Genomic DNA, 53,236 nt, shown 5'->3' on the forward strand with positions numbered 1-53,236 from the left:
CACTACTCCCGGTTTCGGGAACTATGGAAACTACTTGATGGCGTTCAGCCACTGCTCCTTGGTGGCCTTTTCGGCCTCAAGCTTGGACTTCTTCTTCGGATCGGACTCGGCGGCGATCTTCGCGTCAAGCTCCTCGAGCTGGGCGTTTAGCTGCTCTTCGAAGGAGTTCTTGCGGGCGTCGGCCTCCGGATCGGACTGCTTCCAAACGGCGTCCTCGACGGCCTTGATCTGCTTATCCACGGCATCAAGACGGCTTTCGATGCGATGGACCTCGTCTCGCGGAACGTAGCCGATCTGATCCCATTCCTCCTGGATGGCGGCCAACGCCTGACGGGCCTGCTTGGCCTCCTTCTCATCCTTGACCGGCACCAAAGCCTCGGCCTTGGTCAGCAGCTCCTCCTTCTTGGCGAGATTCTCCTTTTCGGAGGAGCTGATCTGCTCACGATCGGCCTGACGGGCATTGAAGAAGGTGTCAGCCGCCGCGCGGAAACGCGCCCACAGCGCGTCATCGTCACGACGACCCGCACGACCCGCCTTCTTCCAACGATCCATCAGCTCGTTGAACTTGCGGGATGTTTCGACCCAGGCGGTGGAGTCCTGAATCTGCTCGGCCTCGGCGATGATGGCCTCCTTCGTGGCCTTGGCGGCGCTACGCTCCTCATCGCGACCCTGGGCCCACTTGCGGCGGGCGCTGTTGAAGGTGGTGCGTGCGGAGGAGAAGCGTGCCCACAGCGCATCCGCATCGGTCTTGTTGAGACGGACGCTGTTGCGCTGATGCTCCTGCCACTGCTGGAAGAGCGAACGGAACTTGTCGGCGGTGGAACGCCAGTTGGTGTTGTCTCCCAAGGAATTGGCCAAGGCCTCCGCCTTCTCCACGATCGCGGTGCGTTCCGCCAGCGCCTTGGCGACAGCGGCCTTATGCGCCTCGCTGAGTTCGGTCTTCTTGGCCTCTCCAGCCTCCTTCAGTGCGGTGAACTGGTTCTTGATCGCCTCAAGGTCACCGACGACGGCCGGCTGTTCGGTTTCGGAGGAGAGGGTCTTGATGGTCTCGTCGATCTCATGGCTCTTCACATTGTTGGACCTGAGCCTGTTGGCGAACAGGTCGAGCTTGGCCTTCAGATCCAGATAGCGGCGCGCGTACAGCGCCAGAGCCTCTTCCTTGGAGGCATCCGGGAACTGTCCGACCTCACGTTCCCCTTCTCCGTCCTTCACGAACACCGTGCCGTCATCGGCGACGCGGCCGAAAGTCTCGGCCGCCTTGACGTCCTCCTCGGAGAATCCGGTGGTCGCCGGCGCGCGCTTCGGCGTCTTCTTGGCGAAGGCCGCAGGGCTCGGCGCATGCGGCTTCATGGCCGCTGGGCTCGGGACGGCCGGTTTGCTGGCCTGGGTTGCGGGCGTCGCTGCCTGCTCGGTGGTTTCGGTGGTGTTTTCGGACGCGGTGACATTCTCGTCGGCCATGGCCAGCTCCTTACGTAAGCTTCATGTAGTGCAGGGGCAACGGTCGATGACGCCGTCTTCCAAACCTTGAAAAACGCGCGGCATTTTCCGTAACCTCATTTATTATAGAGAACCGTGGCTAAAGGTGCATCTATTTCAGGATTTCCAGAGTGGCTCCCCTCTGAGCGTGTTGTGGAGCAGCGTGTCATTGACACGCTCCGTAACGTATTCGAGCTGAATGGTTTCATAGGCATTGAAACCCGTGCGGTTGAGCAGGGTTCCAGCCTGCTCAAGAAAGGCGAGACCAGCAAGGAGATATATCTGCTGAGCCGTCTCCAGGAGGTCGGACATGAATCCGACACTCCGATTGAGGACCGTCTTGGCCTGCACTTCGATCTGACCGTTCCGCTGAGCCGCTATGTCGTCGAGCATTCCGGCGATTTGACATTCCCGTTCAAGCGTTGGCAGATTCAGAAGGTCTGGCGTGGCGAGCGTCCGCAGGAAGGCCGTTTCCGTGAATTCGTGCAGGCCGATATCGATGTGATCGGCAATGGTGATCTGCCCGACCATTACGAGGTCGAGCTTCCGCTGGTCATGGTGTCGGCATTGGAGCGTCTGCGCGAGTTCGGCCTGCCGAAGGCCACCGTGCACGCGAACAACCGCAAGCTTTCCGAAGGCTTCTACCGCGGTCTGGGGCTTACCGACATCGAAGGCGTGTTGCGTGAGATCGACAAGCTTGACAAGATCGGCGCCGACGAGGTGGCCAAGCTGCTCGTCGAGGGTTGCGGAGCCGACGAGGGGCAGGCCCGTGCATGCCTCGAGCTGGCCGAGCTGACAGCGGCCAACGGCAAGGAACTGTCCGAGAAATTCGATGCGCTGTGCTCCAAGCACGGCATCGCGGCCGATTCCGACGCTTATGTGCTGGCCCGTCAGGGTCTTGACACCTTGGCGATGATCGTGGATGAGGCGGCGCGCATCCGTCCGGGCTCCGTGATCGCGGATCTGAAGATCGCCCGAGGTCTGGACTACTACACCGGTTCCGTGTATGAGACCTTCCTCGACGGCGCCGCGGCTTTGGGATCCATCTGCTCCGGAGGCCGTTACGACAACCTCGCCTCGCAGGGCAACAAGAAGTACCCGGGCGTGGGCCTGTCCATCGGCCTGTCCCGTCTGGTCTCCTATATGCTGCATACCGCGGGCGCCCACGCCAACCGCGTATCCCCGGCATCCGTGCTGGTGGCCGTGTGGAACGAGTCCGATCGTTCCGCCTCCAACCTGATCGCCAACCAGCTTCGAGCCCGTGGCATCGCCGCGGATGTGGCCCCGACCGCCGCCAAGCTCGGCAAGCAGATCAAGTACGCCGACAAACTCGGCATACCGTACGTCTGGTTCCCGGCTGACGCTTCCGAGGAAGGCGCCCAGGACGAGGTCAAGAACATCGTCACGGGAGACCAGAAGCCGGCCGATGCACAGTCTTGGGAGCCGGATACTGTGTATGCCCAGCAAACCGTTACCGTTGAAGCCTGACATCGCAGGACTTCGCAAATAGAGGATTAAGGAATAGGGGAAGCATGAGCCAGACGGCTTACAGAACACATCATGCAACCGAAGTGACCGAAGATCTCGTCGGCCAGAAGGTGACGCTCGCCGGTTGGGTGGATCGTCGCCGTGACCACGGTGGCGTGGCATTCATCGACCTGCGCGACAACACCGGTCTGGTGCAGGTCGTCATCTATGACGAGGAGATGGCTCGTCCGCTGCGTTCCGAGTTCGTGATCCAGGTCGTCGGCGAGGTTCGTCTGCGTCCGGATGGCAACGAGAACGAGCATCTGGCCACCGGTAAGATCGAAGTCGTGGCTGAAAGCATCGAAGTGCTGGCCAAGTCCGATGCTCTGCCGTTCCAGGTCTCCACGGCGCTTGAGAACGAGTCCGAGAACAAGCTGCCGGGCGAGGACGTGCGTTTGAAGTACCGTTACCTCGACCTGCGTCGTCCGTCCATGCAGCGCAACTTGAAGCTGCGTGCGCAGATGTCGAAGGCCGCACGACACGCTTTGGAGGAAATGGGCTTCGAGGAGATTGAGACGCCGACCATGATCAAGTCCACGCCGGAAGGCGCCCGCGACTTCGTGGTGCCGGCCCGTCTGGTGCCGGGCTCTTGGTACGCCCTGCCGCAGTCCCCGCAGCTGCTGAAGCAGCTGCTCATGGTCTCCGGTGTGGAACGCTACTACCAGTTGGCCCGCTGCTACCGTGACGAGGATTTCCGCGCGGATCGTCAGCCGGAGTTCACCCAGCTCGATATGGAGATGGCGTTCGTGGACCAGGAGGATGTGATGGCCATGGCCGAGAAGGTCATCGCGGCCATCTGGAAGTCCGCCGGATACGACATCAAGCTGCCGATCCAGCGCATCACTTGGCAGGACGCCATGGATAAGTATGGTTCCGACAAGCCGGATCTGCGCTTCGGCAACCCGCTGATCGAGCTGACCGATTACTTCAAGAACACGCCGTTCCGTGTGTTCCAGGCTCCGTATGTCGGTGCCGTGCTTTTCAAGGGCGGTGCGGCCACGCCTCGCCGTCAGTTCGACGCATGGCAGGATTGGGCCAAGCAGCGTGGAGCCAAGGGCTTGGCCTATGTGGTCTTCGCCGAGAACGGCGATCTCAAGGGCCCGGTCGCCAAGAACCTCTCCGAAGAGGAGCGCAATGGCCTGAAGGAGGCCGTTGGCGCCGAAGATGGCGATGCGGTGTTCTTCGCGGCCGGCCGTCGCACTTCCTCTCAGGAGCTGCTGGGCGCGGTGCGCGTCGAACTCGCCCGTCGTGCCGGTCTGCTCAAGCCCGACGATTTCGCATTCACGTGGGTGGTGGACTTCCCGCTGTTCAAGCCGACCGACGATCCGGATGACGATGATGTGGCCGTCGGCCATTCCAAGTGGACCTCCATGCATCATCCGTTCACCATGCCGTCCAAGGATTGGATCGACAAGTTCGACAAGGATCCTGAGCACGCCATGTCCGATTCCTACGACATCGTGTGCAACGGCAACGAGATGGGTGGCGGTTCCGTTCGTATCCACCGTGACGATATCCAGGATCGTGTGCTCGATGTGCTCGGTATCACGCCGGAAGAGGCTGCCGACAAGTTCGGCTTCCTGCTCGAGGCTTTCAAGTATGGTGCTCCGCCGCACGCGGGCATCGCTCTCGGTTGGGATCGTACCGCAGCCATCTTGGCGGGCGCCGACTCCATCCGCGACGTCATCGCCTTCCCGAAGGCGGGTGGCGGCCGTGACCCGCTGACCGGCGCCCCGGCTCCAATCTCCGCCGAGCAACGTGCCGAGACCGGCGTCGATTACGATCCAGATGAGGATGAGGACTGATAGTCTTCCTGCCTGAAAGCGAATGAAGGCGTCCGTACGCGATTGGCGTGCGGACGCCTTTTTACTTGTGATTTCATTCATAAAACGATATGCGTCGTCTCATATTCTGGGCAAAGTGAGACGAACGGACGGCTGGGAAACATAAATTTCCTATTCATTTCCTATACTGCCCGTATGTCTGAAATCAAAGAAACCGAAGCGAAGCGTTCCATCATGCCGGATGCTGGGGCGGACGACAGGCCGCTCGTCGAACTGACCCATGTCGAAAAGCATTATGGCGACCTGCATGTGCTTAAAGACATTAATCTTACCGTAAGAAAAGGCGAGGTGCTCGTCATCGTCGGTCCGTCCGGATCCGGCAAATCCACGATGTGCCGCACCATCAACCGTCTGGAGACCATCGACTCCGGAGACATCCGCATCGACGGCAAGCCGCTGCCGCAGGAGGGCAAGGAGCTCGCCAGTCTGCGTGCGGAAGTGGGCATGGTGTTCCAGTCCTTCAATCTTTTCGCCAACAAGACCATTCTGGAAAATGTGACATTGGCGCCGATCAAGGTCCGTCGCATGGACAAGAAGGAGGCCGAGGACCTCGCCATGGATCTGCTGGGACGCGTGGGCGTGGCCTCCCAGGCCAAAAAGATGCCGTCTCAGCTTTCCGGCGGCCAGCAGCAGCGCGTCGCCATCGCCCGCGCCCTCGCCATGCAGCCGAAAGTCATGCTGTTCGACGAGCCGACCTCCGCGCTCGATCCGGAAATGGTCAATGAGGTGCTCGACGTCATGGTAGAGCTGGCCCATGAGGGCATGACCATGCTGTGCGTGACCCACGAGATGGGCTTCGCACGCAAGGTGGCCGACAAGGTCGTGTTCATGGCTGACGGTCAGATCCTCGAACAGAGCACGCCGGAGGAATTCTTCGAACATCCGAAGACGGACCGTGCCAAGGACTTCCTGTCGAAGATCCTCACCCACTGACAGTGATGTGAAATACCGACAAAAGAGGAAATCCCAATGAAGAAACCATTATCCATTGCGGTGAAACGCATGCTCCGCAGAGGCATGGCGGCGCTTTGCGCGTTCGCGTGCGTGTTCGCCGTCTCCGCGTGCGGCGCGGATGACGCGGATGGCAGAATCCGCATCGGCATCAAATTCGACCAGCCGGGCCTGGGCTTCAAAAAGAACGGCACCTACGTCGGCTTCGATGTGGACGTCGCCAAATACATCGCCAGAAAGCTCGGCTATTCCGAGGACCAGATCGTCTGGAAGGAGGCGCCGTCCAAGCAGCGTGAGGCCATGCTGCAGAACGGCGACGTCGACTTCATCGTGGCGACCTATTCGATCACCGACGAACGCAAGAGGGTCGTATCCTTCGCGGGGCCGTATTTCGTGGCGGGACAGGATCTGCTGGTCCGCAAGGACGAGAAGGGCATCGACGGCCCGGAGGATCTCAACGGCAAACGTCTGTGCTCGGTGACGGGATCCACATCCGCAGTGACGGTCAAGGAGAAGTTCGCCAACGAGGTGCAGCTTATGGAGCAGCCCGGCTATGCCGAATGCGCGACCGCGCTGTTCTCCGGCATCGTTGACGCGGTGACCACGGACGACATCATCCTGGCCGGCCTGGCTTCGGCGTCGCGCGGACGTCTGCGCGTGGTGGGCAAGCCATTCACCCAGGAATACTATGGCGTCGGCATCAAGAAAGGCAACACGAAACTCGCCAGGAACATCAACAACGCCATCTCCGAAATGATCAAGGACGGTTCCTGGAAGCGAGCCATCGCCGACAACACGAAGGGCGTTGACTACACGCCGGACGCTAAATACAATCCGCCGAAACCGAAGGAAGGGGAGAAGTGATGGAAGCGTTTATTTCGCTGTTCAGCCAATACGATGTGCCGGCCGCCTTCCTGGTGAATATCGAGCTGACCCTATGGTCGGCTTTGTTCTCCATGATCCTCGGCGTCATCCTCGTGATGATGCGCATTTCGCCGGTCGCCTCGCTCCGCACCGTTTCCTGCGCCTACGTGGAACTGTTCAAGAACATGCCATTGACCATCATTATGGTGTTCATGGTGCTTGGCGCCTACGCCCAGTTGAAGCTCAGCTTCTCCGATACTTTCGCCACCAATTTCTTCTGGCTGGCAGTGACCGGTCTGAGCCTGTACACCGCGGCTTTCGTGTGCGAATCGCTGCGTTCCGGCATCAATACGGTGCCAATCGGACAGGCGGAGGCAGCCCGTGCACTGGGACTCAACTTCATGCAGTCCGCCACGCAGATCATCCTGCCGCAGGCCTTCCGCGGATCCGTGGCGCCTTTGGGCAACACTCTGATCGCGTTGCTGAAGAACTCCACCGTTGCGGCGGCTGCGTCCGTGGCCACGGAGACGTCCTCGTTGATGAGCGAAATGATCGAATACCGTTCCGATGTGATCGTCCCGATCTTCCTGATTTTCGCATTCGGCTACGTGATTCTGATTATTCCGATCGGCATGCTGACCACATATCTGTCCAACAAACTCGCAGTGAGGAGGTGACGCGCCATGGCAAGCAATGAAAGCGCGGTGTTGTTCGACCAGCCGGGCCCGAAGGGCCGCAAGACCATCCGTATCGTCAATTGGATAGCCGGCATCATCTTCGCGGTGGTGCTTGTGCTGATCCTCATGCGTCTGCACAATCCGCCGGACGGCGAGAACCAGCTGAGCTGGGAACTGTGGAAACCGGCGCTTGACGCCGAAGCATGGACCGACTTCTATCTTCCGGGTCTGTGGGCGACGATTCGGGCCTCGGTCCTGGCCGTCATCGGAGCCGTGGTGTTCGGTCTGCTCTTCGGTATCGGACGACTGCTGCCGAACGTGATTATACGTGCGGTCTCCGGCGCGATCGTTGAATTCGCACGTGCGGTTCCTGTGCTTCTGCTCATGATCTTCTTCTGGCGTTGGTTCGCCTTCGCGGGATTGCCCAGTCCGGCATACTGGGCCGTTGTGCTCGCCTTGGTGATCTACAACGGTTCCGTGGTGGCCGAACTGGTGCGTTCCGGTGTGGGCAACCTGCCGAATGGTCAGCGTGAGGCGTCGCTTGCCTTGGGATTGACCCGCACGCAGTCGCTGATTCAGATAGAGGTGCCCCAGGCCATCTACGCCATGTTGCCGGCGGCTGTGACCCAGCTGGTCGTGGTGCTGAAAGACACCGCGCTCGGATCGATCATCATGTACACGGATCTGCTGCAGGAATCACGCCGTCTCGGTTCGATGTACTTCAACATTCTGCAGACCCTGGTGGTGGCCGCGGTCGTGTATTTCATCGTCTGCTGGCTGCTGAGCCGTCTCGCCGAATGGCTTCCGTCGCGCATGCAGCAGCATACCGCCGCGCCGGCCGAGCCTGAGCCGGTCGCCCCGATCGCCATCATGGATCCGTCGAATGTGAATCAGATCGCCGTGGCCAAGGAAGGCGTGCCGCTCGGCGGCGCCCAACGCCTGTACCATGTGCATCACCGTGGCACGAACGCGTCGATTCACCGTTGGCGTGAGACGCGTTACGTCCAGGGATATGACGAGACGCATCCCGAAAGCCAGATCGAGTTCGACAAAAACGGCAAACCCATCAAGGACAATCCATTGGAGGACCTGATGAAGGAAGCCAAGAAAAAGGAGGCCGAGCACCATCAGGGAAAAGGCCAGTCGAAGACTGATCGGGAATCCTGACGGCTCATATGGCTTGTGATATGGCCGGTGTTTTGGAGACGCGCGCATGCGAAATCCGGGACACCGGCCATTGTCATGCCTAGGATGCAATCATCATCATGTCTGATATCAAGCAAGGAGGCTTGAAATGGCGGATAAGAGCAAGGATCCGAAGATGACGCCGATTGCGAAGACGCTGAACAAGGTGGAGAACAGGCTGGCGCAGGGGGCGAATTGCGGTTCCGTCGCCGAGGGGCTGGCGAACGTGGCCAAGGCAAGCGAACTGCTGAGCTCGGTATGGACGCTGCCGCCGGGCCAATTGCTGCGATTCCACCACGATGTCGACGTCGCCACTGTGAACGGCGGGGCCACGCCGGGGTTCGATGGCAACAAGGAGGACGCCGAACGGTTCATAGCCATCAGTTCGTCGGAAATCGCCCGTTACCAGCGGTTGATGTACGCCAATGGCGTGAAAGGCTCGCATCATCGCCTGCTGATTGTGTTGCAGGGCATGGACGCGTCAGGCAAGGGTGGCATCGTGCGCCACGTGTTCAGCCAGGGCGATCCGATGGGCATGCACTACCATGGTTTCGGCGCGCCGAAAGGCGAGGAATTGGACCACGATTATCTGTGGCGCATCAAGCGCGAGCTGCCGGCGAATGGGTGGATTTCCATCTTCGATCGGTCGCATTACGAGGACATCGTCATGCCGCGCATCTACAAGACCCAGCCGGAGGAGGTCTGGCAGTCGCGGTACGACGAGATTAACCGTTTCGAATCGCAGTTGGCGTCCGATGGCTGCACCATCATCAAGATCTTCCTCGTGGTAAGCAAGGAGGAGCAGAAACGTCACTTCCTGAGCCGTCTTGAGGATTCGACCAAATATTGGAAGTTCGATCCGAGCGATCTCGAAGCGCGCGCACGCTGGGACGAATACATGGCCGCATGGCAGGACGTGTTCCTGCGCACCAGCACGGACCAGGCGCCGTGGTATCTGGTGCCCGCTGACAACCGCTGGTACTCGAGGGCGGTCGTCTCCGAACTGCTGCGCAACACGCTTAGGAACATGAATATGATCTGGCCTCCGCTCGAAGTCGACGCCGACGAGATGCGTCGTCAGTTGGAGACCATGTAATCGAAGAACACGACCTCGCCTCTGGACTGGGTAGCATCCAGATCGACGGTTCCGGTGATGGCCCAATCGTGGTCGCCATCGGAATCGTCGATGATCTGCCGCACCTTCCAGGAATGCTCGCTGTTCTCCTTGCTTTCGTCGAGGATGAACTGCTCGCCGCTGCGTGCCTTGGCGTCGGTGTTGATATACTCGTGCTCGTCGTAGTAATCGTCGAGCGTATCCTCCCATTCATGCACGCCGTAGCCCCAGTCCTTGTCGAGCGAGCCCAATTCGTCGGGTCTGTCGAGATCCATGAGCTGCACGCGGCGGAACAAGGCGTTGCGTACCAGCACGGTGAGTCCGCGACGGTCCTCCACCACGGACTGCTTGGTTCCGGGGGTGGCCAGATTGGCGGCCTTCTCGGAGGCGTCGGCGTCGGAACCGGCGTTCTCCCATTCGTCCACCAAAGAGGAGTCGATGGAACGGACCACCACACGGAGCCATGAGATGATGTCGTTCAACTGCTCGTCGCGCTTTTCTTGGGGTACGGTGCGGGCCAACGCGCGGTAGGCGTCGGACAGATAACGTAGCAGCGTGCCTTCGGAACGTGCGATGTTGTAGCGTGCGATGTAGCCGGTGAAATCGGAGGCGGTCTCCACCATGTCGCGCACCACCGATTTCGGACTCAGCCAATAGTCGTTCGCCCACGGCACGTCATGGCGGTATTCGTCGAATGCGGCCTGAAGCATGTCCTCCAAAGGCTTCGGATAGGTGATCTCCTGCAGCTTGTCCATACGTTCGTCGTAGTCGAGGCCGTCCTCCTTCATGCGGATCATGGCCTCGTCTCGGGCCTGCCGCTCCTGGGCGCGAAGCACCTGCTTGGGATCCTCCAACGTGGCTTCCACCATGGAGATCACATCCAGCGCGTAGGTGTCCGATTCCGGATCGAGCAGTTCCAGCGCGGCCAGCAGGAATGGGCTCAGCGGCTGGTCGAGGGCGAAATCGTCCGGAACGTCCACGGTCATGAAATAGTCCTTGCCGCCGTCGTCGCGGTCTTCGGTCTCGATGACGTTCGTGTCGAACAGGGTCTGGAAGATCTCGTCCGCGCGCGCATGCAGGCGCTCCTTCTGATCCGGGGTCTGCGCGGAATCGTCGATGAGCCGGTTGATGCGCAGTCGGGCGTCGCCGCCCTGCTCCACCTCGTTCAGCACCATGGAATGCGTGATCTTCATATGCGGCACCAACGTTTCCGGAGCCGCGTCGATGAGCTTGTCGAACGTGTTCTCGTTCCACGTGACGAAGCCTTCCGGCGCCTTCTTGCGTTTGACCTTCTTGAGCTTCTTCGGATCGTTTCCCGCCTTGGCCAGGGCCTTGGCGTTCTCGATCTCGAATTCGGGGGCCTCCGCGATCACCAGTCCCTCCGTGTCGAATCCCATGCGGCCGGCGCGTCCGGCGATCTGATGGAATTCGCGGGCGCGCAACTTGCGCATCCTTGTGCCGTCGAACTTGGTCAGCGCGGTCAGCACCACGGAATGGATCGGCACGTTGATGCCGACGCCGAGCGTATCGGTGCCGCAGATTACTGGCAGCAGACCCTGCTGGGCGAGCTGCTCCACCAGACGACGGTAACGGGGGAGCATGCCGGCATGGTGGATGCCGACGCCGGTGCGCAGCAGACGTTGCAGGATCCTGCCGAACGCGGTGGTGAACTTCGTTCCCTTGATGGCTTCGGCGATCGCGGTGCGCTGCTCCTTGCTGGACACGCCCGTGCTGGCCAGCGCGTTGGCGGTCTCCAACGCGGCGTCCTGGGAGAAGTGGACCACGTAGATCGGCGTCTCGCCCTTGCCAAACGCCAGCTCCACCGTCTTCTCCAGCGGATCCAACGTGTATTCGTAGGTCAGCGGCACCGGGCGCGGCGCATCGGTGATGATGTCCACATCGGTGTCCGTCATGTCCTCGAGCTTGTCGGCAATCGCATCGACGTTGCCAAGCGTCGCGCTCATCAGCAGGAACTGCGTATGCGGCAGCGTGAGCAGCGGCACCTGCCACGCCCAGCCACGTTCGGGATCGCCATAATAATGAAATTCGTCCATCGCTACGCAGCCGACATCGGCATGACGGCCTTCACGCAACGCCTGGTTGGCGAGGATCTCCGCGGTGCAGCAGATGATCGGCGCGTCCGCATTGATATGCGTGTCGCCGGTGATCATGCCGACGTTCTCACGACCGAAGACCTCGACCAGATCGAAGAACTTCTCCGATACGAGAGCCTTGATCGGAGCCGTGTAATAGGAGCGGCGCCCTGTGCACAACGCCGCGAAATGCATACCGAGCGCCACCAGGGATTTGCCTGAGCCGGTAGGGGTGTTCAGGATGACATGGTCGCCCGCGAGCAGATCCATGATGGCCTCCTCCTGATGGGGCCACGGTTCGACGCCTTTGACGTCCGACACCCAGGTGAAGAAGCGTTCGTATATTTCGTCCGCGTCGATGTTGCGTCCGCCCTCGTCCCAGTTCGGGGCCAAAGCGCCCAGCGAGCCATAGTTCTTATCGTCTGCCATGCTTGCCAGTCTACCGTTTGGGGTGAATCCGCACGTCGAACGTGTGTTCGAATCATGTGTCGTTTTGCGGTACAGTGGAAACCATGACTGATGATTTGTTTGCCGCGATGGACGCGTCGGCTGATGTGACGCGCCCGTTGGCCGTGCGGATGCGTCCATCGAGCATCGACGAAGTGCTGGGGCAGTCCCGCGTGCTGGGGGAGGGGTCTCCGTTGCGCAGACTCGCCAATCCCGCCTCGAAGGGCTCGCTCACCGCGCCGAGTTCCGTCATTCTGTTCGGTCCTCCGGGCGTGGGCAAGACCACACTCGCCTACATCGTCGCCAAACAGTCCGGACGCGTGTTCGAGGAACTGTCCGCGGTCACGTCCGGCGTCAAGGATGTGCGTGACGTGCTGAAACGCGCGCATGAGCGTCTCGTCTCGGAAGGCAGGGAGACGGTGCTGTTCATCGACGAAGTGCACCGTTTCTCCAAATCCCAGCAGGACGCCCTGCTGCCAAGTGTGGAGAACCGTGACGTCACCTTCATCGCGGCCACCACGGAGAATCCAAGCTTCTCCGTCATCAAACCGCTGCTCAGCCGATCCGTGGTCGTCAAACTCGAATCGCTGGAACCGGAGGATCTGAAAACCCTGATCGGGCGTGCCGTCGCCAGTGAGCAAGGTCTTGACGGCGAGGTCGAAATCACCGATGAGGCCACTGACGAGATCGTCCGCATGGCGGGGGGCGACGCGCGCAAGACGTTGACGATTCTCGAAGCGGCGGCCGGCGCGCTCACCGGAGACAAAAAACAGGAAAGAGGCGCGAAACGACCCGTCATCACACCGGACGTCGTGTCGAAAGTCATGGACGTGGCCACCGTGCGTTACGACAAGGACGGCGACGACCACTACGACGTTATCTCCGCGTTCATCAAATCCATGCGCGGCTCCGATCCGGACGCCACTATGCATTACCTTGCCCGCATGCTGCGCGCTGGCGAGGATCCGCGTTTCATCGCACGACGCATCATGATCGCAGCATCCGAGGAGGTCGGCATGGCCGCCCCGCAGGTTCTGCAGGTCACCGTCGCGGCCGCGCAGGCCGTGGCCATGATCGGCATGCCGGAAGCGCGCATCATCCTCGCCGAGGCGGCGCTCGCCGTGGCCACCGCGCCCAAATCGAACGCCAGCTACAACGCCATCAACGCGGCGCTCGCCGATGTGGACGCCGGACTCATCGGTCAGGTGCCGTTGCATCTGCGCAACGCGCCGACCGCCTTGATGAAAAGCTGGGGCAACCATGAAGGGTACCGGTACGCGCATGACTGGCCCGGAGCGGTGGCTCCGCAGCAGTACATGCCCGACGAGCTGCAGGGGCGCGAATACTACCATCCGAACGATCGTGGCTACGAGCATGAGATCAAGCCGAGATTGGAGAAGATCAGGCATATCCTGCATGAGGACGATTCGGGCGATGGATCCGTGAAACAAGGCCGTGTGAGCGGTTAGCTGAATCGTTGGGATGGACTGGCGGCCGTTCCGGCGGTCAGAGGCTCGGTTAGACTGCACTATGGGTTGGCGCGTCATGCAACGTCATGCGTCGATCGCGGCATCGCACATGGCCGCAGGAAAAAGTGCGCGGAAAGAACATATGCAGGAACGTAATACAACGCTCGAAAAAACAGAATCCGACAACAAAGCAGACGAGAATGCCAATGCCGTGGACGAACGCATCCCCGGCAAGCTCATCGGCGCCATCGTAGCTGTGGGCTCCCTCGCCTTCATCGGCATCCTGACCGAAACCGTGATGACGGTGCTGTTCCCGCAGCTGATGCGCGAGTTCGACGTGGACACCGCCACGGTGCAGTGGATCACCACCATCTACCTGCTGACGGTGGCCGCCACCATGCCGCTGTCGTCATACCTCAACCGCCGATTCAAGCATCGGACTTTGTTCCTTGCGGCCGTCGTCCTTGCGGTGCTGGGCTCTCTGACCATGATCTTCGGTCATGCGTTCCCCGTGATCTTGGTCGCCCGTATCATTCAGGGCGTTGGCTCCGGCGTGGCCACTCCGCTGATGATGAACATCATCCTCGAGCAGTCGCCGCGAAGCAAGGTCGGACGATTGATGGGCGTCGGCTCGCTGGTCATCACCGTGGCTCCGGCGATCGGTCCGACCGTGGGCGGCGCGGTGTCGAGCATTCTTCCATGGCGTGCGATTTTCATCATTGTCATTCCCGTCATCCTGCTGATTTCGCTGCCTGTCGGCCTGAAATGCATCGAGCAGCACCGTCCGACGGAGGAGGCGCGTCTGAACCCGTTGCAGTTCGCGTCGATCGTACTGGCGTTGTGCGGGCTGGTAATGTTCCTGAATCAGGCCGGTGTGGCCGTGGCCGCCGCAGTGGCGGGCGGCGCGGCCGTGGTGCCGGGCGTCTTCGCCGTGGTCAGTCTGATCGTCGGATTGGGGTCGCTGCTCTTCTTCGGATGGTCGTCCCATCGTTCCTTCTCGCCGCTGATCCGTCTGGGCTGGCTGCGTGATCCGATGGTGCTGCTGCATCTGATCGCCTACATGCTGCTGCCGATCGTCGGCATCGGCTTCGGTTATGTGATCACCAACCTCGCGCAGCTTTCCCTGGGCACGAATGCGTTCCTCGCAGGCGCCTTGGTATTGCCCGGTGCGTTGGTCGGAGCCTTCTTCGCTCCGATAGGCGGCACGCTGTACGATCGTTTCGGACCGGTTCGTCCGATTCTGGGCGCGTTCCTCCTGGCGATCTGCGGTCCGATTCTGCTGCTGGTCTTCTCCATGCGGCTGACTCCCGCCACGCTTGCGGGCTTCTATTTCATTTTCGGACTTGGCTACTCGCTCGGCTTTTCCAACATAATGACCAACGCGTTGCGCAGTATCTCGCCGCAGTTCATGCCGGACGGCAACGCGGTGTTCAACACCTGCCTGCAATTCGGCGGCGCCGCCGGAACCGCGTTGTTCTCCACCGTGCTGTCGGTGGCCCAGTCCGGGGCCGGCAAGGAGGGGAGTGCGGCATTCAGGCACGCCACGGCCGTCGGCGGCAGTTGGACGTTCGCCATCATGATCGCATTGGTTGCCGTCTCGATCTGCTGCCTGATCGCAGCCTTCCGCATGGAAGCGAAGCGCAGGTAGCCGTCTTCCGCCGTGGACTTCTCCACTGTAAGCGCAATCGCGTTACCCGTCGCTTCGAAGCGGTAGGCTGTGAAACTATAGAGAACACTGGAAAAGGAGACAAGGTGAGCAATCTGAGTGCACCCCTTCCCGTCATGGCTGGCGAAGACATGCCTGCGGGACCCGCCGATCCGATTTTCAACCGCCTGCTGAAGGACCGCATCATCTGGATGGGCGAGGAGGTCAAGGACGAGATGGCCAACCGCATCTGCGCTCAGATGCTGATGCTGGCCGCCGAGGATCCGAAGAAGGACATCTGGCTGTACATCAATTCTCCGGGCGGTTCCATCACCGCGGGCATGGCCATCTACGACACCATGCAGCTCATCGAGCCTGACGTGGCCACCGTGGGATTGGGCATGTGCGCCTCCATGGGCCAGTTCCTGCTGAGCTCCGGAACCAAGGGCAAGCGCTTCCTGACCTCGCATGCGCGAGTGCTGATGCACCAGCCGTCCGGTGGCATCGGTGGCACCGCCACCGACGTGCGCATCAACGCCGAGCTCATCATGGATATGAAGAAGACCATGAGCGAGCTGACCGCCGAGCAGACCGGTCATACCGTCGAGGAGATCTACCGCGACAACGAGTATGACCACTGGTTCACCGCGCAGGAAGCATTGGAATATGGTTTCGTGGACAAGCTCGTATCCACCCACGACACGATGAGCGCCAGCAAGGGAGAGTGACCATGGCAAGCGAAGAAGCACAGTTTGTAGCCCGCGCCGAGCGTCTGGCCGGACCGGCCGGCGTCGTCGGATTCCAGGGCGCGGCGGCCCGTGAGGCGGCGTTCGCGCCGCAGAACCGCTATGTTCTGCCTCAGTTCGAGGAGAAGACCCCATACGGGTACAAGAGGCAGGATCCGTACACCCGGTTGTTCGAGGACCGCATCATCTTCATGGGCGTGCAGGTGGATGATACCTCCGCCGACGACATCATGGCCCAGCTGCTGGTGCTGGAAAGCCAAGATCCGAACCGTGATGTGATGATGTACATCAATTCCCCAGGTGGTTCCATGACGGCCATGACCGCCATCTACGACACCATGCAGTACATCAAGCCGGATGTGCAGACCGTATGCCTGGGCCAGGCCGCTTCCGCCGCGGCCATCCTGCTGGCCGCCGGAGCCAAGGGCAAGCGTCTGATGCTGCCGAACGCCCGCGTGCTCATCCATCAGCCGGCCATTGACCAAGGTTTCGGCAAGGCCACGGAAATCGAAATCCAGGCCAAGGAGATGCTGCGCATGCGCGAATGGCTGGAGAACACGCTGGCCAAGCACACCGGCCGTGACATCGAGAAGATTCGCAAGGACATCGAGGTGGACACCTTCCTGACGGCCCAGGAGGCCAAGGAATACGGCATCGTCGACGAGGTGCTAGAGCACCGCGGCTGACGTGCGGATGCCGGAGTCATGTCTTGACGCACAATACCCCTGCTGGGTTCCGGCAGGGGTATTGTGTTCCGTGGATGATGGTCCTATGAAACGAAGGGGTATGGAATGGGACGTGTGGTCAACTACAACGACGCGGTGTCAAGATGCACGTTCTGCGGCAAATCCGAGAACCAGGTGCGTAAGCTGGTTACCGGGTCGGGCGCGGCCATCTGCGACGAATGCATCGGATTGTGCGTGGACATCATTTCGGAGGAACGGGTCAAGGACGCCCGGGCCGGTGTCCTGCAGCTGCCCAAGCCGGCGCAGATCAGCGCCTATCTCGACGATTACGTCGTCGGACAGGAATCGGCCAAAAGAACGCTTTCCGTGGCCGTGTACAACCATTACAAGCGCGTCAACATGGAAATGGGCGAAGCCGCCCGTCTCGGCGTGAAGTCGTCGCAGGCGCAGGATGATCCGCTTGCGGGAGTGCAGGTGGCCAAATCGAATATTCTGCTGCTTGGGCCGACGGGAGTGGGCAAAACGTATCTGGCGCAGACGCTTGCCAAGGTTATGAACGTGCCGTTCGTCATAGCCGACGCCACCACACTGACGGAGGCCGGCTATGTGGGGGATGACGTCGAAACCGTGCTGCAGCGCCTCATTCAGGCCGCTGACGGCGACGTGGCCCGCGCTCAGCAGGGCATCATATATATAGATGAGATCGACAAAATCGCCCGTAAAAGCGGTGAGAACACGTCCATCACACGCGATGTGTCCGGCGAGGGCGTGCAGCAGGCATTGCTCAAGATCCTGGAAGGCACCGTCGCCACCGTGCCGGTAGAGGGATCCCGCAAGCACCGCGAGATGGAGACCGTGCGGATTGATACCCGAGACATCCTGTTCATCTGTGGCGGCGCGTTCGTGGGGCTTGACGACATCGTGGCGCAACGCTTGGGTGCCCGGGAAAGCGGTTTCGGCGCATCCTGGCACGATCATGAGGTGCCGAAGCGGGAATTGCTCGCGCAGGTGTCCGCTGACGATCTGGCCGATTTCGGTCTGCTTCCGGAATTCATAGGCAGGCTGCCGGTGGTCAGCGTGCTGGAGGAGCTTACCGAGGATGATCTGGCGCGTATCCTCGTCGAACCGGAGAACGCGCTGGTCAAGCAGTATCAGAAGCTGTTCGCCGTCGATGGCGTGAAACTGACTTTCACCGATGGCGCGGTGCGGCAGATCGCGGCCACGTCGATCCGACGCGGGACGGGCGCGCGTGGGCTGCGTTCGATCATCGAGAGGACTTTGGAAGACACCATGTTCCAGCTTCCTAGTATGGAAGGCGTCGCTGAAGTGGTTGTCGACGAGGCTGCCGTCAGTGGTGCGGGCACGCCGAAGCTGCTCAAGGTGCCGACACAGGAGATTCCTCGTCTCAGAGAGGCATGATTCCATTGCAATCCGTTGCGACACGCCGAGATTTTGTTTGAAGCTCGTTTGGGTGTATCTTATTCGAGTTGCCGGAAACAAGGCAACGTTGCGCGAGTAGCCCAGCGGATTAGAGCAGCTGACTACGGATCAGCAGGTCGCAGGTTCGAATCCTGTCTCGCGCACCAGCCACCAGTCATCAGGTGGCTTTAGAAAATAAGATGACGTTGCGCGAGTAGCCCAGCGGATTAGAGCAGCTGACTACGGATCAGCAGGTCGCAGGTTCGAATCCTGTCTCGCGCACAAGAACCTCCTTCGCGAATGCGGAGGAGGCTTTCTTTTTTGTGTTAGGTTTCCCGTCAGTATCGCCGTGAAGCCTTGAATCCTCTCCGGAAGCGTCTTGGATCGCGGGAATCTTCCAATGTGAATGGCCATAGTGTGGGGCGATTGCGCGCACAGATGAGCGTGGATGAGGATTCGAGACCAAACACCAGACCCTTCGATACACTGGATAATGCGATTTTTCCACGGACATCGCGGTCGGACGGGGCCGCAAGACAAGGAGCATGATGGCCACATCGAAGAGGGGAATCTGGACAACCATCCGACGCATAGCTGCATCCGACCGTATATCCGGTCTGATCATGCTCGGTTTCGCCCTCGCCGGACTCCTGCTGGCCAACCTCCCCTTCACCGCTCATGCGTTCGAACAGCTCGAGAACTTCCGTATAGCCATTCCCCATACCAATATCGACATGGGATTGGGCCATTGGGTGCAGGACGGTCTGCTGACGGTGTTCTTCCTGACCGTGGGATTGGAATTGAAACAGGAGCTCACCACGGGATCGCTGTCCAATCCCAAGGCCGCCGCGGTGCCGATGCTATGCGCCGTGGGAGGCATGCTGGTGCCGCCGGCGCTGTTCATCGGTGTGATTTCGCTGTTCTCCGCAGCAGGGGACGGTCGCCTGACTATAGCGTCGGGCGAGGTGTTCTCCTTCGCGCAGATGTCCCATGGATGGGCGGTGCCCACGGCCACGGACATTGCGTTCTCGTTGGCTGTGCTGGCTTTGTTCGCCAAGGCGCTGCCGGGCTCCATCCGTGCGTTTCTGATGACGTTGGCCACGGTGGATGATCTGCTGGCCATCATCCTGATAGCGGTGTTTTTCTCGTCGGTGAACGCGTGGTATTGGTTCCTCGGCATCGCCGTATGCGCGGCCGTCTGGTATTTCCTGGTGCGCATGCGCAGGGTGCCATGGCTCGCGGTGGCCATCGTCGGCGTGCTGGCATGGGTCATGATGTTCGAGGCCGGCGTGCACCCCACGCTGGCAGGCGTGCTGGTCGGCCTGCTCACTCCCGCGCATGAGTGCTTCGGTGAGAAGACCCCACGGGCGGAACGCTACGCGGACAAGCTGCAGCCGTTCTCCGCGTTGCTCGCGCTGCCGATCTTCGCGCTGTTCGCCACCGGTGTGCATTTCGAATCGTTGACATTCGCATTGTTCGTCTCGCCTGTGGTCGTCGCCGTGATGGTGGCGTTGGTCGTCGGCAAGCCTTTGGGCATCATGGCCACGGCATGGCTGTCCACGCATGTGGGAGGCCTCAAAATGGCCAAGGGATTGCGCGTGCGTGACATGTTCCCCGCGGCTTGCGCATGCGGCATCGGCTTCACGGTGTCGTTCCTTATCGCCTCTCTCGCGTATCAGGACGCCGAATTGTCCGCCGAGGCCAGATTCGGAGTCCTGATCGGATCCATGATCGCGGCGGTGATTTCCGGCATACTGCTGAGCCGCCAATCCAAGCGGTTCGAATCGGCCGCGGAGCAGGAGCGCAAACACCACACCGGCGATGAGGATGCCGCCGACGAGGTCGAAACGGTGCTGGAGGACGGCACGGTCGTGGTCAGTCAGACGATTGGTGCCAAGACGAAACGGCAGTAGATGAGAATGGGGCCCGCACATGCCATTACCATGTGCGGGCCCCATCATATCCAGGAAATCAGAGAGGGTGCGGCGTCGTCAGTCCTTGACCGCGATCAGCAGACCGGTGCCGGTCGGCGTCAACGCGGTGGTGAACCTCTCATCGGATTCCACGGTTTCCAGCAGCTCCCGCATCGCAATGGACTTCGCGTCACGGTTGGCGGGATTCAGCACGCCACCGGCGGAGGTGGCCGCATCGAAGGCGAGCACGTCGGTGAACACGATCGCGGCATGCGGCTTCAGTAGACGCGGCGCCTGCGCGAAAGCGGCCGCGTAATTCTCGGAATCGCCGGCAACAACGATCAGATCGTAATTCTCGGCGTTGAGACGGGGAAGGAACACGCCCGCGGATGCGTTGACCGCACGCAGCGTGGTCTCGGTCTCGTCGGATAGCCGGTTGAACAGCTTCCGAATCAGGGAGATGCCCTGCGCGGAGGAATCGACGGCGGTGAGCTGTCCCGTGCCGTCAAGACCATTGATCAATTGCATCGTCTCCACCACAGAGCCGGTGCCGATGGCGATCACCGAGGAGGCGTTCAGCATCCGCACCAGCATGCGCAGAAGCTCGGCCTGTGCCGCCGATCCCTGGGGAATGCCGTTCTCCTCGGCTACGGTCCTGATGGCGTTCAATTCGGCTGACTGGCGTGAGAACGCATGATCCTCGACATACTCCCACGATTTCGCGAGATTGGTGTATGACGTCCTGTCCATGTTCAGCGCTCCTTGATTTGGGCGATCAGCTGCCAGATCTCCTCGCCGACGTCGATGCCACGCGGACATTCGCGCGAGCATGCGCGTACCGACTGGCATGCCGCGATGCCGTCGGCCGAGTCGATGGCATCCATGCGGGCGGCCGTCTGCATGTCGCGTGAATCGTTGATGAAACGGGACGCCGCGATAAGCGCCGCGGGGCCGATGAACGCCTCGCCGCCCGCGTACACGGGACAGCTGCCTTCGCAGGTTCCGCAGGCGATGCAATTGCTCAGCAACTCGTATTTGGCCAGCTGCTGCGGATTCTGCAGATATTCGAACGCATCGATCTTGCCGTCCTCGGTGGTGGCGAGATCGTCGTTGGCCTGCAGATACGGCTTGAGTTTTTTGATCTGGTCGAGCATCTGGTCGATGTCGGCGACCAGATCGCGACGTACGGGGAATCCGGGCAGCGCGGCGAGCTCGATGACGCCCAAGTCGTCGCCGTCCTGTGCGGGAACGGGCTGGAAGTCGTCACCGGTATGGCGGAATCCCTCATTGTCCACCTGCGTGCCGGCCGGTTTGGCCCAATCCCTCACCATGGCCGTGCAAAGCAACGTCGGTGTGCCGTTGATGGCCACCGCATCGGAACCGCATATGCCATGTCCGCACGAATAGCGGAAGGCGAGCGTCGGGTCGATGGTGCGCTTGATCGTCAGCAGGCAGTCAAGCACGGTGTCCTCCGGGCGGACGGACAACGTGTACTCCTGTACCCACTGCTTGCCACGGGGACGCCTACGTGCGGATGCTCCGGAATCGCCAAACGGAGAACTCTTTCTGGCGAAAGGCGAGCCTCCTCGCTCACGGCCTCGTTCGGGACGCGGCGTGAACCTGTTCACCCGCAACGTCACCGTGTTCATGCCGTTCTCCTTGCCGTTCATGTACCTGCCTTTCGATGAAAAACCGTCAACTAGTCTGCCATACGCCGTGCCCAGAGGCGTCAGTATTCACGGGCTTTCGGCGGCATATCCACGATATGCACCGACTGCCAGGAGACCTGTCCGGTGACGTCCGTCATGGAGTGGGCCAGGAAATGCTCGTCATCGCGTTCGGGGAAGTCGAGGCGTTTCAGCGAGCCGCGGGACTCATGGCGCGCATCGGATGCGGAAAGCACGGCCTTGCCGAGCTCAATCAGATGGCGCACCTCCCAGATGGCGGTGATCTCCTGATTGAATGCAGAGGAGTCGGAATGCGCATGCAGCGCTTCGGCACGCGGCGTAAGCTCGTCGTTCAGCGTATGCAGCCCCTGTTCGATGCTGCGCTGGTCGCAACGCACTGCGACGGCCCGTTCCATGACGGAGCCCAAATCGGCCAGCAGCCGGTAGGGATTGTCCTGGGCGGCTTCGTCATCCTCCGGCAGCTGTACCAGCAGATCCCTGATCTGCGCCGAACGCTCGTCGGCCGCCTGCCGGACCTTGTCGATGCCGGTCTCGTCGGATGGCTCGGCCGTTGGATCGTTCACCGGGTCATCGGCGACTCGCTGGGCCAGAGCCTTGCCTGAACGGGTGCCGAACAGGCACGCGTCCAGCAGGGAGTTGCCACCCAGACGGTTCGCGCCGTGCACCGACACGCAGGAGCATTCGCCGGCTGCGAACAGACCCTCCACGATGGCTCGTCCGCCGTCAGTCCAGCGATAGACCTCGCCGTCGGTGGTGATCGGGATGCCGCCCATCGTGTAATGCGCGGTCGGCTTGACGGGAACATAGTCATGTGCCGGATCGAGGTTGGCGTACTTTTCGATGGTCTCCACCACCTGTGGCAGGACCTTGCGCATGTGATCCGCGTCGATGCCTGTCATATCCAGCCAGACGCAATCCTTCGGGCCTTCCGGATTCTTTGGATCGGCGACCCCTCGTCCGGCATCGATCTCAGCCATGATGGAACGGCTCACCACATCGCGTGCGGCCAGATCCGCATGCCACGGAGCATACCGTTCCATGAACGCCTCTCCATCGGCATTGCGCAGCACGCCGCCTTCCGCGCGTGCCGCCTCCGACAGCAGAATGCCGGTATGGGCAAGACCGGTCGGATGGAACTGCACGAATTCGCCATCCTCCAGCTGCAGACCCGCGGACAGGGCCAAAGCCATGCCGTCGCCGGTCAGGTCCCATGAATTCGACGTGGTATGGAACAGGCGTCCCGCGCCACCGGTGGCCACCAGCACATTGCGCGCGTGGATGGCGTGCGTCTCGCCCTTATGCGTGTCGAATGCCACCACGCCTTCGACCTTGTCGTGGTCCTCGGACACCACCAGATCGGTCACATACCATTCCTCGGCGAATTCGACGCCTTCGGCGACGCATTGCTGCCAAAGCGAAAACAGGATCTGATGTCCGATACGGTCGGCCGCATACGCGGCACGTCGGACGGGTTCCTTGCCGAAATCCTTGGTATGTCCTCCGAACCGACGCTGCGCGATGTGCCCATCCTCGGTGCGTGAGAAAGCGACGCCGGCATGCTCCAACGCAATCACCGTTGCCGGAGCTTCCTGGGCGAGCAGCTTCGCCGCATCCTGGTCGACAAGCCAATCACCGCCCTTGACGGTGTCGTAGTAATGCCAGTGCCAATCGTCCTTCTCGATATTGCCGAGGCTGGCGGCGATACCTCCTTCCGCGGCCCCAGTGTGGGAGCGCAACGGCTGCAGCTTTGAAATCACCAGAACGTTCGGCTCGATGCCGGACGCTCTCATCTGGCGCATCCGCTCGCTGCGGAGCATCCCCAACGCAGCGGAAAGGCCTGCCGCGCCCGCGCCGACGATCACTGCATCATACATATCTTCAACATGCTTCGGACTCATACCACTGATTTTCGCACAAGGTATGACTTCGAAGCCGGATGGGGGAATGCGCGCGCGTGGAACCGTCCGCTCAACGTCCGATGATGGAGATCCGCCCGGACCGCACGTCGATGAGGCCTTCAAGCTCCAATGAGCCCAAATCCCGCATGACACGTGCCACGGAATATTCGCCGGGGTGTGTCTCGTCAAGCTTGGCGAGCACGTCGTCGGCGGTAACATTGCCGCTGGTTCCGCACATTCCGATGGCGTTGAGCACGGTCGTGCCGGAACCGGCATACGGCGTCTCCCGTCGTTCATCTTCTCCGCCATCCGCACCATCGACGGATTCCGGCCGATGCGCGCCGTGACAGAGCTCGTCGATCTCTGTCAGCGAGCAGACGATAGAGGCCTTGCCTTCTTGGATAAGACGGTTGCAGCCGGTGTTATGCGGCATGGTGACGTCCCCCGGCACGGCGAAAAGGTTGCGGTTGAGTTCGTTTGCCCACCCTGCCGTGTTGAGCGCTCCGGATCGTGCCCGCGCCTGCGCCACGATCAGCGTGGACGACAGCGCTGCGATCAGACGGTTGCGCAACAGGAAACGTCTCGCCTCGGGCACGGTCCCCGGACACAGCTCGGAAATCAGAGCGCCCGAATGGTTCTCGATCTGCTCGAACAGGCGCTGGTTGCTTTTCGGGCCGATGTGGTTCAGACCTCCGGCGAAGACGGCGACGGTGCGTCCGGCAAGAGGGGCTCCCATCTCGTCCATGGCCTGGATGGCGCCCCAATGGGCGGCCGCATCGGCTCCCAGCGCTCCACCGGACACCACCAGATGACCGGCGCGCGCCGCATGAAGCGCCAGCTCATGCGCGCACTGTCTGCCATAGTCGCCGACGCCACGCGAGCCGACTATGCCGACCGGTGCGGAGCATGACACCAACGCCTGAGGGTCGCCCTTGCCCCACAGACATAACGGGGCCGCCCAATCGGTGTGCAACGACAGATCGGCCAGCTGATCCGGCCAACACGGGTGATGAGGGGCGATGATCCATTGCGAGCCGCCTACGGTGAACCAATCGCGCAATTCATCCGGATCCTTGCAAGGGAGAAGCGTCAGACGTTGTTGCCATGACACCAACGATCCATGGAACGAGGCCATGCCGCGGGCGTTGATGGTGCGTCCCCAACGCGTGATGCCGTTGATGAACGCCGCGTCCAAAGCGGAACATGCCGCGGCCACCACGCCTTCATGGTTACCCGGTCCGCTATCGGCGATCAGCTGCAATGCGCTTGCGGCAGAACCGGTGCCTTTGATCAGCGCATACATCATCGCATCGGCGCTGTCCAGACAGAAGGTCAGCACAGCGCGGGCCAAAGTCTCATCGTCTATAGTCGTCGCGGTCATGTCAGCTTCGTCCTCATGGATATTCCCTGCATCATCTCCTCCGGTCCGGGGGAGGTCTTTCCCACCAGATCGGACAATGTCCACGCAAGACGCATGGCCCGGTCCGCTCCTCGTAGGCTCAGCCGTTCGCTCGCCAATGCGCGGTTGACCAATTCGATTGCTTTGATCGACGTGTTGGCCCTGAGCCATGAGCCGGTTGCCTGCGCGTTGCAGGTCCATTTGTATTCGTGGAACCGTTCCTGCGCCGTCTGACGCGCGACCATGACGCGCAGACGTATGTCGTGGCTCGAATCTCCGGACGGCTTGGTTCCGGAGACGATGCGCTCCACCGGCGGTACTTCAATCTGGATGTCGATGCGGTCGAGGATCGGGCCGGAAAGACGGCTGAAATATTTGATGCGATCCTTCTCCCTGCAGGTGCAGCGTTCGCCGTTGCCGTACGCGTAGCCGCATGGGCAGGGATTCGCGGCCATGACCAGCTGGAAACGCGCCGGATAGTACGTGGTGCCTTTCGCTCTGGAAATCGCCACATAGCCTGATTCCAGCGGTTCGCGCAGCGTCTGCAGCGTCCTGGCGGAGAATTCCGGAGCCTCGTCCATGAACAGGATGCCGCGATGCGCGCGGGTTATCGCGCCTGGTTGGGCCAATCCCGCGCCGCCTCCGACTAAGGCGGCGGTCGATGCAGTATGGTGGGGCGCCTCGAACGGCGGAACGACGCTGATGCCGTATCCGGGAAGCGTGCCGCAGAGCGAACGGATCGACGCCACTTCGAGCTGTTCGTCCTCGTTCAGTGGACTCATAATGCCGGGAAGTCTGGATGCGAGCATGGTTTTGCCGGTGCCGGGTGGACCCGTCATCATCAGGTGGTGGCCTCCAGCCGCTGCCACCTCCAATGCCCATTTGGCGGCATGCTGCCCCATCACCTCGCTCATGTCCCCGGGCGGAGGACAGATGGCCATGCCATCGGCGTCGGCGTCCATGCCGCGCATGCTGTCCGGAATCGTGTATTCCGCGACGCCGCCCATCAATTCGATGAGCTCTCCGACATGACGCACACCAATCGCCTGGACATCGGGAATGAGACGCGCCTCTTCCAGGTTGGCGTGTGGAACGATGATCTTCGCAATGCCCTGTTCCTTCGCATGCAGCATGATCGGCAGCAGACCGTTGATGGGAAGCACCGTTCCGTCGAGATTCACCTCGCCCAGCACGATGGTGTCGGCGAGACAGTCATGGGCGATCGCGCCGGAGGCGCTGAGCACACTGGCCGCGATCGCCAGATCATGCGAGGACCCTTTCTTTGGCATGGAGGCGGGCGAGAGATTGACCGTGACTCGCGTCTCCGGCCATTTGAAGCCACTGGCCTGGCATGCCGATTTGACACGCTCGCGCGCTTCTGACAAGGAGGTGTCGGGAAGCCCGATGATAGAGAAATAGGGAAGTCCGGGGGAGACGAAGGCCTGGATTTGGATGATGAAGGCCTTCAATCCGATTAGCCCCACGGATAGCGCGCTGCCGATGGCCATCAGAACGCTCCTTCGATATGGTGCAGCAGCGGATGATCCCCCTGCACGACGATGGTGATGACATCGAAGCGCACGCCGTTGTGCGGCATGCGATGTTCGGGGTCCGACAGCCATTGCACGGCGGCGTGGCGCAGATTGATCTGCTTGGAGGCGGTGACCGCCTCCTGAGGCGTGCCATAGCGTAGCGTCCGTCTGGTCTTGACCTCGACGAAGACGATCTGGCCCATGGGGTCTCGCGAGATGACATCGAGCTCTCCATAGCGGCAATGCCAGTTGCGGTCGAGCGTGTGCCAGCCGTGGCTTTCCAGCCATGCGGCAGCATATTGCTCTCCGAGATCGCCGATCTGTCGTGAGCGCAACGAATTATCGCGCATCCGTCGCGATAGGGAATCGAGAAGCTGCTCCGAGGAGCGTGCTTTGGGCGGAACATTGTGCGGTGATGAAAGGTTCATGGCCCCAGTCCAACAGACTGCGACCGCATATGACAAGGCCGACCGGCCAATGTGGATAACTTGTATGGATCCGGGCGTGTTGTGGATGGACGGTGGATGAATCCGCGTTATCCACACTCATCCACCGCGTCGTGCCCGGACCCATCGCGGAGAGACGGAGCGCCGGGGATGTCAGCGCTGAACCAGATTGGTCATTTCACCGAGGTCAAGTTCGAAGCTCACGCCACGTTCCTCATGATTCGGCTGATACTGCGTGCTTTCCATCGCATGCCGCACGAACTCGCCGGCGATATCGGCCGCCTCGGCCAACGGACGTCCTGCCATCACCGCTCCGCATAGCGCCGAAGCGAACGCATCACCGGTGCCATGCGTCATGAATGGCAGCTTGTCATGTGCGAGTTCCTGCTTGCCGGCGGCGCCCGTGGACGCGGATGCGACGTAATTGCGGATTTTGCCATCGCCACGGTCGATGCCCTTGAGCACGACGTTCCTCGCACCGGCGTCGAGCAGGGCGTCGAGCAAAGCATCAACCTGGGCGTCGTCGATGTCCTGCCCCGGATACTCGCATCCCGTCAGAATGGAGGCCTCGGTCAGATTCGGCATCAGCACGTCCGCGCCGTCCACCAGCGTGCCCATCGCACGGCATAGCTCGGGAGTGTAGGTGGCGTAGATCTCTCCGCCATCGCCCATCACTGGATCCACCAATCGCAGGGCATGCGGATATTCCTCATACAGGCGCTTGATGATCGCGACCTGGTCCGCGGAGCCGAGGAAACCGGAATAGACGCCGTCCAGATCGACGCTCTCCTGCCGCCACGCGTCCAGATATCCGTCCAGAATCTCGGTCGTGTCATGGAATGTGAACACCTTATAGCGCGTATGCGCGGAGAACAGCGCCGTCGGGACGGGGCAGACATCGCAGCCGGCCGCCGACAGAATCGGAATGGCCGCGGTCAGCGAGCACTTGCCGTAGCCGCACATGTCATGCACCGCGGCCACGCGGGGAATGTACCGTGGATCTCGGTCATACAGAATCTCATCGCTCATATATCAACACCTCTTTCGCGATTGTCTGCACCTGACTTTAGCCGGTGGCGTGACCTCGGCGCGGTTCTGTCACACGACGTTGCCGACGGCCGGATCGACGGCATGTGGGATATCGGCGTGTCGCGGATTTTCGCATGCGTGTTTTCAATGGTTGCCAAGCATGGGAAATCAATGATTCCAACGGTTTATAAAGGGATATAGGCAAGTGCGATAACGTCCGGCTTGCGTCGCGCCCGCAGTCCGGCTTATTGTCGCTACCAACAGCCGGCCAGCCACCTGCACGGCAGGACGAATGACCGGCGAAGACGAGAACAAACGAAACCTCACACAAGGAGCGACACCATGGCAGAGAACAAGAACTACCGCTTCGAGACGCTGCAGCTGCACGTCGGCCAGGAGCAGGCCGACCCGGCCACCGACTCCCGCGCGGTGCCGATCTACCAGACCACCAGCTACGTCTTCCATAACTTCGACCATGCCGAGGCCCGTTTCGGACTGGCCGACCCAGGCAACATTTACGGTCGTCTGACCAACTCCACCCAGGCTGTGTTCGAGGACCGCATCGCAGCCCTCGAAGGCGGCACCGCGGGTCTTGCCGTCGCCTCCGGCGCGGCCGCCGTGGAATACGCGGTGCGTAACATCACCCAGTCCGGCGACCACATCGTCGCCGCCAAGAACGTGTACGGCGGCACCTTCAACCTGCTGCGTCACACCCTGCCGCGTGACGGTGTGAACACCACCTTTGTCTCCGCAGAGAATCCGCAGGAGTTCGAGGATGCCATCCAGGAGAACACCAAGCTCGTCTACTTCGAGACCTTTGGCAACCCGAACGCCGACCTGCCGGACTTCGAGGCCATCACCGCCATCGCCCATAAGCACCACCTGCCGGTGATCGTGGACAACACCTTCGCCAGCCCGTACCTGTTCCGTCCGTTGGAGCACGGCGCCGACATCGTGGTGGAATCCGCCACCAAGTTCATCGGCGGCCACGGCACCACCCTGGGCGGCGTGATCGTGGAAGGCGGCAAGTTCAACTGGGCCGAGGTGCCGGGCAAGTTCCCGACCCTCACCGAGCCTGATCCGTCCTACCATGGCCTGAACTTCTACGAGGCCCTGGGCGGAAGCGCCTTCGTGACCCGCGTGCGCGCCATCCTGCTGCGCGACACCGGCGCCACCCTGTCCCCGTTTGCCGCGTTCCTGCTGCTGCAGGGCACCGAGACCCTGTCCCTGCGCGTCGAGCGCCACGTGCAGAACGCCCTCAAGGTCATCGATTACCTCAAGACCGTGCCGGAGGTCGAATCCATCTCCCACCCGTCCATCGAAGGCCGCAAGGACAACGAGCTGTACAAGAAGTACTTCCCGAACGGCGGCGGCTCCATCTTCACCTTCGACATCAAGGGCGGCAAGGACGCGGCACGCGTGTTCATCGACAACCTGCACCTGTTCAGCCTGCTGGCCAACGTGGCCGATGCCAAGAGCCTCGTGATTCACCCGGCCTCCACCACGCACTCCCAGGAGACCCTGGAGGAGCTTGAGGACCAGGGCATCCACCAGGGCACCATCCGCCTGTCCATCGGCCTGGAGAACATCGACGACATCATCGATGATCTCGAGGGCGGCTTCAAGGCCCTGCGCGAATCCGGCCTGGCCAAGTAAGCCAATCCGGACAGCCGTGTCGGACGGCTCGCGACACCATGAGAAGGGGGTGTTGTGAGCCGTCCGTTTCCATGTTTTTATGCTTGTAATGTGGACGGGTTAGGATTCCGGATTGTTCCGGCAGGCAATGTCGGGATCCGATGGTTGGGATGGAATCGCCAGTGATTCCTCTCCATAGCGTCGACGATGTTCCGATTCTGACGATTCGGCGAGACAAAGAGAGAGAAGGTTGGATTATGGCACAGGACGTCAAGAAGGGCGTCTCGAAGGCGATTCGGACCAACACCATTCCATTGATCGCCATCATGACCGCGGTCACCACGGTGGTGGCAATGTTCGTGAAGGTGCCGACCCCGGGCAAAGGATATTTGAATCTTTCCGACACGATGATTTATTTCAGCGCGTATGCGTTCGGACCGTGGGTCGGCGGTATCATTGGTGGTCTTGGCCCGGCGCTGTCGGATCTGATCAGCGGTTATCCGCAGTGGGCTATCTTCACGCTCGTCATTGATGGCGTGCAGGCGCTGCTGGTGGGATTCCTGGTTCGGCGGTTCGAGCCGGTCAGCATCATCGTCGGCTCCGTCGCGGCGGGAGCTTGGAAGGTGTTCGGCTATTTCATCGCAGGCTGGATTCTTTCCGGAATGGGTCCTGCTCTGGTGGATATTCCAGGAAATTGCCTGCAGGCCGCGGTCGGTCTGGTTGTCGGCTTCGCGTTGTTCTCGGCGATGCGCAAGGCCTATCCGCCGCTGGTGCGACTCGGTGGTCTCGGTGTCAAGGCCAGTGAGTGATACATTATTATTCGGATGCAAAAAGCCCGTGGGTTCACCGGTGAACGGCGATTCCACGGGTTTTTTATACGTCTTTACTCATATAGTATCCGTATTGGTCGTGTCCACGGCCGGTGCAATGGGCTGATGTGCTGAGGATATGGAGAAAAGCGCATGATCACGGTACGTGATTTGAATTGGCAGTACGCGCCGCTGGCTGATGGCGGCAGGCCGGCGAATAGCCTCAAGCATGTCAGCTTCGACATCAAGTCGGGGTCGTTCGTGGGAATCATCGGCCCCACGGGCGCCGGCAAATCCACGCTATGCATGGCGTTGGCCGGCATCATCCCGAATCTGGCCGATGGCACCATGAGCGGTCTGGTGGAGGTCAATGGCATGAACACCAGCCGCCATTCGGTATCCGCGTTGTCCGAACGCGTCGGGTATGTGCAGCAGGATCCCGAATCACAGCTCTTCTGCGCAAGCGTCGAGGATGAAATCGCCTTTCCTTTGGAGAACCGCGGATTCGCGCCAGACATCATCGACAGACAGATTGACATCATGCTCGATCTGGTCGGCATGACCGGATATCGCAAGCGCGTGCCGACCAGCCTGTCGGGCGGGCAGATGCAGCGAGTGGCCATCGCGGCCGCATTGGCGGCGGAACCCGATGTGCTCGTGCTCGACGAGCCGACCGCGGCACTTGACCCGGAAGGCAAGCAAGAGGTTTTCGACGTGCTCGAGCGCATCCGCCAGACCCGTTCCATGACGGTGATTATGGCGGAGCAGGATACTGAGCATATCGCCCACTGGGCCGACCAGGTGCTGTTCATGGTCAACGGTGAGGTGGTGCGCAACAGCGATGCCAGCCTGTTCACCCGTGAGAGGGGATTGCTGGAATCCGCTGGCGTGCAGGTCTCGGATGGTCCTCTGCCCGTGGTCAGGGCCGTCCGCACCAGTGGAAAGGGGAAGCGGGACGGATCCAAGGACGTGTCCGAGTCCGAGACCCCGGCCAAAAACGGGAACGTGATTATCAGCCTGGACCATGTGTCCTACCGGTACGAGCGGGGCGGCAACGCGACGAAGGCTTTGGACGATGTGTCCGTGGACATCGAACGTGGTTCGTTCGTCGGCCTCATCGGACGCAACGGTTCCGGCAAAACCACTCTTGCCAAGCATCTGAACGGATTGCTCAAGCCGACACAGGGCACCGTGACGGTGGATGGTCTTGACGTGTCCAAGCACGGCGTCGGAGAAATGGCCGCCCGCGTCGGATTCGTGTTCCAGAATCCCGACCATCAGATCTTCTGCTCCACCATCAAGGATGAGATCGGGTTCGGGCCGACCGCGCTTGGACTGGACTGCGCCACCGTATACAAACGCGTCGAAGAGATGATGATCCTGTTCGACCTGCATCGCTACGAGGACATCTCGCCGGCCACGCTCGGCTATGGCGAGAGACGCGCGGTGGCGCTGTCCTCCGTGCTGGCCATGCGCACGCCGATTCTTGTGCTCGACGAGCCCACCGCGGGGCTCGACCACCGGCTGGCCGCACGATTCCTCGGCGCCGTAGAAAAACTCCACCAGCGCGGCGTCACCGTCATCATGATCAGTCATGACATGCGTGCCGTATATCGCTACTGCACACACGTGTTGGAATTGAAGGACGGGAAAATCGTGCAATACGGTCCGATCGACAGATCGGAGGAGACGCGGGAGCCGCAACCGAAGACCGCGCTTAGGAAGAACAAGGCCAAAGGTCCGGTCTCGGCGACGCATGCGCTGCCGAAAGTCGATGAACAACGGAAGGAAGGACGCTGATGGACGCCGATCTGTATGTGCCAGGCGACGGATGGCTGCACCGTGCCGACCCGCGTGTGAAATTCCTGATTTCCACGGTCATGCTGGTGCTATGCCTGATATGGCGTAATTGGGCGTTCATCCTCGACGTGCTGATCATCGAACATCTGATGCTCATCACCGATGGTGTGCCGTTGAAACGCATAGGCTGGGTGTGGAAGATCCTCGCCGTGATCATCGTGTTCATCGTGGTGCTCTGGCCGATTTTCGACCCGTCCGGCACGCATGTGCTCTGGCAGTGGGGATGGCTGAAACTCACGCAGGAGAACCTGCTGATGGCCGCGGTGATGGGTCTGCGCATCCCGGCTCTTGGCTTCGCATGCTTCCTCACCCTGTTCACCACCAGCCAGACCAGACTGATCCGGGGATTCACCTCGCTGGGAATGCCGTACAAGGCCGGTCTCACCATCGCCACCGCATTGCGTTACATTCCGGTGTTCTTCTCCATCTGGCAATCCGTTTCGGCAGCTCAGCGCGCCCGCGGACTCGACCTGAGCGGCAAGACCGATGCCTCCGGCAACAAGCGCAACGTGTTCGTGCGTATAGGCGCTCGATGCAAATCGTATTTGCCGATACTCATCGCGGTGCTGATCCGCGCATACAAGATGAGCCAAAGCGTGGGGTGGGCCATGGAATCGCGTGGCCTCAACCTTCAGGGAGCCAAACGCACATATCGCGTGAAACTGACGATGCGTGTCGTCGATTGGCTTATTCTCGTGCTGACCATGGCCGCGACGGCCGGCAGTGTCTGGTTGATGCTGCATTACTGAGGTCGGATGATGGCATACGGGGAGCGAAGGCCCGTGATTTCGGCCCGCGATCTGAAAGTGGTCTCGGCATTGCAATGCGACGGCCGTATGACCATGCAGGCGCTTGCCGACAAAATCGGCATTTCCGTCTACGCGGCTACGGAAAGCTACCGCAGGCTTACTGAATCCGGCATCATGAGCATCGTCCCGGTGTGCAATCCATTGAGTCTGGGCAATTACAGCCAGGTGCTGGTGGGACTTCGTCTCGACGGGAGCAGGGATGAGGCTCTTGCCATGCTCCAATCCATGCCACAGGTCACCTACGTGGTCTGCGCTCTGGGGGATGCCGACATCATCGCTGAGGCTGTGGTGTATTCGGCTGAAGGCATGGATCATTTCCTCAAACATGGTCTGCGCGCGTTGCCGGGATTGTCCCGTCTGCAGGTGTTCTCATGCGGACGGCTGGTGCTTGATGACCACAATGTCAGCGTGGTGAACCGTCTGCTCGCCGCGCATGGCGAAACCGGCTTCCTGACCAAACGCGAGGCGAGTGTCGGCACCGATATTCCCTCGCATCGTCTGGATCCACGGTTCGTGCACACATTCAACGAACTGCAGAAGGACGGCAGGGCCAGCTATGCGTCGTTGGGGGAGTGTCTCGGCGTGACCCATACGGCGATTCGCGGCCGCATCAAAAAACTCGAAGATTCCGGCGTGATGCGCATTATGGCCACGGTAAGCCCCATGCGTTTGGGAGGATTCCGACAGGCATTCCTCGGACTTGGAGTGAAACCTCCATATCGGCTTGACTCCGAACAGCTTCTGGCCATCGACGAAGTGACGTACGCGATGAGTGGTGTCGGATTGAACGGTGCCGATTACCTGATTGAAATCATCGCCGACAACGATGAGGACCTATGGCGCGTGGTGGACGAATCCATTCGCCCATTGCCAGGCGTGGAACAGACCTGGTGGGCGTCCACCGTCAGTGTGGAAAAGGAGTCGTATTGGCTTGAGCCGCCGCACGAAGGCGTATTGCTAGGCGATTGACGATTGCCCGATGCTTGGAACATGGTTTCTGATCATCCAGTTTTCGCTGTTCCCGCGTTGATCTCATACTCAAGGATGAGTCGCGGTTCAGCAGGATTTCAGACCAACGCATGATGCCGTTGACGTCGAATGTTCCGTATGTTGGAAGTAACTTCGCAAAGAAAGGAACTTCCATGGACATCAGGGACGCCATCAAAGCCAATAACACTGCCATTGAAGCCATCGATCTTGTCAAGGACTACGGTTCCGGAAGCAACGCGGTGCATGCGTTACGTGACGTCAATATCGCCTTCGAACAAGGAAAATTCACCGTCATCATGGGCCCTTCCGGCTCTGGCAAATCCACGTTGATGCACACGCTGGCCGGACTTGATTCGGCCACTAGCGGACACGTCATGTTCGACGGCAAGGATCTGACCCGCATGAACGACGACCAGCTCACCCTGCTGCGCCGCCATCAGATCGGTTTCATCTTCCAAAGCTTCAATCTGCTGCCGATGTTTACTGCCGAACAGAACATTCTCATGCCCTTGACCTTGGCTGGAGCGAAACCAGACCGACAGTGGTTGCGTCTGCTGGTGGAAACGCTTGGCCTTAAGGAACGTCTTAACCATCGTCCGAACGAACTATCGGGAGGCCAACAGCAGCGTGTGGCCATCGCGCGAGCATTGATCACCAAACCGAAACTGGTGTTCGCAGACGAGCCCACCGGCAATCTTGACTCTGTATCAAGCGCCGAAGTGCTGAGCTTCCTGAAACGTTCCGTCAACGAACTTGGCCAAACCATCATCATGGTCACGCATGATGCGGTCGCCGCGTCTTACGCCGACCGTGCGCTCGTGTTCGCCGACGGCCAGATCGTGGCGGACGTGAACAAGCCGACAGCAGACCAGATGAGTGAACTGCTGATGAAGGAACGCGAAGCCGCCACAATGAATGTGGCTTCCGTGAGACATTCCCGCTAAACGCACTGTAGAAGCATTCGAAGAAGGAAACAGAATTAACCATGTGGTCCATCACTTTGAAACTCATGCGAAAAACCAAGCGCATGCTCATACCCGCAGGCATCGCCATCATGATCGGCACGGCGTTCATCGCCAGCACCTTCCTGTTCGGCAATGCCATGAACGACTCCCTGACACGGCAGATGACCGCCATGTTCGGAAACGCCAACTATGCGGTGACCGTCAACAGCTCCGACCTGAGCGATGAGGAACTCAACGAAGCGTACTCCAGCACTGTCGGCGACTTCCATCTCGACCAGATCGCCGGCATCGAAGGGGTTGACGGCGTCCGCGCCTCGGTGGAAACCGGCGTCAGCGTTTCCAGGGGGGACAGCGCCATCAGCGGCGAGATCATCTCTACCGCGGCACAGAAGAACATGCTTCCCGTGAATATTACGGAAGGGGACCAGCCGAAGGACTCCAACGAAGTCGCACTGCCGGAAGACATGGCGAAACAGCTGAACGTCGGCATTGGCGACACTGTAAGACTGACCTCCCAATATGCGGTAGGCACCGATGGCAAAGCCAAAGTGGACAACGTGCGCGTGGTCGGACTCACCTCCGATCCGAACGGCGCCTACTCGTACTATGGTGGTGCGATCGTAGGATCCGACAATCTGCTTGCCGCAATGCAGGGAACGGACGATTTCGACACCACCGGAACAACAATGGTATACCTCGACCTTGCCTTGGATGGAAATAGCGTATCCGCAAAAACCATCAACAGTGTGAAAGCGTTGCTGCCAAAGCATTTCGATCTGATGTCGCGACAGCAGGTCAGTGACGAAAGCATCAAATCCTTAACCGGCAACCAAACCAGCATCGTCACCACATTCCTCATGTGCTTCGGCGTGCTTGCCATGTTCGTGGCGGCACTGGTGATCGCCAACACGTTCCAAGTACTCGTGGCGCAACGCCGCCGCACACTCGCCTTGCTGCGCACCATCGGCGCGAAAAAAGGCCAGCTGTATGGTTCCGTGCTGTTCGAAGCGGCAGTGCTTGGCTTCGTCGCATCCGTGCTTGGCGTGGTGCTGGGAAGTCTGCTCATGTGGGGCATGTGCGTCAGCAACATCATGCAAGAGGGTATGCGATTCAATTTCTCTTGGCAGGCCGCCGTCATACCTATTCTCTTCGGTATTGTGGTGACGGTGCTCGCATCCCTGGGATCCGCACGTTCCGCTACTGCGGTGACGCCATTGGAGGCATTGCGCCCGATTGAACTGACCGACAACCGTCGTTCCAGCCTCACGCGAGCCATAATCGGTATTCTGATGGTGGTGGTCGGTATCGCCATGGTGGTATTTTCCATCTGGCGGGTACCGGCCACCAATGGCGGCGAGAATGCGAGCAGCGATCAATTCACGATGATTCTGCTCGTAGCCATCGCCGGCGCCGCACTGGTATTCCTCGGAATGGTGGTCACCGCGGTGTTCTGGATGCCGGCCCTCATGAAGGGAGTTGGAGCGTTGGCCTCGCTGACAGGCCCTTCCGCAACGGTTGCGCACGCCAACATTCAGAAGAATCCGCGACGCATCGCAGCAACCGGTGCCGCTCTGCTCATCGGCGTCACCCTGGTTTCCACCATCGCAACCGGTGCCGCCAGCGCCAAAGAGACTATGAATGGTGCGCTCGCCACCCGTTATAGCGTCGACATCGTGGCCATGGGCGATGACATCAGCCAGCAAATGGTCAAGGATGTAGCCGACATCAACGGCGTGTCCGACACGTTGTATGCGCCGGCGGTTTCCGTGACCTTGGAGAAAGCGGATGGAACCCAGCCTACGTCCGCATTGCTGGTCGGCGTGAAGAACATCGATCAGGTCAAACAGGTCATGCGTGCCAACTTGGGTAACGCCTCCATCGACAGTGATAGCGTGCTCATGCCAACATACAATGCGCAAACCGGTAAGGAACTGCAGTTCGCCAATGGCACGGCTGATTTCTCCACCGAATGGAACCAGGACGGCGACGCTACGCGTTCGCTGACATTGCAAGCAAACCAAGCCGACTACCGTCGCGTATCCGCACAGTATGGAGCTGTCGGATTCGTGGATGAAAGCCATTTCACCAATGGTGACCTCGATGCCGCCACCCATGTGCTGCTGGTCAAGGCGGATACTGACAAGTCGGGAGTTTCCGTTGACGGCATCTACAACGACATGCAGGCCGCATTGGAGAAGAGCACTGATGCGACAGTGACCGGACCGATCGCCGAACGCATCGTATGGGCGAAGATGATCGACTCCATGATGATGCTTCTGGTGGGATTGATCGCTGTGGCTGTGCTCATCGCACTTGTCGGCGTGGCCAACACGCTGTCCCTATCGGTGATTGAACGCACCCGCGAATCGGCCACTCTGCGCGCCATCGGCATGACCCGCGGCCAGCTACGGGCATCACTCGCCATCGAAGCGCTGCTTATCTCCGTAGTCTCAGGCCTTGCCGGCATACTGCTTGGCACATTGTTCGGTTGGCTGGGCGCATACGTGGTGTTCAGTCTGTACGGCACCGTGGCGTTCCCATTCGAATGGGGAATCAACGGCATTGTGCTTGCCGTGGCGGCTGTGGCAGCGTTGCTGGCCAGCATCGCACCTGCCCGTCGGGCGGTCAGGGTGCCGCCAGTTGAGGCGCTCGCAGAAGCTTAGCACCTCAACTGGCGGCCTTCGCGGCAAGCCGCTCACCTCACCTACGGGAAGCCTACCAGGCTTCCCGCTTTACGGTTCGGCCTGTTGAGGCGCTCGCTGAAGCTTAGGCGATAAACGAAATGCTCCTTCGAAAGAAGGAGCATTTTTGTTGCCGAATACGTTTTATGAAGATTTTATACGAGATGGTTTTCATAGGCGAACACGACGGCTTGCACGCGGTCGCGCGCATTGATTTTCGACAGAATATGCGCGACATGCGTTTTCACGGTAGGCAGGCTGATGAACAGCTTGTCCGCGATTTCCTGATTCGACAGACCATGTGCGATCTCAATAAGCACCTCGCGCTCGCGGTCGGTCAGTTCGTCCAATTCCGGATCGGTATACGCCGGCGCCATTGAAACGGAAGTGGACGTGACGGAAGCGGGTTGAGTGGTGGCAGCGCTTGCGAAACTGCCATCCATCATTTTTTCAATAAGCCGTTTCGTGGCGGACGGAGCGATGATGGCGTTGCCCTGATACACGGTGCGAATCGAATTGAGCAACGTCTCCGGTTCCGTGTCCTTCAGCAGGAAACCGGACGCGCCGGCGTTGATCGCGGCCATCACGTATTCGTCCAAATCGAACGTCGTCAGAATGATCACACGGGTATGCGCATCGTCAAGCGCGCTTCCGTCAGGTGCGAAACGATGCTGCAACGCGCTGATCCGACGTGTCGCCTCAATGCCGTCCACACCGGGCATACGCACATCCATCAGCACCACGTCGGGATGCAACGTCTCCGCCAAAGCCACCGCTTCCGCGCCATCGCGCGCCTGGCCGATAACCGCCATATCCGGTTGCGAGCCGATCACCATCGCGAAACCGGCACGCACCAATTCCTGATCATCGGCGATGACCACACGAATCTTCTGTTCTTCACTCATACTCTCCACCTTATCGGCATCGTTCCGCTCACAGCGCGAAACAACCCCTTAAATCTCCCTGAAAAACTTGAACCGGCTATCGAGACGCGCGCTGCAGCTGCTCCTCTAGCGGTGCTGCGGGCCTCAACTGCAGTTCGCTCGCGCTACCGGCATGAGCGTCATCGCTGAAACCAGTCTCACGAAGCACTCCGAGCAGTTCGCGCATACGCTTAAGCGCGGCGCGCCCCTGTTCTCCGATGGCTTTGAACGCTGCGGAAATCTCGTCGGCGGTAGGCTCTTTGCCTTGTGCTTCGGCAGCGTCCAACATGCGGATACCATCGACGGCTTGACTAATCACGCTGTTCAGCGTGGCGGTGACTTCAGCCTGAATGCTGGCACTGATACGGTCGCGTTCCATATTCGCCGCGAGAATACGCTGCTTCTCCTGCTCGGCCACCAGCGCTTCCTCTCGCGCCTGCAACACCAGTGCGTTTGAATCACTGGAGCGAGTCCAACGTGCCCATGCCATAATGCCGGCGCACAGTATCAACACCGCAACCGTATACATAACGCCGGTAAAGAACGCCGCAGTACTGCTTGACGCGGCTGAAACCGGTTTTGTCAGGCCCACGGAAGCGGTGATGGCGCCGAACAAGGTAATGTATCCGTGTTGATCGGCCGCGATTTTCAAGCCCATCAGCACCGAACAGGTGACAGCGGCAGGACCGGTCCAACGCCATGCGTGTTCGCGTCCATACAATACGGCTGAATACAGAGCGCACAGCGACGCTACGATATGTCCAACCTCAATCGATCCCAAAAACAACAATTGCACAACTGACAATACGAACACAATAAGCGCGCAAGTCTCGGGGAACCTGCGTCGAAGGGACAGCGCCAATATGCAGCAGGTGGCGATCGCATGAGAGAGCTGCGCAAGAGGTGAACTATCAAAAAGGAACGTAATCGACATGCGATTCAGCAGCATGACCAATACCACGGCACCAACGGAATCCATGAGCACATAATGGTGCTGCGTCCATGCGGAAACACGTTCCACCCAATTCGGCCCTCGCGAATTGGATGTATTTGCAAATTCTACGGATTTCAGTTTCAACGATTTGAGCAAATCATGCAGATTGGGTGCGGTGATGCGCAAATGTTGCAGGGCATTCGAACGATGATCGCGACCGGTCGGTTGGTTGGTTTCCTGCGTCTGCTCCGATGGCTGATCCGGGATTCGCGCCGATATGTTGACGGCTGTGTGAGGCGCGATTGCTTCGTCGGATAATTCCGCTGTGCTGGATATGGCAGTTGTGTTGCACGATTCGGACTGTTCCGGGGCATACTGTTCGCCGGTTTCGTCTGTCACCTGTTCTTTACCGCCGTAAGGCAGGGTGGCCATGACTTCGAAGCCTCCGCCGAGTCGGGGGCCAGCCTGCAATGAGCCTCCGGCCGATTCGATGCGTTCCTTCATGCCCAGCAGGCCGTAACCTGGCGTATGCCCGTCGATATTGGCCGCCGCGCCATGACCATTGTCGGTGATGGTCACAGTGAGCAAACCGTTGTTCCATGACTCTTCAATATGTACATCGACGTGCGGCCCCGCATACTTGCGGATATTCGTCAGCGCCTCCTGCACTACATGGTAGGAAGCTATCGAGGCTTGTTCGCTGAGTTGTTCTGGGCTGGCGGTGCCGGTGATATTCCGTCGGATTCGAATGTCGGGGGAGACGTTTTGCGCTTGTTCCACAAGATTGCCGATATCGTTATAATCGGCGTGCGGTGAACCCCCGAATACTCCCAGAAGACGTTGCATGTCATGCAGTGCGCGTTCCGATTCGTGTCGAATCGTCTCCATGGTGTTTCTGGCAACCGCGGGATCATGCGTGCCTGCATAGCGACCGCCGTCAGACTGCACGATGATGATTGACAGGGTGTGCGCCACCACATCGTGCATGTCACGTGCGATGCGTGCGCGTTCCGCCAACGCGGCGATATCGCGTTCATCCTGGTCTCGCGCGGCGATTGCCTCATTGCGTTCCCGCATCATGCGAACGGTTGCCAGACGGGCGCGCTGCCAGAACGCTACAATGACGGTGGAAATAATGCATACTTCGAAAATCGGCGTCAGCACCAGCATGTATTGCGCCATCATGTCGGCAACTTCCGACATGGATGTTCCTGTGTAGATGGAACCGAGAGTGTCTTCCGTGGCCATAACGCCATTCGGATTTGAGCCATTCCAGCTGCTCCATGTATGCACTTTGCCTCCGGTGAGCAGCGGTCCATTGGACATGGTCCATGCCGCCAGCGCCGAAGCCAGAAGACCGATGGACAACGCCAGAATAATGAAGGCTTTCGTGTTTTTGGGATTGCCGTAGACGATCACCGAATACAGCATGAACAATGCCAGAATATCGGCGCCCAACAGGCAAGGGCCGAATATGAGATGCGCCAAGGTCAATGCCACGCAGAGCAACGCTCCGGTCTGCGGCCGCCATCGACGGATCAGCAGCGGGATAAGCATTGCCGCTTCCCATGCCATCTGCGTGGAAGGCTTAAGGTCAAACAGCAATCCCGGATTATAGGTGATGCCGCCGGTCACGCCGAACAGCAGAACACCTATGACAAGCGTGATGATGAGATCGCCTGCGAAGACATGACCATGCATCCACGACAAGAGACGCTGCTTGAGATTCGACATACGTTCCACCCTAGCGCCAGATATGCTGTGACGCCATCATGCGCGGGAATGAAATAGCGGCAGGATAAAGCCGCTTTTGTGAGGTAAGGTTGTCTCCGCATGTGGGTGGGATGGAAGCCATCAAGAAGTCACTACCCGCATTGAACATGCCGATGACGCCAAAGGGAAGGTGAATGCATGACGTTGCTGAGCGAATACTACGTGCCCGGATTGCATATTGAGGATCGTTCCATCAAGGTGCCGTTGGATTGGACGGGCCACGAGCCCGGTCATGGGTTCGATGGCGAATCAATCAGCCTGTTCTACCGTGTGGTCACCGCTCCCGAACATGTGCATGATGATCTTCCGCTGCTCGTGTTCCTGCAGGGTGGTCCCGGTGGTTCCGGCCCCCGTCCGCTCGGTCCAAGTTCCGATGGTTGGATTGAGGAGGCCATCAAGCATTTCCGTGTGGTGTTGCCGGATCAACGTGGTACTGGGCGTTCGTCTCGTGTCGATACGCATGTGATTGAGGGCATGGATGGCGGCGGCAAGGCCGGTGCCGCGTTTTTGAAGCGCTTCCTCGCCGATTCGATCGTTCGTGATTTCGAGCATCTGCGTCGTACCGAATTCGGGGGCGCACGTTGGGCCACGCTTGGTCAAAGCTATGGCGGATTCCTGACGCTGACGTATCTTTCGCTGTTCCCGCAAGGGGTTATCGCCAGTTTCACCACGGGCGGCATTCCTCATGTTCCCGCCGATGCGACCGACGTGTACCGTCATACGTTCCCGCGCATGGCGGCAAAGACGAAGCAGTTCTACGAGCGTTACCCGATCGATGTCGAACGTGCCGCGGCCGTCGCCGACATTCTGCAGTCGCGCAAGGTCGCATTGCCGAACGGCGATCCGCTCACGGTGGAACGCTTCCAATGCTTGGGATCCGATTTCGGCATGAAGCCAAGTTTCGAACGCGTGCATTGGATTCTTGACCAGGCATTCCTCGACGGCGACGGTTCGGCCTCGACCTCGGCGGAACTGTCTGACGAATTCCTGTCTTCCGTGATGGATGCGACCTCGTCTCGCCCGCTGTACTGGCCGTTGCAGGAGTTCATCTACGCCAACGGCGAGCTGGAAACGCCGATTTGCTGGGCCGCCCAGCGCGTGCGCGGCGAGCATCCGGAATTCGCGGGTGACATCCGTCCGCTTAATTTCACCGGCGAGGCCATGTTCCCGTGGATGTTCGAGCAGGAACGTGCGTTGCGTCCGTTCAAACCAGCCATGGACGTGCTTATGGAAGACACGCATTTCGGCACGATCTACGATGCCGACCAGTTGGCGCGCAATGAGGTTCCGCTGCAGGCTGCCGTCTATTTCGACGACATGTACGTAGATTCTGGATTGCAGCTCGACACGCTGTCCCGCGTCGGTCGTTCACATTATTGGACCACCAACGAATTCGAGCATGACGGCGTGCATGGTTCCGTGGTCTTCAAACGCCTGTTCAACGAAGCACTGAACAGGGGAGATCTGGAAGAACTGTTCTGACACAGACAATCCATCCATATATCGATATCAAATAGAACCGGGAACAACAAGGAGAAACCATGTCCAACCCAACCATCGGATTCATCGGATACGGCAACATGGCACAGGCCATTGCCGAAGGACTTGTCGCGGCAGGTGCAATCGACGGTACTGACATCGTGGCGTGCGCCGCGCATTACGACAAACTGGAGAAAACCACGGCGAAGGTTGGTGCCACACCGCTGCGCACCGCTGCCGAAGTCGCAGACGCGGCCGACGTTGTCATCATCGCCATCAAACCGTACCAGATCGAAAGCGTCATCAAACCAATCGCCGGCGCGCTCGCCAACGAAAGCACATTCGTCGTATCCATTGCGGCAGGCTGGGATCTCGCCAAATACCGTGAACTGTTCGGCGCCGATTTCGGCGCGATGCACATCCAGTGCACCATTCCGAACACGCCGATGGCCGTCGGCAAAGGCGTGCTCGTCACGGAAACCGACAACACGCTGACCGCCGGACAAACGGAGGTGTTCGAGCGGTTGTTCTCGTCGATCAGCCTCATCGAACGCGTCGATTCCGCGCATATGGGTATCGGCATGTGCATTGCCGGCTGTGCTCCTGCCTTCACCGACATGTACATCGAGGCGCTTGGCGATGCTGGCGTGAAGTATGGTTTGCAACGCGCCACCGCCTACCGTCTGGCGGCGAAGATGGTGGAGGGCGTGGGTGCTCTGTATCTGGCGAACGAAACCCATCCCGGTGCGATGAAGGATGCCGTCTGCTCGCCGGGAGGCACCACCATCAAGGGTGTGGCCTCATTGGAGGAGAGCGCGTTCCGCGGTGCCGTGATCAAAGCCGTCGACGCCATCGAAGCCTGATACTAAGCTAAGGAATCATGTCTCTTACTATTGGAATCGTCGGATTGCCGAACGTCGGCAAGTCCACTATGTTCAACGCATTGACCCGCAACAACGTGCTGGCGGAAAACTATCCATTCGCCACCATCGAACCGAACACCGGCATCGTGCCGTTGCCGGACAAGCGCCTGCCGGTGCTCGCCAAGCTGGTTCACACCGAGAAGATCGTGCCGGCAACCGTCACCTTCGTGGACATCGCAGGCATCGTCAAGGGCGCCTCCGAAGGCGAAGGCCTAGGCAACAAGTTCCTCGCCAACATCCGTGAGGCCGATGCGATCTGCGAGGTCGTGCGCGCCTTCGAAGACGACGACATCGTCCACGTCAACGGCAAGGTCGATCCGGCCGACGACATCGACACCATCAACACCGAGCTCATCCTCGCCGACCTGCAGACCATCGAAAACGCGCTGCCGAAGCTGGAGAAGGATCTGCGCGGCAAGAAGATCGAGCCGGCCTACATGGACGCCGTCAAGCAGGCCAAGGAGATCCTCGAAGCCGGTGAGACCATCGACAAGGCCGCCCGCGAAGGCCGCTTCGATAAGGACTCCGTCTACGACCTGCACCTGATGAGCGCCAAGCCGTTCATCTACGTGTTCAACGTGGACGATTCCGAGCTGCAGAACCAGGAGCTCAAGGACAAGCTCGCCGCCTCCGTGGCTCCGGCTCCGGCCATCTTCCTCAACGCGCAATTCGAGGCCGACCTGACCGAACTCGACGAGGACGACGCGCGCGAAATGCTCGCCGACGCCGGTCTTGAGGAATCCGGTCTCGACCAGCTGGCACGCGTCGGCTACGACACCCTCGGCCTGTCCACCTTCCTCACCGCAGGCGAGAAGGAAGTGCGCGCATGGCAGATCCACAAGGGCTACACCGCCCCGCAGGCCGCCGGCGTGATCCACACTGACTTCGAAAAGGGCTTCATCAAGGCCGACATCGTCTCCTATGACGATTTCGTGGCTGCCGACGGCTCCATGACGAAGATCAAGGAGGAAGGCAAGCTCCGCCAGGAAGGCCGCGACTACGTCATGCAGGACGGTGACATCGTCGAATTCAAATTCAATGTAAGCAAACACTGATGGCAGTAGGTGTTAGTCGTGGCACAAAATGCTCGCGACACGCCGTGATTGTGCCATAGTATGTGGTCGAAAAATAGTGAACATTTGGGATGCCGGTGGAGGTGACTTCACCGGCATCCCTATCTCTAAATTGTCAGCTTGCATTCATGCTGACCTCGAGCTATGGTCACGTCACCTCTTGAAAGGATGGTGGTGTGATTGCGTATCGCGATTGCGAATAGGAAGGGTGGCTGCGCGAAAACAACCTCGGCTGTGTATCTGTGCATGGCGGCGTGGATGCGTGGTATCCCTGTGAGATTGTATGACGCTGACCCGCAGGGTTCCGCGACTCTTTGGTATGACCTTGCATCGGATGATAAGCCATTGCCGTTCGATGTGATTCCGGCGAATGTCCGCTCGGTGTCCCGGATTCCTGATGATTGCCTCTCGGTTATTGACTGCCCGGCTGATGGGTTGGCGTTGAATGCGGCGCTGTCAGTCGCGGACATGATTATCGTTCCTTCATCGGATAGTCCTCTGGATGTTCAGCAGACGTATGAAACCATGAAGTCGTTGAATCCATCGGCTGTGTCCCGTGTTTTGTTGACTCGGTGTGAGCGTAATACTGTGTCGTTCCGGTTGACGGTTGACTCATTGGATGATGCTGGTGTGCCTCGGTTCAGTGATGCTGTGTGGAAGCGTCAGGCGATTAAGAACGCGTTCGGCATGCGTCCGCCGAAACTGTATGAGTATGGTTCTGTATTCTCTGACTTGTTGGTGGGTGGTAAAAAATGAATGTTCGTGATAGTGTTTTCCGTCCGGTTGAGCGTCGCTCGGTATCCCAGTTAAATGATGTCGTTGATGGTGATGTGATGTTGTCAGTTCGCGTGCCCGCTGACTGGAAACGTGATGTGAAATCGTATGCGGCTGCTCATAATGTCTCATTGCAGTCACTGGTTATTGATGCGGTATCACAGTATCTGCGTTAAATCAAATGTCGGTGTGTCTTAATGATTCCAAGGGTTCCGGGCATGAGTGCGCATGTTCAAAAATGTGCTGATTTGACAGGTGTACATGCGTTGTGTTACTATGTTCACTGTCAGCGATGACGGATACACGTACAGTTCAATTCAACCACAGTTCTATCCGCGACACGCCGATAATTCGGGATGAACATAGCGAACACTAATAACCCCGTCGATGGTGCAACCGCCCGGCTGCATCGGGTCATGAATCTGTGTTCAACGGAGGAAGTTCCTTCGCGTGTATATGGAAGTCGCTCTTCCAGAAATGAGGCATTAGTATGCCTATGAATAATGAAATCATCCGTCCTGACTATGTTGAGAACTATCTGACTCTCATTAATTGGATGATGAAAAATCATCGTGATACCTCTCATCTGTTGGTTCATGATGACACTGTTAACCGGAACATTGATGAGTTGCCGCATGCCGTCGCTGCCGACATGCTTGCGAAAAATGTGAATCCGGTTGAACTTGCTGGCTATGTTGAAACCGGCGAATCTGACTCGAAGCGCCGTGAGAACGGCATTCACTTCACCCCTGCTGAAATCGTGCATCGCATGATTGACCCGATGCTGATTAAGTATCAGGCGCGTCTGGCTGATGCGAAACTTGTTCGGGATAAAACTAAGCGTGAATCCGCGCTGCGTGCATTCATTGATGACATTGCGCGCACTCGGATTATGGATCCGGCGTGCGGCGCTGGGAACATTCTTGTTGAAACTTATGAGTGCCTGCGTGCATTGGAAATCGATGCGCTGGTATCCCTGCGAGCATTGAATGCTGATTATGATTACACGGCGGTTCGCGTGCTGGTGTCATCGTTCTATGGCATTGAAATCAATGAGAACATTGCGCGTGCCGCTGATGCCTCCCTGTATGTCGCTTGCATTCTGATGGCACATGTACAGTCTGATGCGCTTCAGGTTACCTGCTCTGAAACTATGAATCCGTCTCATGCGGTGATTGTGATTGCGGACGCACTGGATACCGATTGGAATGAGATTCTGCCTGCGTCGGATGATGTGATGATATATATGAACCCTCCTTTCATCGGCTCACAGCGGATGAAAAGGACGATGCCGGATATGCGGGCGAAAGTTATTAATGCCGCTGTCAAGTGTGGTGCGAGTGAGTCAGGTGCTCGGCGGGTGGATGCGGCGGCTGGCTGGCTGTATAAGTCCGCGTTGTATCTTCGTGATTGCAAGCATGCATCGTTCGCTGCTATTACCGCCCCGAATGTATCCGCTGGCTTGCAGGAAAAATCCGTGTTCCCCGTCATTGAATCTCTCGGTTGGACATGTAATCTTTCATGGTCATCATTCCATTGGAAGTCCGCGTCAAGCGATGCGGCTACTAATGTAATCATCACTGGATTCACGATGGATGCCTCTGCGGATAAGTTCGCATTTGACTCGGATGCAGTGTCTCTGAACATCACTGTTCCCGGTATTCCGTCTGGTTCACATGTGTCTCTGATTGATGTCAGTGGTGCCATACAGCCCGTGGATACAGTATCTTATAAGGGTCGCACTGGTAATACATATTCGGTGCCGGAAGCCCGTCGTGAGCTGTTGTCCCCTGAATTGAATCCGCTGTTCATGCATGAGAAGGCAGGATTGAAGAATCGTCTGGTTATTCCGAAAAACGCACCGGTGAATCGTGGCTGGTTGTATCCGTGGTATTCCGATTCTGTCGGAAAATGTGGTGGTCGTTATGCGGTGTCCGATCCGAGTGGATTGATGGCGGCTGTGAGTTCATCGCATGCACTGCGTCTATGGCATCTGGAAACAGGTACCCGTGCGCAAGGCGACAATGTGAACATGACTGTATGGAAAACGTGGAATACATTCCCGCTGCGTGCATTGTCGGATGATGAGCGTCAGGGTCTGATTGATGCATGGAATCATGCTCTGTCGGTTCGTGAATCTCATATGAGTGAGTTCAAACGCTGGTCTGACATGTATAACCCGGATAAGATGCCTGCTGACCTGCGTGATGCTTATGAGTCATTGGATGCGGTGATGAATACCATCATCACTGGTAAGCAGGTTGTTCCTGATGATGAGTTGCTTGCCGCTCTGCATGGTGAATACACCCGGTTGACTGCAAGTACACATGTTGACAAGCATGAGGTTAAGTGTGTTGACAAGCATGCTGATGAGCCGGTTATTGAATCCGTGCAGGTTCCTGTTGATGATGTCGCTGTCCCTCATGTCGATGAGCATGTGATTGATGATGTGGTGTCCGATGATGACATTGTTCAGTTGATTCTGGATGGCGTTGACCCGGATGAGATTGTTCGCCGGAAGGTTGCGGCTCGTCAGCGTGAGATTGATGATATGGCGCGTGCCCGGATTACGGCTGCGCGTGTGAAGGCGGCTCGGTTGCGTGAGCGGATTGATGCGGCTGTGGATGCGGCTGTGAATGCGCGTGTGGCGGAACTGTCTACATCTGTTGACATGCCTGCATCCGATGGCGTTGATGGTGTGTGTAATATGAATCGTGATTGTGGCTCTGATTCTCATGGAACCGAATGTAAGGATTATCCGTGTCGGACTCGGCGTAAGCATAATCGGAATCGTCGCCGTTCGCGTGGTCGCCGTAATCGCTGATTCTGTGTATGCATGATTGCATGCTGACTATCTGATTGGAGCCGTCATCAGTGACGGTGGCGGCTCCCTGTATAATCAATGTCTGTTGATGGGAGGCATATGAGGTTATCGGTTCCGAATTTGGTTCAGTATCAGGGGTCAAAGCGTAAGTTGGCTCCTGCTATCTTGTCTTATATGCCTGCGATTGATGGAATGCTAATTGAACCGTTCTGTGGGATGGCGTCTATTACATTGGCTGCTGCGCAGAATAATCGTGCTTCATTCTATTGGTTGAATGATGTGAATCAAGATGTGGTGAATGTATTAAATGCCGCAATTAATAATCCTGATTCATTGGCTTCTGATTATGAGCGTATATGGTTGGAGCAGTTTGATTATGCTGATGGTCATGTTCAGCATTATTATGCTATGCGCGATGAATGCAATGCAGGTAATGACAATCCTGCTGTGTTCTTATATTTGATGGCGCGTTGTGTGAAGGGTGCTGTTAGGTATGGGCCAAATGGTTTGAATCAGTCGCCGGATAAGCGTCGTCATGGCACGAAACCGAGCTTGATGTGTTCTAATATTGGAACTGTGAGTGCGCTCTTAAAGGGGCGTTCGCGTGTGTCCTCATTGGATTATAAGGATGTGCTGGCGGAATGTGGTGTTGGTGACCTTGTGTATATGGATCCGCCTTATCAGGGAACAAGTGGCACGAGGGATTCTCGTTATGTGTCTGGTGTTGCGGTTGATGAATTAGAGTCAGAGTTATTCTCATTGGATTCACGCGGTATTCGATATATTCTGTCTTATGATGGCGTTTGTGGTGTTAAGTCATATGGGCGTGAGTTATCTTCTGATTTGAAGTGTCATAAGTATCTGCTTGACGCAGGTCGTTCAACGCAGTCCACATTGCTTGGTAGGGATGATAGGACATTGGAAGCATTGTATGTAAGTGATGACATTGTTCCTATGTGTCCTAATAGTGAGTTGCCTTTGATGGATTGATGGCAGTACACTATTTTAGTGACTGTATCTTGTAATGCGCATCCGGGAACTGACTATCGTGGTGTTCCGCTGCCTGATGACTATGTTCGTAAGTTGGAATCTGTTAAGGCGCGGCGTCCTCGGCGTGTGATTGATGAGCTGCTGCGTGTTGGTAGTGTTTCATCTGAGCGCTTGCAGGAAATGGGTTATGAGCATGCGCCGCGTGCTGTTCGTGATGTTCGTGAACTTGGGTTCGCATTGAAAACATTCCGAGTTAATGGTAGAAGTGGTCGCAAGATTGCATTATATGCATTTGATAATCCTGATAATGCTGTGAATAAGTTATCGAAGGCTCTTGGTAGAACTGCGTTATCTGATGAATTACGTAATCGATTGATTTCAGCGTATGGTGCTCATTGCTTCCTGACACTGGTTGAGGTTGATACGTCTGACTTGCAGGTGGATCATCGTGTGCCTTATGAGATTGGCGGTGAACCGGATCACGATGACTTATCGCAGTTCATGTTGTTAACTGGTTCTGCGAATCGTCGTAAGTCGTGGGCATGTGAGCATTGTTCTAATTGGAAGCGTAAAGATCCTAATTATTGTCGTTCTTGCTTCTATGCTTATCCGGAGAATTATACTCATGTTGCGGATCGTGATGAGCGTATATTGATGATTGTGTTCAGTAATGATGATGTATCTGCGTATGACCGTATGAAAGCAGTATTAGGTGAGCGTGCATCGGATTATTGGAAAAATGTGATTATTCGTCAATATTCTCGTTGACATGTGTACATGTATTCATGTATGAGTGCCTGTTCGGTTGATTCCGGGCAGGCATTCTGTGTATGTATGACGGATAGATATATTGCATATATGTATTCAAACCGATTGGAGGCGAGTGATGGCGAGTTATCATCCGTATGACGGTAAGGAAATGAATAAGCATGGGTTGATGGTTCCGTGTGCGTCTGACCCGTGCAAGATACATGGTGATAGTGATGTGCAGGCGGATAATCCTGTGCAGGCACAGAAAATATATAATGCTCGGCTGCGTGCGATTGCGAAAGCACAGGATGAGAATGAGCGCCGTGTGGATAATGTATGCAATGAAATCAGCATGAGTATTGCGCGTGATGTTGATGTTTCGGATGCGGCTGGTATCGTGCGTAAGAAAATGAACTCATTGCTTGCAGATGCGCAGGTATCTGATGGTGAAACGGATGCTCGGACTCGGAATGTGTTGATGGATGCTGTCAGGTTCGATGATGATGTTCCGCGTGGTTCGCGTTCTGATTACATTGCAAGCCATGTTAACAATGTTCTCATGAGGCATAGGGTTGAGCTGGCGGATGATTTCAATTACGTGGGTGTGGTTGATTCCATTAAGCGGAACGCATTGAATCCGAATCGTGAATTGCGTGATTACTCGTATCCGGAGGATTCTGACCGCTGGATTGTGAGTGATGATGCGGAGGTGAATCCGAATGCAGGCATGAAGCCAGTGAAAGCGAATGCTGTTATTCATTCTCCGACTGGTGATTTCGGCGTGGTTCCGACTCGCACACCGTCTGGCAATCTCACATTATGCGGTATGAGTGATGATGGGACGCTGGATGATGATGTCAATGTGGACATTGATGACATTAATAATCGTGGGGAAATACTGAATAGGGATAATTCTATGTGGGGCTTGTCTAAGCCATTGACGCCGCGTGAGAACTCAGTGTATGTCCGTGATTATGAGCATTCCGGTATTCGTTTCGATAAAGATGTCGCGAAAGTGACTGGTTCATACACGCTGCATACGCCATTCGGAGTGCAGCGGTTCTACCGGCTGACATTCACTGAGGACATGGAATCATTGGCAACACAGAATGCCGGATTCAGTGGTGATGCGGATGTGCTGAAATAAATAATCCTTGCCTTGTATGGTGGAAAAATATTGCCTGTTCGGTGAAATCACTGGACAGGCATTCTTATTTGTATGCAGATATTCCGGTCATGAGAACAACGATTGATTGGAGTACATTATGTTCGAACTGACTGGAACTGTAAGTGTGTTATTCAGTGTGCTGTTATCCGCAACTATCGGCTGGCAGGCGGCACAAGGCATATTCCCGTTCGGCTTAAAGGGAACCGGCTGGGATAAGGGAAAGAAAGTGCGTGCGCTATCAAAAGAATCTAATCTGGATCTGGGTGCAAGTGCAGCCATGAACTGCATGACTATCATCTGGAACATCTACATCATCATCAGTATCTGGTATGACCTCGGTAGATTCCGTCTGACTGCAATCCTGTATATAACACTTGTCATCATCGCATTCCTGCTCGGATGGCATCATAAGGCATTAATTGAAATCATCAAGAGGCAGCGCGCGGAAAAGAAAGCGGCTGCGAAACAGGCGAAAGCGAATCCACATGCGGCATCCGCGTCAAAACTGTTGAAGGATGATGACCGCATTGCTGATAGAACTATCGCGGCTGGTGAACGCAATGAATCAAGTGATGACTCATTCTTCAATGCGGATGGCTCACTGAACATGAATGCGGATGATGCCAGTGATGACATTGCATTCAGTTCACTTGCGAAATAAGGGAGGTGCGTAATGGCAGTTATTAATGGTGGTGATTCACAATTGAATGCAGGGAATACAGTGAATGCATCATCAGGTGATTCATCATTGCAGGGCGTTCGCGTGAGTGATGGCTGGAAGAATGATGTTCAGCACTATCGCCAGTCGCGGTATTCGTCTCCGTTATCTTATGGCGATGGTTACGATGATTATGCGAATGATTATCGTTCCGCGACTATCACTCAGGATGATGAGGTTGACCCTGATGGCATGGTGTATCGCGTGTATGACCCGTCAACCGGGCGGACTGTGGAGTTCGGTAATGAGTTCAATGCGATGCGCTATCAAAAGGAACTGAATGATAAATTAGCGAAACAGCATGAGGCGGAACAGAAACAGAAAGCGGAAGAACGTGAAAAGCTGCGCTTAAAGCGCATGGCTGAAAAAGATGCTGAAATCATGTTCAATAAGAACGCAACAGCGGATGATGTATTCGGACTGGCTGCGCCGATACTTGCATTGCTATTATTCGTGCTGTCATTCGGTTCCATCGCGCTGAATAGTGATTATAATAGCGCGTTCACGCCGTCCGCGAATCCGAATGTTGTCAAACCGGTTGTAGATACCACGCCGAAGCTGTATCTGGATGGTAATCAGGTGATGACAATTGAAAACAATAATCTCATGTTGAATGGGAAATCAGTATTATCCGGTGTTGAAAACTGCCTCGGTTATGCGACTGGTAAATGTTCAAGGTATGAGTATGATTCCGGTTCTTATAGTGTGCCATGCAGTAACACTCATACTGATAAGGATGGAAATGAGTATACAACATCAAGCGATAGTTGCACATTCTATCATGATAAGGCATATGTTGTCATCGGCGGCGGAAAATCATGGCTGGTTGATTCGCGTGGGAATATTCGTGAATTCACGGCTGGTATCACGCGATGTAAACCGAATCCGGGTGCTGGTGATGGCTGTATGCATGACGGCAATGGGAACGTAATATTCGAATAATCAAATCTAATGTGAGCCATGCTGAACACATGCTGTCAGCATGGCTTCATTGTATTCAAGAGTGCGTTGCTGTTCGGTTCTGTCAATGATGCTGAATCGTTGAAATGATGCGGATTATCAGACCTTGATAGATAGTAAGTGAGTTACCAACTTATACCTTGATAGATA

At 58.1% G+C, this 53,236-nt stretch carries 42 protein-coding genes and 2 tRNA genes; 33 read left to right on the forward strand and 11 right to left on the reverse strand.

Annotated features, from left to right (window positions below; genetic code table 11):
- Positions 1-30: 30 nt before the first annotated feature.
- Positions 31-1,458 carry a DUF349 domain-containing protein gene (locus tag OU26_RS04260; RefSeq protein ID WP_026646417.1) on the reverse strand — a complete coding sequence of 476 codons (1,428 nt, stop codon included), beginning with the start codon at positions 1,456-1,458 and terminating at the stop codon, positions 31-33.
- Between the two features lie 114 nt (positions 1,459-1,572).
- Here OU26_RS04260 and hisS point away from each other — a divergent pair, with 114 nt between their 5' ends.
- From hisS to OU26_RS04295, 7 genes are all read left to right on the forward strand, one after another.
- Positions 1,573-2,964 carry a histidine--tRNA ligase gene (hisS, locus tag OU26_RS04265; protein ID WP_033498908.1) on the forward strand — a complete coding sequence of 464 codons (1,392 nt, stop codon included), beginning with the start codon at positions 1,573-1,575 and terminating at the stop codon, positions 2,962-2,964.
- A gap of 44 nt (positions 2,965-3,008) precedes the next feature.
- The gene (gene aspS, locus OU26_RS04270; protein WP_026646419.1) at positions 3,009-4,808 is read left to right on the forward strand and encodes an aspartate--tRNA ligase; all 1,800 of its coding nucleotides are present in this window, start codon (positions 3,009-3,011) and stop codon (positions 4,806-4,808) included.
- A gap of 213 nt (positions 4,809-5,021) precedes the next feature.
- Positions 5,022-5,780 (forward strand): amino acid ABC transporter ATP-binding protein, encoded by a 759-nt coding sequence (locus tag OU26_RS04275; RefSeq protein ID WP_193345884.1) that lies wholly within the window; start codon positions 5,022-5,024, stop codon positions 5,778-5,780.
- Positions 5,781-5,849: 69 nt separating this feature from the next.
- The gene (locus tag OU26_RS04280) at positions 5,850-6,662 is read left to right on the forward strand and encodes a glutamate ABC transporter substrate-binding protein (RefSeq protein WP_026646421.1); all 813 of its coding nucleotides are present in this window, start codon (positions 5,850-5,852) and stop codon (positions 6,660-6,662) included.
- Entirely contained in the window at positions 6,662-7,339 is a 678-nt protein-coding gene (locus OU26_RS04285; protein ID WP_026646422.1) for an amino acid ABC transporter permease, read from the forward strand. Before OU26_RS04280 ends, OU26_RS04285 begins: the two co-directional genes overlap by 1 nt.
- A 6-nt stretch (positions 7,340-7,345) precedes the next feature.
- Positions 7,346-8,506 (forward strand): amino acid ABC transporter permease, encoded by a 1,161-nt coding sequence (locus tag OU26_RS04290; RefSeq protein ID WP_051592925.1) that lies wholly within the window; start codon positions 7,346-7,348, stop codon positions 8,504-8,506.
- Between the two features lie 127 nt (positions 8,507-8,633).
- Positions 8,634-9,620 (forward strand): PPK2 family polyphosphate kinase, encoded by a 987-nt coding sequence (locus OU26_RS04295; protein WP_026646423.1) that lies wholly within the window; start codon positions 8,634-8,636, stop codon positions 9,618-9,620.
- Here the strand turns inward: OU26_RS04295 and OU26_RS04300 are convergent.
- Positions 9,602-12,160: a DEAD/DEAH box helicase gene (locus OU26_RS04300; protein WP_026646424.1), complete on the reverse strand. Its 2,559-nt coding sequence runs from the start codon at positions 12,158-12,160 to the stop codon at positions 9,602-9,604. The genes OU26_RS04295 and OU26_RS04300 overlap by 19 nt on opposite strands.
- Before the next feature lie 83 nt (positions 12,161-12,243).
- On the opposite strand from OU26_RS04300, the gene OU26_RS04305 reads away from it, so the two are divergent.
- The 8 genes from OU26_RS04305 (at position 12,244) to nhaA (ending at position 20,056) form a co-directional block, all read left to right on the forward strand.
- On the forward strand, positions 12,244-13,647 hold the full coding sequence (locus OU26_RS04305; RefSeq protein WP_026646425.1) for a replication-associated recombination protein A: 1,404 nt from the start codon (positions 12,244-12,246) through the stop codon (positions 13,645-13,647).
- A 142-nt stretch (positions 13,648-13,789) separates the two neighbouring features.
- Positions 13,790-15,295 (forward strand): MDR family MFS transporter, encoded by a 1,506-nt coding sequence (locus OU26_RS04310; RefSeq protein WP_237743784.1) that lies wholly within the window; start codon positions 13,790-13,792, stop codon positions 15,293-15,295.
- A 104-nt stretch (positions 15,296-15,399) separates the two neighbouring features.
- Positions 15,400-16,020: an ATP-dependent Clp protease proteolytic subunit gene (locus OU26_RS04315; RefSeq protein ID WP_026646427.1), complete on the forward strand. Its 621-nt coding sequence runs from the start codon at positions 15,400-15,402 to the stop codon at positions 16,018-16,020.
- A 2-nt stretch (positions 16,021-16,022) separates the two neighbouring features.
- Positions 16,023-16,724, forward strand: coding sequence for an ATP-dependent Clp protease proteolytic subunit (locus tag OU26_RS04320; RefSeq protein ID WP_026646428.1), 702 nt, complete (start codon positions 16,023-16,025; stop codon positions 16,722-16,724).
- 105 nt (positions 16,725-16,829) lie between these two features.
- Positions 16,830-18,143 (forward strand): ATP-dependent Clp protease ATP-binding subunit ClpX, encoded by a 1,314-nt coding sequence (gene clpX, locus OU26_RS04325; protein ID WP_026646429.1) that lies wholly within the window; start codon positions 16,830-16,832, stop codon positions 18,141-18,143.
- 90 nt (positions 18,144-18,233) lie between these two features.
- A tRNA-Arg gene (locus tag OU26_RS04330) sits at positions 18,234-18,310 on the forward strand.
- 41 nt (positions 18,311-18,351) lie between these two features.
- A tRNA-Arg gene (locus OU26_RS04335) sits at positions 18,352-18,425 on the forward strand.
- A 263-nt stretch (positions 18,426-18,688) separates the two neighbouring features.
- Positions 18,689-20,056, forward strand: a complete 1,368-nt coding sequence (gene nhaA / locus OU26_RS04340) for a Na+/H+ antiporter NhaA (RefSeq protein WP_193345883.1) — start codon at positions 18,689-18,691, stop codon at positions 20,054-20,056.
- Positions 20,057-20,134: 78 nt separating this feature from the next.
- Here nhaA and OU26_RS04345 read toward each other — a convergent pair whose 3' ends face one another.
- From OU26_RS04345 to OU26_RS04375, 7 genes are all read right to left on the reverse strand, one after another.
- Positions 20,135-20,806, reverse strand: coding sequence for an O-methyltransferase (locus OU26_RS04345; protein WP_026645700.1), 672 nt, complete (start codon positions 20,804-20,806; stop codon positions 20,135-20,137).
- A gap of 2 nt (positions 20,807-20,808) precedes the next feature.
- Positions 20,809-21,726, reverse strand: a complete 918-nt coding sequence (locus OU26_RS04350; RefSeq protein ID WP_026645701.1) for a succinate dehydrogenase/fumarate reductase iron-sulfur subunit — start codon at positions 21,724-21,726, stop codon at positions 20,809-20,811.
- Positions 21,727-21,785: 59 nt separating this feature from the next.
- Positions 21,786-23,642, reverse strand: coding sequence for an FAD-binding protein (locus OU26_RS04355; protein WP_026645702.1), 1,857 nt, complete (start codon positions 23,640-23,642; stop codon positions 21,786-21,788).
- 70 nt (positions 23,643-23,712) lie between these two features.
- Complete coding sequence (locus OU26_RS04360; RefSeq protein WP_026645703.1) at positions 23,713-25,023, reverse strand: DNA-processing protein DprA; 1,311 nt, start codon at positions 25,021-25,023, stop codon at positions 23,713-23,715.
- The gene (locus tag OU26_RS04365) at positions 25,020-26,549 is read right to left on the reverse strand and encodes a YifB family Mg chelatase-like AAA ATPase (protein ID WP_026645704.1); all 1,530 of its coding nucleotides are present in this window, start codon (positions 26,547-26,549) and stop codon (positions 25,020-25,022) included. Before OU26_RS04365 ends, OU26_RS04360 begins: the two co-directional genes overlap by 4 nt.
- On the reverse strand, positions 26,549-27,001 hold the full coding sequence (locus OU26_RS04370; RefSeq protein ID WP_026645705.1) for a YraN family protein: 453 nt from the start codon (positions 26,999-27,001) through the stop codon (positions 26,549-26,551). Before OU26_RS04370 ends, OU26_RS04365 begins: the two co-directional genes overlap by 1 nt.
- Positions 27,002-27,172: 171 nt before the next feature.
- Entirely contained in the window at positions 27,173-28,048 is an 876-nt protein-coding gene (locus OU26_RS04375; protein ID WP_026645706.1) for a pyridoxamine kinase, read from the reverse strand.
- 342 nt (positions 28,049-28,390) lie between these two features.
- Between OU26_RS04375 and OU26_RS04380 the strand changes: the two genes are divergently transcribed.
- From OU26_RS04380 to OU26_RS04410, 7 genes are all read left to right on the forward strand, one after another.
- Positions 28,391-29,704, forward strand: a complete 1,314-nt coding sequence (locus OU26_RS04380; protein WP_026645707.1) for an O-acetylhomoserine aminocarboxypropyltransferase/cysteine synthase family protein — start codon at positions 28,391-28,393, stop codon at positions 29,702-29,704.
- A 236-nt stretch (positions 29,705-29,940) separates the two neighbouring features.
- Positions 29,941-30,492 carry an ECF transporter S component gene (locus tag OU26_RS04385; RefSeq protein WP_026645708.1) on the forward strand — a complete coding sequence of 184 codons (552 nt, stop codon included), beginning with the start codon at positions 29,941-29,943 and terminating at the stop codon, positions 30,490-30,492.
- A 153-nt stretch (positions 30,493-30,645) separates the two neighbouring features.
- Positions 30,646-32,292 carry an ABC transporter ATP-binding protein gene (locus tag OU26_RS04390; RefSeq protein WP_026645709.1) on the forward strand — a complete coding sequence of 549 codons (1,647 nt, stop codon included), beginning with the start codon at positions 30,646-30,648 and terminating at the stop codon, positions 32,290-32,292.
- Positions 32,292-33,101: an energy-coupling factor transporter transmembrane component T family protein gene (locus OU26_RS04395; protein ID WP_026645710.1), complete on the forward strand. Its 810-nt coding sequence runs from the start codon at positions 32,292-32,294 to the stop codon at positions 33,099-33,101. Before OU26_RS04390 ends, OU26_RS04395 begins: the two co-directional genes overlap by 1 nt.
- 9 nt (positions 33,102-33,110) lie before the next feature.
- Positions 33,111-34,130 (forward strand): Lrp/AsnC family transcriptional regulator, encoded by a 1,020-nt coding sequence (locus OU26_RS04400; protein WP_026645711.1) that lies wholly within the window; start codon positions 33,111-33,113, stop codon positions 34,128-34,130.
- Between the two features lie 173 nt (positions 34,131-34,303).
- The gene (locus OU26_RS04405) at positions 34,304-35,095 is read left to right on the forward strand and encodes an ABC transporter ATP-binding protein (RefSeq protein WP_026645712.1); all 792 of its coding nucleotides are present in this window, start codon (positions 34,304-34,306) and stop codon (positions 35,093-35,095) included.
- A 41-nt stretch (positions 35,096-35,136) separates the two neighbouring features.
- Positions 35,137-37,779, forward strand: coding sequence for an ABC transporter permease (locus OU26_RS04410; RefSeq protein ID WP_026645713.1), 2,643 nt, complete (start codon positions 35,137-35,139; stop codon positions 37,777-37,779).
- Between the two features lie 173 nt (positions 37,780-37,952).
- Here OU26_RS04410 and OU26_RS04415 read toward each other — a convergent pair whose 3' ends face one another.
- The gene (locus OU26_RS04415) at positions 37,953-38,702 is read right to left on the reverse strand and encodes a response regulator (RefSeq protein ID WP_026645714.1); all 750 of its coding nucleotides are present in this window, start codon (positions 38,700-38,702) and stop codon (positions 37,953-37,955) included.
- Between the two features lie 76 nt (positions 38,703-38,778).
- A complete protein-coding gene (locus tag OU26_RS04420; RefSeq protein ID WP_026645715.1) occupies positions 38,779-41,388 on the reverse strand; it encodes a sensor histidine kinase in 2,610 nt (869 codons plus the stop codon).
- 177 nt (positions 41,389-41,565) lie between these two features.
- On the opposite strand from OU26_RS04420, the gene OU26_RS04425 reads away from it, so the two are divergent.
- From OU26_RS04425 to OU26_RS04460, 11 genes are all read left to right on the forward strand, one after another.
- Positions 41,566-42,909 (forward strand): alpha/beta fold hydrolase, encoded by a 1,344-nt coding sequence (locus OU26_RS04425; protein WP_026645716.1) that lies wholly within the window; start codon positions 41,566-41,568, stop codon positions 42,907-42,909.
- A gap of 59 nt (positions 42,910-42,968) precedes the next feature.
- Positions 42,969-43,769, forward strand: a complete 801-nt coding sequence (gene proC, locus OU26_RS04430) for a pyrroline-5-carboxylate reductase (protein ID WP_026645717.1) — start codon at positions 42,969-42,971, stop codon at positions 43,767-43,769.
- Positions 43,770-43,786: 17 nt separating this feature from the next.
- Positions 43,787-44,884: a redox-regulated ATPase YchF gene (gene ychF / locus OU26_RS04435; protein WP_026645718.1), complete on the forward strand. Its 1,098-nt coding sequence runs from the start codon at positions 43,787-43,789 to the stop codon at positions 44,882-44,884.
- A gap of 198 nt (positions 44,885-45,082) precedes the next feature.
- Positions 45,083-45,658 carry a ParA family protein gene (locus OU26_RS04440; RefSeq protein ID WP_026645719.1) on the forward strand — a complete coding sequence of 192 codons (576 nt, stop codon included), beginning with the start codon at positions 45,083-45,085 and terminating at the stop codon, positions 45,656-45,658.
- A complete protein-coding gene (locus OU26_RS10045; RefSeq protein WP_152571315.1) occupies positions 45,655-45,852 on the forward strand; it encodes a hypothetical protein in 198 nt (65 codons plus the stop codon). Before OU26_RS04440 ends, OU26_RS10045 begins: the two co-directional genes overlap by 4 nt.
- Positions 45,853-46,172: 320 nt before the next feature.
- Positions 46,173-48,500, forward strand: coding sequence for a DNA methyltransferase (locus OU26_RS04445; RefSeq protein ID WP_033498910.1), 2,328 nt, complete (start codon positions 46,173-46,175; stop codon positions 48,498-48,500).
- Positions 48,501-48,599: 99 nt separating this feature from the next.
- Positions 48,600-49,490: a DNA adenine methylase gene (locus OU26_RS09850; protein ID WP_160257597.1), complete on the forward strand. Its 891-nt coding sequence runs from the start codon at positions 48,600-48,602 to the stop codon at positions 49,488-49,490.
- An 18-nt stretch (positions 49,491-49,508) separates the two neighbouring features.
- A complete protein-coding gene (locus tag OU26_RS09855) occupies positions 49,509-50,258 on the forward strand; it encodes a hypothetical protein (RefSeq protein WP_202805817.1) in 750 nt (249 codons plus the stop codon).
- Positions 50,259-50,376: 118 nt separating this feature from the next.
- Positions 50,377-51,387, forward strand: a complete 1,011-nt coding sequence (locus OU26_RS04450) for a hypothetical protein (protein ID WP_026645721.1) — start codon at positions 50,377-50,379, stop codon at positions 51,385-51,387.
- A 118-nt stretch (positions 51,388-51,505) separates the two neighbouring features.
- Positions 51,506-52,069, forward strand: coding sequence for a hypothetical protein (locus tag OU26_RS04455; RefSeq protein WP_026645722.1), 564 nt, complete (start codon positions 51,506-51,508; stop codon positions 52,067-52,069).
- Between the two features lie 12 nt (positions 52,070-52,081).
- Positions 52,082-53,068 (forward strand): hypothetical protein, encoded by a 987-nt coding sequence (locus tag OU26_RS04460; protein ID WP_152571316.1) that lies wholly within the window; start codon positions 52,082-52,084, stop codon positions 53,066-53,068.
- Positions 53,069-53,236: the final 168 nt, after the last annotated feature.

Source organism: Bifidobacterium ruminantium DSM 6489, from assembly GCF_000770925.1.
GTDB lineage: Bacteria > Actinomycetota > Actinomycetes > Actinomycetales > Bifidobacteriaceae > Bifidobacterium > Bifidobacterium ruminantium.

Bases quoted from the DNA above. Each gene is read 5' to 3' on its own strand.
- OU26_RS04260 (WP_026646417.1), bottom strand. From the start codon at position 1,458: ATGGCCGACGAGAATGTCACCGCGTCCGAAAACACCACCGAAACCACC.
- aspS (WP_026646419.1), top strand. From the start codon at position 3,009: ATGAGCCAGACGGCTTACAGAACACATCATGCAACCGAAGTGACCGAA.
- OU26_RS04275 (WP_193345884.1), top strand. From the start codon at position 5,022: ATGCCGGATGCTGGGGCGGACGACAGGCCGCTCGTCGAACTGACCCAT.
- OU26_RS04280 (WP_026646421.1), top strand. From the start codon at position 5,850: ATGCTCCGCAGAGGCATGGCGGCGCTTTGCGCGTTCGCGTGCGTGTTC.
- OU26_RS04285 (WP_026646422.1), top strand. From the start codon at position 6,662: ATGGAAGCGTTTATTTCGCTGTTCAGCCAATACGATGTGCCGGCCGCC.
- OU26_RS04290 (WP_051592925.1), top strand. From the start codon at position 7,346: ATGGCAAGCAATGAAAGCGCGGTGTTGTTCGACCAGCCGGGCCCGAAG.
- OU26_RS04295 (WP_026646423.1), top strand. From the start codon at position 8,634: ATGGCGGATAAGAGCAAGGATCCGAAGATGACGCCGATTGCGAAGACG.
- OU26_RS04300 (WP_026646424.1), bottom strand. From the start codon at position 12,160: ATGGCAGACGATAAGAACTATGGCTCGCTGGGCGCTTTGGCCCCGAAC.
- OU26_RS04305 (WP_026646425.1), top strand. From the start codon at position 12,244: ATGACTGATGATTTGTTTGCCGCGATGGACGCGTCGGCTGATGTGACG.
- OU26_RS04310 (WP_237743784.1), top strand. From the start codon at position 13,790: ATGCAGGAACGTAATACAACGCTCGAAAAAACAGAATCCGACAACAAA.
- OU26_RS04320 (WP_026646428.1), top strand. From the start codon at position 16,023: ATGGCAAGCGAAGAAGCACAGTTTGTAGCCCGCGCCGAGCGTCTGGCC.
- clpX (WP_026646429.1), top strand. From the start codon at position 16,830: ATGGGACGTGTGGTCAACTACAACGACGCGGTGTCAAGATGCACGTTC.
- nhaA (WP_193345883.1), top strand. From the start codon at position 18,689: ATGATGGCCACATCGAAGAGGGGAATCTGGACAACCATCCGACGCATA.
- OU26_RS04345 (WP_026645700.1), bottom strand. From the start codon at position 20,806: ATGGACAGGACGTCATACACCAATCTCGCGAAATCGTGGGAGTATGTC.
- OU26_RS04350 (WP_026645701.1), bottom strand. From the start codon at position 21,726: ATGAACGGCAAGGAGAACGGCATGAACACGGTGACGTTGCGGGTGAAC.
- OU26_RS04355 (WP_026645702.1), bottom strand. From the start codon at position 23,642: ATGAGTCCGAAGCATGTTGAAGATATGTATGATGCAGTGATCGTCGGC.
- OU26_RS04360 (WP_026645703.1), bottom strand. From the start codon at position 25,023: ATGACCGCGACGACTATAGACGATGAGACTTTGGCCCGCGCTGTGCTG.
- OU26_RS04365 (WP_026645704.1), bottom strand. From the start codon at position 26,549: ATGGCCATCGGCAGCGCGCTATCCGTGGGGCTAATCGGATTGAAGGCC.
- OU26_RS04370 (WP_026645705.1), bottom strand. From the start codon at position 27,001: ATGAACCTTTCATCACCGCACAATGTTCCGCCCAAAGCACGCTCCTCG.
- OU26_RS04375 (WP_026645706.1), bottom strand. From the start codon at position 28,048: ATGAGCGATGAGATTCTGTATGACCGAGATCCACGGTACATTCCCCGC.
- OU26_RS04380 (WP_026645707.1), top strand. From the start codon at position 28,391: ATGGCAGAGAACAAGAACTACCGCTTCGAGACGCTGCAGCTGCACGTC.
- OU26_RS04385 (WP_026645708.1), top strand. From the start codon at position 29,941: ATGGCACAGGACGTCAAGAAGGGCGTCTCGAAGGCGATTCGGACCAAC.
- OU26_RS04390 (WP_026645709.1), top strand. From the start codon at position 30,646: ATGATCACGGTACGTGATTTGAATTGGCAGTACGCGCCGCTGGCTGAT.
- OU26_RS04395 (WP_026645710.1), top strand. From the start codon at position 32,292: ATGGACGCCGATCTGTATGTGCCAGGCGACGGATGGCTGCACCGTGCC.
- OU26_RS04400 (WP_026645711.1), top strand. From the start codon at position 33,111: ATGGCATACGGGGAGCGAAGGCCCGTGATTTCGGCCCGCGATCTGAAA.
- OU26_RS04405 (WP_026645712.1), top strand. From the start codon at position 34,304: ATGGACATCAGGGACGCCATCAAAGCCAATAACACTGCCATTGAAGCC.
- OU26_RS04410 (WP_026645713.1), top strand. From the start codon at position 35,137: ATGTGGTCCATCACTTTGAAACTCATGCGAAAAACCAAGCGCATGCTC.
- OU26_RS04415 (WP_026645714.1), bottom strand. From the start codon at position 38,702: ATGAGTGAAGAACAGAAGATTCGTGTGGTCATCGCCGATGATCAGGAA.
- OU26_RS04420 (WP_026645715.1), bottom strand. From the start codon at position 41,388: ATGTCGAATCTCAAGCAGCGTCTCTTGTCGTGGATGCATGGTCATGTC.
- OU26_RS04425 (WP_026645716.1), top strand. From the start codon at position 41,566: ATGACGTTGCTGAGCGAATACTACGTGCCCGGATTGCATATTGAGGAT.
- proC (WP_026645717.1), top strand. From the start codon at position 42,969: ATGTCCAACCCAACCATCGGATTCATCGGATACGGCAACATGGCACAG.
- ychF (WP_026645718.1), top strand. From the start codon at position 43,787: ATGTCTCTTACTATTGGAATCGTCGGATTGCCGAACGTCGGCAAGTCC.
- OU26_RS10045 (WP_152571315.1), top strand. From the start codon at position 45,655: ATGAATGTTCGTGATAGTGTTTTCCGTCCGGTTGAGCGTCGCTCGGTA.
- OU26_RS04445 (WP_033498910.1), top strand. From the start codon at position 46,173: ATGAATAATGAAATCATCCGTCCTGACTATGTTGAGAACTATCTGACT.
- OU26_RS09850 (WP_160257597.1), top strand. From the start codon at position 48,600: ATGAGGTTATCGGTTCCGAATTTGGTTCAGTATCAGGGGTCAAAGCGT.
- OU26_RS04450 (WP_026645721.1), top strand. From the start codon at position 50,377: ATGGCGAGTTATCATCCGTATGACGGTAAGGAAATGAATAAGCATGGG.
- OU26_RS04455 (WP_026645722.1), top strand. From the start codon at position 51,506: ATGTTCGAACTGACTGGAACTGTAAGTGTGTTATTCAGTGTGCTGTTA.
- OU26_RS04460 (WP_152571316.1), top strand. From the start codon at position 52,082: ATGGCAGTTATTAATGGTGGTGATTCACAATTGAATGCAGGGAATACA.